This window comes from Butyrivibrio sp. (genome assembly GCF_017433805.1).
In the GTDB taxonomy this organism is placed as follows: Bacteria; Bacillota; Clostridia; order Lachnospirales; family Lachnospiraceae; genus Butyrivibrio.
In genome coordinates, this window is the sequence record NZ_JAFRGN010000040.1 from 115,343 (window position 1) to 160,038 (window position 44,696).

Below are 44,696 nucleotides of genomic sequence, written 5' to 3' on the forward strand. Positions count from 1 at the left end.
GTTAGTATTGGCATTCGCAAGATTGTTGGTCAGCACATCCATTCTGCGCTGTTCATTGATCATTCCTGTGTAAGCAGTGTAAAGACCTTTTACCATCCAATTTTCCTCATACCATCCTGGTCTTATCTACTATTCAATCCGTGAATAGGGTATTAATCCTCATGGTAACCAACGATAAATTCAACGTAACGACCTGTTCCAATAGCAACTGCTGTCATAGGGTCCTCTGCTGTCATAGTGTTGATGCCTGTCTTGGAATAGATAAGATCCTCAAGTCCACGAAGAAGTGCGCCACCGCCTGTAAGAACGATTCCTCTGTCGGCGATATCAGCTGCAAGCTCAGGTGGAGTGTTCTCAAGAACACTGTGGATAGCTTCGATAATCTGTGATGTAGGTTCTCTGAGCGCTTCCTCTGTCTCCTCAGATGATACTCTTACAGTCTTAGGAAGACCTGTTACAAGGTTTCTACCTCTGACATCCATGTAATCATCCTCAGCACGTGGGTAAGCTGATCCAATCTTGATCTTAATATCTTCTGCAGTACGATCACCGATGAGAAGATTGTGCTTCTTTCTCATGTAACGAACGATAGCTTCGTCGAAATCGTCTCCTGCAACCTTAACTGATGTACTAACAACTGTTCCACCAAGTGAGATAACTGCGATATCAGAAGTACCACCACCGATATCAACGATCATGTTACCACATGGCTTGGTGATGTCGATTCCAGCTCCGATAGCAGCTGCAATAGGCTCCTCGATAGTCTTAACGTCCCTTGCTCCGCAAAGTCTTGTAGCATCCTCAACGGCCTTCTTCTCAACTTCTGTAGCACCACTTGGTACACATACAGCGATGAATGGCTTACGATGGATTCTGCGGCCGATAGCCTTCTTGATGAAGTATCTCATCATCTGCTCTGTAATCTTGTAGTTGGAAATAACTCCCTGTCTAAGAGGTCTTACAGCAACGATGTTACCAGGTGTACGGCCAAGCATAAGTCTTGCATCCTCACCTATTGCCTTGATCTCTTCTGTATCTCTGTCATAAGCCACAACTGATGGCTCTTTAAGTACTACGCCCTTACCTCTGATATAAACAAGTACAGAGGCTGTACCTAAATCAATTCCAATATCTGCGTACTGCATATTTCCTAAGTACCCCTTTCAAATGTAAAGCAAAACTTCTAGTTCTGCTAATTAGCTCATAATATCATTTCGATTATAAACCAAAATATGCACTTTTTAAAGAGGCAAATATTTCTATTCACATCAGAATCACGCACTTGCTGCGTGATTCGTAAGAATATGATGCAAGAGTGAGGGGCGATCTTTTGCGAAGCAAAACTCTAATATCGCCCTGAATTCTACTATGAGCAGTCGTATGACTGTGAATAGTAGAATGCAAATATCTCCGCTTAGTATATCGGCGGGTTTGCGCAGTTACTTTAGCATTTTTTTGATATATGCACCGGTGTATGACTTCTTGCACTTGGCAACTTCCTCAGGAGTTCCGGACACAACTACTGTTCCGCCGCCAGAACCACCCTCAGGTCCCATATCGATGATATAATCGCCAGTCTTGATAACATCAAGATTGTGCTCAATGACAACTACCGTGTTGCCCTGCTCTACAAGCTTGTGCATGATCTTGACCAGTTTCTGAACATCCGCAAAGTGAAGACCAGTAGTAGGCTCATCCAAAATGTAAACCGTCTTACCAGTTCCAACCTTACTGAGCTCTGTAGCCAGCTTGATACGCTGAGCTTCACCACCTGACAGCTCAGTACTTGGCTGTCCAAGCTTGATATAACCAAGTCCTACATCATACAGAGTCTGAATCTTGCGCTTGATAGTCTTAACATTCTCAAAGAAGCCCAGTGCCTCTTCAACAGTCATATCAAGAACATCATAAATGCTCTTGCCCTTATACTTAACTTCCAGAGTCTCGTGATTATATCTCATTCCCTTACATACTTCGCAAGGAACGTATACGTCCGGAAGGAAATGCATCTCGATCTTGATGATTCCGTCACCGCCGCAGGCTTCACATCTACCGCCCTTGACGTTAAAAGAAAATCTGCCCTTCTTGTAGCCTCTTGCCTTAGCATCAGGAGTTCCGGCAAAGAGATCCCTTATCATGTCAAAAACACCTGTGTATGTGGCAGGGTTAGATCTTGGTGTTCTACCAATAGGTGACTGGTCAATAGCAATAACCTTATCCACCTGATCAAGCCCCTCTATATCCTTGTGCTTGCCAGGGATGCATCTTGCCCTATTGAGGTCTCTTGCAAGACGCTTATACAATATCTCATTGACCAGTGAACTCTTACCTGAGCCTGAAACACCAGTTACTATAGTCATGACTCCAAGTGGAATCTGAACATCAATATTCTTGAGGTTATTTTCCTGCGCTCCAATAACCTTGATAAAGCCTGTAGGTTTTCTCCTGTCTGCTGGCACCTCAATCTTGAGCTTGCCTGACAGATACTGGCCGGTAATAGACTCTTTTACCTGCATGATCTCTTCTGCAGTACCAGTAGCTACGATCTTACCACCGTGTGAGCCTGCTCCAGGGCCAACATCCACGATATAATCTGCTGCCCTCATGGTATCCTCATCATGCTCTACAACAATAAGGGTATTGCCTAAATCTCTCAGATTCTTGAGGGTATTAAGGAGCTTGTCATTATCCCTCTGATGAAGACCGATACTAGGCTCATCCAGGATGTAGCATACTCCACAAAGTCCTGAACCAATCTGTGTTGCAAGCCTGATTCTCTGCGCTTCACCACCAGAAAGAGTACCTGTAGCTCTTGAAAGAGACAGATAATCAAGACCTACATCGATGAGGAATCCAACTCTTGCCCTTATCTCCTTGAGTACCTGGGCACCGATGACCATCTGCTGCTCAGACAGATTAAGGTTCTCAAGATAATCATGAAGCTCACCGATGGACATGGATGTGATCTCATAGATATTCTTGTCGTCTACTGTTACAGCCAGTGATTCCTTCTTAAGTCTCTGACCACCGCAGAGCTGACAAGGAGTGATTCTCATATACTCCTCATACTCAGCCTTCATGTTCTCAGAGAAGGTCTCTTTATATCTCTGCTCAACATTCTTGATAAGTCCATCAAAAAGAACTGGATAATCGCCAACACCCCTGCTGCCCTCATAGTGTACATTAACCATCTTGTCAGCACCGTGGATCAGCATGTGACGTACATTCTCAGGAAGATCCTGATATGGAGTATCAAGGCTAAACTTATAAGCCTTGGCAAGAGCCTTGAGCGTAGCGTTAGTGAAGCTTCCCTCTTTGTTGGAGGACTGCCAGCCCATAACTACGATACATCCATCATTAAGAGAAAGACTCTTATCAGGGATCATCAGATCCTCATCAAACTCCATCTTGTAACCAAGTCCGAAACAGTCCGGGCATGCACCAAATGGGTTGTTAAAAGAAAAGCTTCTTGGTTCAATCTCTGGAATACTGACACCACAATCCGGGCATGCAAAATTTTGGCTAAAGCTAAGCTCCTCGCCATCTATAACATCCACAAGAAGAAGCCCATCTGCCAGTGCAAGAGCACTCTCAACAGAGTCTGTAAGTCTCCTTCTGAGGTTCTCATTATCCTTGTGAACTACAATTCTATCTACAATGATCTCAATAGAGTGCTTGATGTTCTTATCAAGCTTGATCTCTTCCTCTGAGATCTCATACTGGCTTCCGTCAATTCTGGCTCTCACATAGCCTGCTCTTCTGGCTCTGTCCAGAGTCTTGGCATGCTCACCCTTTTTACCTCTTACTACAGGTGCCATGATCTGAAGCTTAGTATCCTCACCAAGAGACATGATCTGATCGCACATTTCATCAACAGTCTGGCGTCTTATTTCTCTTCCGCAGTTAGGGCAGTGTGGAATACCAATTCTGGCATACAAAAGTCTGAAATGGTCATAAATCTCAGTAACTGTACCAACTGTTGATCTAGGGTTCTTGTTGGTAGACTTCTGATCAATAGAGATAGTAGGTGAAAGTCCCTCTATTCTCTCAACATTCGGCTTGTCCATCTGTCCCAGGAACATTCTGGCATAGGAAGACAATGACTCCATATAGCGTCTCTGTCCTTCTGCAAAAATTGTATCGAAGGCAAGAGAAGACTTGCCAGAGCCGGAAAGACCTGTAAATACAGTGAGTGTCTCCCTTGGAATCTTGACACTTACATTCTTGAGATTATGTTCATTGGCACCACGAACCCTGATATAGTCATGAATATCAGAGGGCAAAATCCTCTTGGTCGTGGTATTCTTCTTGGTCATCTTACTATTTTCAACTGTCATAATATGCTCCGATTAATACTAATTCACACAGTGATATTTATTACTTACCTTCAGTCAGGTCATTAAGAATCTTCTTAAGCTCTATCATCTGATCACGCAGCGTAGCAGCAGTCTCGAAATCCAGCTCCGTAGCAGCTTTCTTCATCTTCTTTTGAACCTGTCCGATGAGTTTCTCAAGCTCTGCCTGATCCATAGACTCAGGATCCTTCTCAAACTTAACCTCTTCCTTGGCAACGGCCTTGGTCACAGCGATAAGATCACGAACTGCCTTCTTGATAGTCTGTGGCGTGATGCCATGCTCCTCATTGTACTTCTCCTGAATCGCACGACGCCTCTTGGTCTCATCAATGGCCTTCTGCATAGATTCTGTCATGTTATCAGCATACATGATAACCCGGCCTTCAGAGTTTCTGGCTGCTCGTCCAATAGTCTGAATAAGCGATGTCTCAGATCGTAGGAACCCCTCTTTATCCGCATCAATAATAGCAACCAGCGAAATCTCAGGAATATCAAGACCTTCTCTTAGAAGGTTAATGCCGACGAGAACATCAAATACATCAAGTCGCATATCTCTGATGATTTCTGATCTCTCAAGAGTATCGATATCTGAATGCAGGTACTTAACCCTGATTCCTGACTCTGCAAGATATTCTGTCAAGTCCTCAGCCATTCTCTTAGTAAGGGTTGTTACAAGAACCTTGTTCTTCTTATCAACTTCTGTCCTGATCTCACCAATGAGATCGTCAATCTGTCCCTCAACCGGCCTTACGGAGATTTCTGGATCCAAAAGACCTGTAGGCCTGATTACCTGCTCTGTCCTAAGGAGTTCATGTTCCTCCTCATACTTACCAGGAGTAGCAGAACAAAACAACATCTGATCTATATGAGACTCAAACTCTTCAAAGTTAAGAGGTCTGTTGTCAAGCGCAGATGGAAGTCTGAAGCCATAGTCAACCAGAGTAAGCTTCCTACTCCTGTCGCCGTGATACATGGCTCCAACCTGAGGAATAGTCATATGTGACTCATCCACAATTATCAAAAAGTCCCTGTCAAAGAAGTCCAAAAGCGTAAGAGGTGGTTCACCAGGCTTCATAAAATTAAGGTGTCTTGAGTAGTTCTCAATACCCGAGCAAAAGCCAGTCTCCCTCATCATCTCAACATCAAAATTAGTACGCTCAGATATTCTCTGAGCCTCAATAAGCCTGTCTTCCCCCTTAAAGAACTTGATCTGCTCCTCAAGCTCCTTCTCAATATTGTCGCAGGCCATATTGATCTTCTCCTGTGGAACAACATAGTGAGAAGCAGGATAAATCATAACGTGAGACAGCTCACTTCTGACCTTGGCTGTAACAGGCTCAACCTCACAGATTCTATCTATCTCATCTCCAAAGAACTCAACACGGATCAGATAATCATCAGCATTAGCTGGGAAAATCTCGATTGTATCTCCGCGCACCCTGAAGTTACATCTGCTAAGCTCCAGATCATTACGATTATACTGAATAGCCACCAGCTCTTTGATCGTCTCATCTCTATCCTTGCGCATCCCAGGACGCAGAGAAATAGACATCCCCTTAAATTCCTCAGGGCTACCAAGACCATAGATACATGACACACTGGCAACAACAATTACATCCTTGCGCTCTGCAAGAGATGCTGTTGCCGAGAGTCTGAGCTTATCTATCTCGTCATTGATAGATGAATCCTTGGCAATATACGTATCTGTCTGGGGAACATAAGCCTCTGGCTGATAATAGTCATAGTAAGATACAAAGTACTCAACAGCATTCTCCGGGAAGAATTCCTTCATCTCGCCGTAGAGCTGTCCTGCCAGAGTTTTATTATGAGAAATGATCAGCGTAGGCTTCTGCAGAGCCTGTATAACATTGGCCATGGTAAAAGTCTTACCAGATCCTGTTACTCCCAGAAGAGTCTCAAACTGATTGCCAGCCTTGAACCCCTCAACCAGCTCCTTAATAGCCTGTGGCTGATCACCTGTAGGTTTAAAATCACTATGTAACTTGAACTCCATCTTGCCCGCTTTCTCGTGAAATCGTTCAACGTCCAATTCAATAAATCACAATTAATTCGTCATGGAGCAAGTATAACATCATTAAAAATATATGTCTATAATTTTAGGAACATATGTTCAGTGCAGATCATTAAATCACTATAAATTCAGCGAATCATAGGTATAAACCAGATCCTGCTCAATTACAAAATCATCCTCTGAAAACTCCTCACTGTAATCTATCGCTTCCAGAAGCCTTGTGGTACACATAGCTGCTGTTGCCTTGCCTTCAACCGCTTTGACAGGCTCTTCACCTTCATTTCCCAGAAGGCTTCCAATTCCAAGTATCACCACCAGCGCAATCATCACGATTGCGAAAGTATAAACAAAAATCATCATTCTATATCTATAACCTCGTCATTCTCGTTAAACAAATAATTCTCAATCCACAACCTGGCGTAGCCAAGCCTTATTCTCACAGCAGGGAGTCTTGCAGACATATCCGCAGTAGCATAATCTGTCAGTTCCTCACCCTTTATGATTCCCGCAGATATGATCAGTGATAAGCATGAAGCCAGCGCCATTACCTTTAAAGCACCCTTAATCTTTCTAAGCTTCTTTCTCTTTGGCAGCGCCCCCAGTTCCTCCTGAATCTCTTTAAAAGACCTGAATCTATCCTCTCTGTCTGCTCTTGTGCACTTCTCAACTATCCCCAAAAGGTCCTGTGAAATTCCTTTGACTCCATTTTTCTTGTAATTAACCACAGCGTCCATGTCCCTTGTATCAACTCCTGATACCAGCTGCAAAAGAGTCATTCCAAAGCAGAAAATATCCGTTCTGGGATCAGTCTGTCCCAGATATCCAAACTGCTCTGGCGCCGCAAACCCAAGCGTTCCCAGGTTCAGTGTATCTGCCCTCTCACCTCTTTCATAGAACCTGGCTGCGCCATAATCAATAAGACTAACATGACCATCTGGCTTCATAACGATATTGGCAGGCTTAAGGTCCCTGTATATTATTGGAGAACGTCTCCCATGAAGATATCTCATAATCCCAGCAAGCTCATATGCTATTCGTAGAGCATCCTTCTCAGCAAATGTTCCCTTTGTCAAAAGAACTTTCTCAAGACTGTTACCCGGCACATACTCCAGTACTATTTCTTCAGGGCTTCTCTTATAAAGCTTTGGAATTGCCTCATGATCAAGCCCCTCCAGAACTCTACTCTCATTAAAAAGGTTCTTTTTCTCTATTTCATCCAGCTCGCCTTCAGCGGATTTGCACCTCTTTATGGTCACAAGCTGCCCTGACTCTATCTCTTTTCCCAGAAAAGCATTGCAATTTCCGTCACTGCCAAGAGGCTTAATAATCTCATATCCTTCCATATCAGCCTCACATTTCCAGGCACATGGCAGCCACAGTAATATTATCGTCCTCGGATTTATCCTTTGCCTTGTCCGCAAGCTTCCTGCACTGTTCCAGCATTTCTTCATCCGTAATGCACATCTGAGGGCAGAGCTTTGTCCTTAGATCCTCAGCTTCAAGAGTTCTCCAAAAGCCATCACTGCAGGCAACTATCGTAGTATTTCCTTTTAAGACGCCCTTTTTGATCTCGGGCACAGGCGCATGTGCTGTTCCTAGACACTGAAGTAAAACAGACTTCTCCTCATCACTTGCCGCTTCACTTTCAGAAACAAGTCCCTTATCCAGCTTATCCTGAACCACGCTCTGATCCTTGGTAAGTCGGTCCACTTCCTTGGCACTTACTGCATATAGCCTGGAATCTCCCACATTTACAGACAGGTACTTATTTCCGATCTGCAAAAGAGCTGTCAGCGTAGTTCCAAGCTGAACATTCCTGTGCTTACCATATCTTTTCAAGTCGCCATTTATTCTTCTGATCATTCTGTCAAAAGAGCCTTCTACAGCTTCCCATAGGTCTTTTTCCGACAGATTCTGCAAAAGACTGAGCTCCTCATGAAACCAGGATTCCAAAGTCCTGATAGCTTTACAGCTTGCCACTTCGCCTTTGGACAGGCCTCCCATACCATCACACACAGCAACAAGAGATATTCTTCCATGATTCTTTGTATTGGCCACTTTGATAAGTGCCGCGTCCTGGTTAACATCTCTGGTTGTTCCCACATCAGTATAAATACATGCTTTTACTTTCATAACTTCCTTTCCTTACCAAATATTGCCTAAACAAAAATGGAAAAAACGCTCGAATCGAGCTGCTCGAATGGGAGAATCCCCAATCTTCTGATAATAAAAAATGACTGTGCCAAAAAGCACAGTCATGAATAATACTATTTATGTTTTTATTTGTCAAGCAGGTCCTTCATAACCTCTTTAGCCTTGTTAAGCTGAGTATCTGTCTTGTCCTCAGCATAGGCCTCGGCATCATATTCAACCTCTACATCAGGCTCAATACCAACACCGTGGATATTGATTCCATTAGGAGTAAAGTAGTTGCTAACTGTAAGCTTAACAGCTGTACCATCTCTCAGATCAAAGATTCTCTGAACAATTCCCTTACCATAAGTTGTCTTACCAACAAGCTTACCAAGGTTATAATCCTTGATAGCTCCAGCAAGGATCTCACTGGCACTTGCTGAATACTGGTTAACCAGAACAACTACAGGTATATCGATCTTGTTCTGTCCATCGCAGGTATAGTCTTCTCTGTTGCCGTCTCTATCCTCTGTGTAAACGATAACACCTTCAGGAAGGAGCTGTCTTGCTATATCACATACAGTAGAAAGATTGCCACCTGGGTTAGACCTAAGGTCAATGATAAGTCCCTCTATGTTCTGAGCTCTGAGATCAGCCATTCCTTCTACAAACTGTGAATATGTAACCTCATCAAACTCTGTGATCTTAAGATATCCGATATTATCATCAAACACTTCTGTGCTAACAGTAGGAACCTCAATCTGAGCACGCTCTACATCTACCTCTACATCGTTAGCAACGCCGGTTCTGATAAGTGTCAGATGAACTGTAGTGCCTGCCTCGCCCTTAATAAGGCTTACAACTTCCTCAAGGGAAAGTCCCTGAGTTGACTCTTTGTTAATCTCATAAATAATATCGTCAACACACAGTTCTGCAGCTTCCGCAGGGCTTCCAGGCATAACACCTGATATTCTTGCCATATTTATGCTGTTATCAAAGCTGACATACGCGCCAATACCGTAGTAAATACCCTTGGTACTGTTCATCATCTCGTCCAGTTCTTCTTCTGTGTAATAAACAGAATATGGATCTCCAAGGGAATCCATAAGCCCCTTGTACATTCCATCTGCTTCATCCTGGACATCAATGTCTGTCTTGTAGTAATAAGTATCAATTACATCCTCAAGAGCCTGAATCTTACCAAGTGTTTCCTCATTCAGGATCTTGCTCTGAGCACTTATTCCAAGAATCGAAGCCATTCCAGTCTTAAATACATACAACAGAGAAAAAACAGCTATTGCCACAACCAGAACTGACGCCAGAAAACCTATAAGAATTCCGGCAATAAATCTTCTGGTAAGCCTGTCATCTTTTTTCTCTGCTTCCACTACTACAGTAGTAGCTTCCGGCATATTATTACTATCCAAATTAATCCACCTCTAATAAGTTATTTGAGATAATTCCATGGGCTTACATAAGCTCCATTTAATCTTACACCAAAATGGAGATGATTTCCTGTTGATCTTCCAGTTGAACCTACGGCTGCAATCTTGGTTCCAGCTGAGACATCCTGTCCCTTTGAAACATAAAGCGCTGAACAGTGCATATAAACAGTATATAGTCCGCCGCCATGATTGATCATTACGTAGTTACCCATTGATCCCTCATAAGCCGCTGCAACAACTGTTCCAGCATACGCTGCCAGGATTGGCGAACCACCAGGAGCTGCCAGGTCTATACCATTATGCATCTTCTCGATTCCAAGAGTAGGATGCACTCGCATTCCGTAGTTATCTGAAATCCTTGTATATTTAGGACAAGGCCATGTAAACATGCCTCCGTCATAGGTATATCTGCTGTAAAGTGCCTCTTTGTCAGCCGCAACTTCTCTTTCAAGAGCTGCAATCGCTGCATTCTCAGCCTTGATCTCAGCTTCATATTCCTTAATAGCAGCTTCTTTATCTGTAATGCTGGCCTGAACGCTATTAAGCTCGGCACTCTTCTGATTCAAAAGACTCTCAAGATTAGCCTGTTCGGCCTCTTTAGCTTCCTTGGCTTCATCAAGAGTTGCCTTCTCCTCTTCCAAAGCCTCCTTGGTAAGAGTTATAAGCCTTGTTGTCGCCTTATACTCCTCAAGCTTGGCCCTGTCATAAGCTGATAAGCTCTCAATATAATCAGCCTTATTGAGCATTTCAGCAAAAGAACCAGATTCCATCACCAGTTCCAGATATATAGTATTGCCACGCTCATACATGAACTTGATACGCTTTTTCATAGCCTCGTACTGGTTCTTTTGTACTTCCTCGGCCTCAGCAAGCTCCTGAGTTGTGGTCTCTATCTGTCCCTCTTTTACGGTGATCTGCTCATCGAGGGAATCTATATTCTGCTGTACATCAGTAAGTGAAGCATCAATCTTGGTAATATAACTATTAAGGTTGGATTTACTAGTCTCCAGATCCTTCTTAACTTTTTCAAGGTCCGTCTTGGTCTTCTTTAGGGAATCACGTTCTTTTTTGGCGTTAGATATCTGTTCTTCCTTGGCCTTAATACTCTCCTCCGTTACATCTGCATGAGAGATAACAGTGTTATTGCCCCAAAGAGAAACCACCATTACTATACTCAATAATGCGTATAGCATTCTCTTTTTCTTAACTGATAACAATCTGCTCAAAACGAATAAACTTCCTTTTCTGAATCACACATGCAAATGCTTTCTGACTGTTGTAAAACTTCCGAAGAAACCAATACCAATACCAAGAGCCAGAGAAATTGGTATCAATTTGTTATAAACAACTTCAACAGGCAAAAAGTTCAGCAGGGAGCTGAGCATAGTAAACTTGGAAGCAACATATTCAATAGCCTTGGTATAAACGAAGTATACGATAACAAGTGGTATGATTGATCCGAAGATTCCGATCAGAATACCTTCAACCACGAATGGTGCTCTTACAAAAAAGTCTGTTGCACCAATATATTTCATGATATTGATCTCGTCTTTACGCACAGAAATACCCATAGTAACAGTGTTGCTGATAAGGAATATAGATACCAGCAAAAGAATTACTATAATACCTCCGGAAACATAAGCAATAAGCTTATTAACTCCGCTAAGAGTTGTTGCTGTAACCTCTGACCTGTTGACTGATCTTACAACGCTAATAGATTCTGCATAGGTAACAAGTGCAGGCTGAAGGGATACATCACTTAAATAAATCTGAAGATTGGCAGAATCTGCAAGAGGATTCTCTGTAAATCCATCTGAATAATCGCCAAGATACTGCTCTTTGAAGCCTTCCCATGCCTCCTCAGCAGATACATAAACTATCTCTCTGACCTCTGCTCTGTTCTCAAGGTCACTCTTAACTGCAAGAATCTGATCCTCTGTAGTGCCCTCATTAAAGAACACAGTTACAGATACTCCCTCCTCTGCAGTCTTAACTACATGCTGAAAGTTAGTGATGATAGCATAAAACAATCCAAACAGGAACAAACACGCACTTATAGTTGCGATAGATGCCAGTGTGTACCATTTATTTCTGCCAAGGTTCTTAAAACCTTGTCCAATCGTGTAAAAGAAACTATTAATCCTCATCGATGTACATACCTTCTTCCTCGTCTTCTATAATGACGCCCTTTTTCATGGTAATAACTCGCTTCTTCATGGCATTAACGATCTCTCTGTTATGTGTTACCACAATAACAGTTGTACCGTTCTCATTAATCTGCTCCATGAGCTTCATAATCTCCCATGAATTGTTAGGATCAAGGTTTCCTGTTGGCTCGTCAGCAAGCAAAATAGCAGGTCTGTTGACCAGCGCTCTTGCAAGTGCAACTCTCTGCTGCTCACCACCTGATAACTGATTGATCTTACTCTTATACTTACCTGCCAGGTTAACTGTAGCAAGTATTGATGGTACATTTCTCTTGATCTCTCTGGAAGGAGTCTGTACGATTCTCTGCGCGAAAGCAACATTCTCGTATACGTTCCTGTCCTTGAGAAGTCTGAAATCCTGGAAAACAATTCCAAGGTTTCTTCTAAACTTAGGAATCTTGCTGTGCTTGATTCTCCTGAGGTTGTATCCCAGAACAGTTATCTCACCATCTGTAGGTACAAGCTCACGCAAAAGAAGCTTGATCAGTGTAGACTTACCTGATCCACTGTCTCCCACAATAAAAACAAATTCACCCCTCTTGATATGAAGGGTGACTCCGTTTAATGCAGGCGCACCCGTAGAATAAGATTTAGTCACATTTTCGAGTGTGATAACCTCATCCTCAGGAATCTGCCTGTTTATTCTCTTTCTTCTATATCCTCTTTCCATAATAACTCTCCCCCGGAAAAGTTTATTTCAATTTATCAAGTAAACCTCTCCATGTACTTCATGTATCTTACAACCATAAGCGCGATCTTGAAGGTGATCGCATCATCGAACACTCTAAGGTCCAGTCCTGTACTCTTCTGTAACTTATCAAGTCTGTATACCAGTGTATTTCTGTGTATAAAGAGCTGTCTTGAAGTCTCAGAAACATTAAGGCTGTTCTCAAAGAACTTGTCTATAGTGGTAAGTGTCTCCTGATCGAAGTCGTCTGGATTTCTTCCCCCGAATATTTCCTTGATAAACATCTTGCAAAGAGGTATTGGCAACTGGTAGATCAAACGACCAATTCCTAGCTCGCTGTAGCAGATTACTTTTCTCTCATCAAAGAAGATCTTGCCTACATCAAGAGCCATCTTGGCCTCTTTGTAAGAACGTGATACTTCCTTGATCTCGCCTACTACAGTTCCGTAAGCTACTCTTACGCCACTAAGTCCCTCTTTTTCCAATGTCTGAAGCATTTCCTCTGCAACCTTGGAAATCTCGGAAGGTTTGAGCATGTCTGTGACATCCTTTACCACAATGACATTATCCTCATCAACCTCTGTTACAAAATCATTGCCATTTCCAAAATGAGTTCTGGTGATTTCCAGCGCGTTGTTGTCACGGCCATTAACAGACTCGATGATCATTGCCACTCTCTTGGCATCAGTCTGTATATGAAGTTTCTTGGCTCTACTGTAAATATCAACCAAAAGAAGGTTATCAAGAAGGAGATTCTTGATGAAGTTATCCTTGTCGAATCTCTCCTTGTAAGCCACCAAAAGACTCTGTATCTGGTATGCAATCATCTTGCCCAGCATATAAGTGTTCTCTCCACTACCAGTACAGATGAGAATGTACTCAAGTTGCTGTTCATCATAAATTTTGAAATATTGATGTCCCTGGATCTCCTGGGAATCAGCTGGAGAATCCACGAAATTCCTTGCAGCCACTGAAACATTGCCTATATCAGTAGATGTAGAAGCAACCTCCTTGCCATCAATATCAAGCACACATAAATCTACGTGTGCGATAGTCTTTAATCCATCAATTGTGTTCTGGAGAATTTGATTAGAAATCATTTATCACTCTTTCTGCAACCAGATAATACGCTGCGATAATAAAAACTAAAGATATTTTAATATAAATGTACAAAAAAATCTACAACTTTATAGGCGTTTTTTGTTCATTTTTTCAATTTCATCGTCAAAACTAACAAAAACAGACCATGTTTTTTGTGGGGAAGAATGCTGATGCTCACTTAAGCTTTCAGATATATGACCGATATAAAAGATAGGATAAAGTGTATATGTGCACAGGTCCCATCGGGATCTGGAGATACATTGCAACTGCACAGGAGGTGCTTATGGATATACCCGCTTTATCAATGGCATTATCTCAGAACAAAGTTCTGAACGATTTCGGCGTAGCGATGTTGTCTAAGAGTCTTGATACTATGGAGAGCGCTGGAGAAGCGCTAGTATCAACAATAGACTCCGCAGCTGAATTGTCTGTGAACCCCAATGTCGGCGCAAACTTCGATATCAGAATCTGAGAAGCAAAAGATCCCCATAGCCATCGTGGTTATGGGGATCTCCATTTTTATTTAGATAATTCCTGCAGAAAAAAACATGAACGCCACAGCTATGACCATAGCAATGATCAACGGAATAGTAACGAGCTTGTATCCCTGCTTCCTGGTATGCGGAATATTAACAAGAAATTCTTTTCTTCCTTCCAGATCAGAAATCTTCCTGACTATCAGAACCGCAAGCGTTGTAAACATGACGGCTGCTAGGAAAAGATATGCGTGATAGATAATCGCAGTGGCCGTCCCCCCAAGTTCTCCGATGTAATCATTAGCAAGCTCTGTAGCCTCATCAATCGCATCACTATTAGCAAACATCATTATAACTTCTATGGTATTGAACACAGCGTGAGCTATGAAGGATGCAAGCACTGTTCCTGTGGCCTCATACAAAAGAGCCAGCATAACGCCCATAACTGCTCCATACGCAAACTGGTTGAAGTTCATATGCATCATGCCGAAAAGAATAGAGGACAATACTATGGATCCCACGATTCTTCCTGTTCTCTGGTAGCTCTGAAGGATAACTCCCCTGAACACCACCTCTTCTACCAGCGGTCCAAGAATACCGATTGAAAGCAGCATAACCCACATTGGCATAGCCAGTACATCATCACTTATAGCCGTTACAGTATTCTCCACGAACAGCATCGAAACCGAATTCACAAAGGCCACAAGTGGGAAAAGAGTGATCACATAAATCACTATAAAAAACACCGACTTGGCTTGCAATTTGCGAAATGGGATCAGCACAGAAAGCTTTTCTCCGCTGTACAAAACCGCCGCAAGTGCCGGTATCAACACAACAGCCTCACTCAGAACATTATTCATCAGAATAGATATTTCTGCACCGCCGTTGAGATACCACAAAGAAAGAACAATAACGAGACCAATCGTCGCAAGAATCATATACAAATATGCTCTGTTTGCTCTTCTGTAATCCATCCAGCCTTACCTCGAATATTATCTGTATTAAATCTTATCTATACTGTCTTTGCCTATCGTAATGCGGCCCTCCTTGAGAAGACGTCCAACCGCACGCTTGAACTCATTTTTACTCATCTGAGTCTTCTCTCTGATAAGCTCTGGTGAAGCCTTGTCAGTAAATGGAAGTTTTCCACCACCAGCTTCGATCATTCCCATGAGCTTCTCTGCATCAGCATCCATCTGAAGGTAAGCCTTCTCACGAATACTGAGGTTAAGCCTTCCATCCTCTTTAACAGAAGTGATTCTGGCATTAACGCTGTCACCAATCTTGACATTGCCAAAGAGCTCCTTTTTAGGAATAAGTCCTGAATAAATATCATCTACAGCCACAAAAGCTCCAAAATTATCACTGAGCTCATATACAGTTCCAATAACCTTGTCGTCCTTGGAATATGGGCTGTTACACTTCAAATATGGATATACATTCATAGTTACAGCAAGACGGCTGCTCTTATCCACATACAGCGCGCACAGAACTTCCTCTCCAGCTCTGACCTTTCTGGTCTGCTCTCTAAATGGGAGAAGGACATCCTTCTCAAGACCCCAATCCATGAATGCTCCGATCTTACTGGTCTCCTTGACCTTGAGCACTCTCACATCGCCCAGCATAATCTTGGGCTCTTTGGTTGTGGCAATAAGTCTGTCATCTGAGTCCTTGTAGATAAATACTTCAATCTCTGATCCAATCTCAGTATTCTGTGGACCCTGTTTGATCGGTAAAAGAACTTTCTCTTCTGAGCCTTCTTCTGCAAGGTAAACACCGAAGTCTACCTTCTTAACTACTGATAATTTCTGTTTCTCTCCAAGCTTAATCATAATGTCTTCCGTCCTTTCTTTGGGCATGTATTACACATGCATAAAACATACTACAGATTATTACTATATATAACTCAGTCCACCTTGATCTGAACCACACATACCGGTTCCTTGTCCTTATCGTTAAGGCTGACTGTATATACCTTATTATCCCCCATATTACTCTTAATCACAACCGGATAAAGAACATCCCCTAAAAGAGCCTGTTTCTTGTATTCTGCCCTAAGTGACACCACATTTCTATTCTTGTCACTAAGGCTCTCAAGGGCCATTCTGATATACTGGCCATTGTTAACGTGATTATTGGTATCGAGGTGATGCTTTCTTACAACAATTTCCTCGCTGCTATAGCTCTCACCTTCAGGAATTGCAATCTTTCTATCCTGATAGTCCATTTCAATCTTATTTTCAACAGGATATGCGGCTATTATCTCAGGCGTAACCCTTGTAGGAACACCCTTTTCAAAGTCAAACAATGTCCAAACCGAATTCGCCACAGCAAGCATTTCACCCTCTTTGGTCTTCATAAAGAAATTACGAAGTCCCATAGGGCCTTTTAGTGTATAAGGGATGGTTCCGATAGTCACTTCCTCGCAGAGCTTTGGAAGTCTCTTTATCTCTATCTGCCAGGAATTAAGCACCCAGGCAATTCCTCTTTCCTTAAGATACTCCATTGTGGCTGGACCATCCTGAGTCTGGAAGGTTGAGCAGTCCTGAAAGTAATCAATCAGAGATTCTATTGTTAAAACAGCGCTACTATCTACTTCGCTATATCTGATCCTGGAATCAAAAGAATACATAGTCCCCTCCACGCTAATTTAGGTATAAAAAAAACGAGATTGTTTGGAATCAATCTCGTTTCAAAGCTGGGCTAGTAGGATTCGAACCTACGTAATGACGGAGTCAGAGTCCGTTGCCTTACCGCTTGGCGATAGCCCATCGACAAGAAATGATTATACGGAAGTTTATTTAAAAATGCAAGTATTTTTTTAAAAAATTTTTAAATTAATTTTTTTATTTATAATTTATATAGCGAAACACGCTCCCAGAGCGCATTTCGCCATTTTTAACATTTTCAAAAAAGTATGATCAACCCTCAAATAAAAGATCAGCATAAGTTGGGAATGGCCAATCTTTTTTATCTACAAGCATCTCAAGAGCATCAGCAGGCTCTCTGAGTGCTGCCATTACAGGTCTAACCTTATCCTTATAGAAGAAAGCAAGTTCTCTCTGATCTGAAATCTTAGCAGCCTTAGCCTCAAGCTTCTTGAGATCATCAAGAGCCTTCTTCATCTTGCTAAGGTTACTCTGAATTTCCTTAAGCTCATCAGTCTGAACTGAAGCATCAACTCCAGCAGCCTTGATAGCATTAACATCGCCAGCAAGTCTTCCAGCATACTTCATAACAGCTGGAATGATCTGCTTGGATGCCATATCGATCATAGTAAGAGCTTCAATATTGATAGTCTTGGCATATGACTCGAAAATAATCTCTTTTCTGGACTCAAGCTCTGTCTTGGTATATACACCAAAGCTCTCAAAGAGCTCAATAGCCTTCTTGGTAGTAAGTGTATCAGCAGCTTCAATAGTAGATGCGATGTTAGGAAGTCCACGTCTCTTAGCCTCTTCTACCCATGCATCTGAATATCCATCGCCGTTGAAAATAATTCTCTGATGATCTGTAAGGTATTCCTTGATCAGATCATGTACTGCCTCATCAAAATTCTTGGCCTTTTCAAGCTTATCAGCTGCCTCACAGAAAGCCTCAGCAACAATAGTGTTGAGAGTTGTGTTGGAGCTGGCCATAGAATCAGATGAGCCAACCATTCTGAACTCGAACTTATTACCTGTGAAAGCAAATGGTGATGTTCTGTTTCTGTCAGTAGCGTCTTTTTCAAACTCAGGAAGTGTAGAAACACCTGTCTTGAGCTTGCCACCTCTCTTACTGGACTTGGCAACACCTGTCTCAATAAGCTGTCTTACTACATCCTCAAGCTGCTCTCCAAGGAATACAGAAATAATAGCTGGAGGAGCCTCGTTAGCACCAAGTCTGTGGTCATTACCAACATCTGATGCACTCTGTCTGAGAAGATCTGCGTGAGTATCAACTGCCTTGAGGATACAAGCCAGTACAAAAAGGAACTGAATATTCTTATTAGGAGTATCACCTGGATCAAGAAGGTTAACTCCGTCATCTGTGCAAAGAGACCAGTTATCATGCTTACCAGAACCATTTACACCTGCAAATGGCTTCTCGTGAAGAAGACATCTCATGTGGTGATGCTCAGCTACACGCTTCATAGTCTCCATGATGATCTGGTTGTGATCTACTGCAATATTGGCTGTCTCATAAACTGGAGCAAGCTCATGTTGTCCAGGAGCAACCTCATTGTGCTGTGTCTTGTCAGGAACGCCGAGCTTCCAGAGTTCAACATTGAGATCCTTCATGAACTCTCCAACTCTCTCACGGATTACACCAAAGTAGTGATCCTCCATCTCCTGACCCTTAGGTGGCTGAGCACCAAAAAGTGTTCTGCCAGTGAAGATAAGGTCTTCACGCTTCATGGACTTATCCCAGTCCACAAGGAAATACTCCTGCTCAGGACCAACAGATACGTTGACCCTTGTAGCTGTAGTATTGCCAAAAAGTCTTACGATTCTAAGAGCCTCTCTGTTAATAGCCTCCATGGAACGAAGAAGCGGAGTCTTCTTATCAAGAGCCTCTACTGTATATGAACAGAAAGCTGTAGGAATGCAAAGTGTCACACCTGCGCCAGATTCCTTGAGGAAAGCTGGTGAAGTAATATCCCAGGTTGTATAACCTCTTGCCTCGAATGTGGCACGAAGTCCTCCTGAAGGGAACGAAGAAGCATCAGGCTCACCCTTAATGAGCTCCTTGCCCGAAAATGATGTGATCATTCGTCCGTCCTTGTCAGCGCTGCCAACAAATGAGTCATGCTTCTCAGCAGTAATACCTGTAAGTGGCTGGAACCAATGAGTATAGTGAGTAGCACCGTGTTCTACAGCCCACTCCTTCATCGCATTAGCTACTACATCAGCTGATTCCTTGGACAACTCTCCGCCATGCTCTGTAACATTTACAACTTCCTTGTAAACATTCTTAGGCAGACGCTCTCTCATCTTGGCAAGTGTAAAGACATTCTGTCCGAATATCTCTTCAACATTTACATTGTTCCCCATGTAATTCCACATTCCTTTCGCACGATTTATTAGATTAAAAGCTAAAAAAACAATTTCATATTACAACAAGATAGAAAAAACTCAAATACTTTTTTATCGTAAAAATCACATGCAACAATCAGGAACGTCATCCTCTAAAGGAGCTTCCTTGGATTTTACGCGGAGAATATCATACTTTTCAGGTGTCTCTGACAACTTGACAAAAAGAGTCTGCTTGGAATGAGGACATGATTCTACAGGAGTTCCATCCTCTGCAAACATAGCCTCAACCTTAACATTAACGTCTGTTCCATCAGGCTTCATGATCTCTATATCATCACCCACAGAGAACTTGTTTCTCTGCTCAAACTTAGCATAGCCTCTGTCATCTATTTCGCTGACAATACCCAAATAAATGTACTCATTTACATATGTATTATTGTCATAGATCTGAGCCTCATCACTAGGCTTACCAAAGTAGAAGCCTGTAGTGAACTGTCTATAAGTACACTTTGAAATCTGATCAAGATACCAAGGCATATTCTCTCTGTATTTTTCCTCAGATTCAAAGAAGTCATCAATAGCTTTTCTATAGGTTCTTGCAACTGTAGCAACATAGAGCGCAGTCTTCATTCTGCCCTCGATCTTGCAGCTGTCAATCCTTGCATCTACCATCTCTGGAATATGCTCGATCATGCACAGATCCTTGGAGTTAAAGATATATGTTCCTCTCTCATTCTCATATACAGGAAGATATTCTCCAGGTCTTTTCTCTTCTACTACAGAGTACTTCCATCTGCATGGATGAGTACACGCTCCCTTATTGGCATCTCTGCCTGTAAAGTAATTGGAAAGAAGGCATCTTCCAGAATAAGAGATACACATAGCGCCATGAATAAAGCATTCCATTTCAAGGTCCTCAGGAATCCTTGAAGTAATCTCTTTAATCTCGCGAAGTGACAATTCTCTTGCAGCAACTACTCTCTTAGCTCCAAGATCATGCCAGAAATTATAAGTCTCGTAGTTAGTGTTATTAGCCTGTGTAGATACATGGATATCAATTTCAGGACAGATTTTTCTGGCCTTCATGAAAATACCCGGATCAGCAATGATAAGGGCATCAGGCTTGAGCTCTTTGAGTTCATGAAGGTATTTATCCACACCATCAAGGTCATAGTTGTGAGCCAGGATGTTAACTGTTACATGCACTTTAACTCCATGAGCATGCGCAAACTCGATACCTTCCTTCATTTCTTCGGGGCTAAAGTTCTTGGCCTTGGCACGAAGTCCAAAGGCGTCTCCACCGATATATACTGCGTCTGCGCCAAAAATAACAGCTGTTTTCAAAACTTCCAAACTGCTTGCTGGAATTAATAATTCTGGTTTTCTCATTGATTTCTCCATACTTCTAAAACAAATTAATACATCATTTAACTATATATCAAAGCCTTACTGAGAGCGTCATTCCATCTCCGACAGTCAGAATAACTGTATTCAAAGCATCATTGTGCTTAAGCTCATATAGATATTCTCTCATTCTTGCGTGAATAGTCCTATCTCTTCTGGTAACAGCAAATCTAGACTCTATTACATCTCCATCCTGAAGAACATTATCCGAGACTAATAATCCACCTTTATTAAGAATCCTAAGACAATCAGGCAGGAAATTTATGTACTGCCCTTTTGCTGCATCCATAAAAATAAAATCATACCCTGGGGATAGCGTTTTGAGAATTTCTGTCGCATCACCTTCCAAGAGTGTGATTTTATGATTAGTGTCGTACTGTATAAAGTTCTGTTTTGCTACAGGAATACGCTTTTCAAATTTCTCTATGGTCGTAATCTTTGTATCATCGCTACTATATTCTGCCATCAGAAGTGCAGAAAAACCAACAGCACAGCCAACCTCAAGAATGTTCTTGGGATTAGACTGAGCCATAAGAAACTTCAAAAGTGCCTGTGTATCCTTACGAATAATGGGAACGTCTCCGTCCTTGGCTTTCTTTTCCAATTCATCAAGATAAGGCGCATTGCCCGGATCCAGTGAATTAATAAAAGCCGTCATTCTGTCCTGTTCAACCACCGTTTGTTTCCTCTTGAGCCTCAGTTTCGGCGCCCTCTGTCTCTTCAGAAGACTCCTCACTTGCCTGGCTACTTACTTCTGTTGTTCCGATAGAGCCTGCAGCCATTATCTGGAGCATCTCCTCCGGAGTCATGGCAGTGCTCAGTTCATATGTGCCAGGAGTTTCAAGTCCATGATAATCTGAAAACTTCTCCTGGAGCTTAAATAAGTTTTTGTCTGTAATAAGTCCTACGCTTGCAAGCTTATCTGCTATTGTACTTGCAGAGTCGCCTTCTGAAATAGTCACAGTCACAGCTCTGCCTGTTCCGGAAGAAACAGGAACCTGATTAAAAATGTGATATCCATACTCGTAGGCCATCTTGGAATATCTGCTGATCAGCATAACAACAATAATAACAAATGCAATTTTAACCGCTGCGTCAAGCAGACCAAGAACGAATTTTCTAACACTCATTGGTCTCTCCCAGACCTAGCCAGTCTATCAATAGTTAGTATCCATAATGATAGGCATGATCATAGGTCTTCTCTTTGTCTTTTTCCAAATATAATCACTAAGGGCATCCTTAACAATGCTCTTGAGCTTACCCCAATCTGTAATACCCTTATCCAGTGCCTCTGTAACATCATCAAGAACAAGGTCAGTAGCATCATCAATCAGCTTGTCTGACTCTCTTACATATACAAAGCCTCTGGAAACTATACTTGGTCCGGATACGAGCTGTCCGCTCTCCTTATCGATTCCAAATACAACTATTACAATACCATCTTCAGCCAAATGTTGTCTATCTCTCAGTACAACATTACCAACGTCGCCAACGCCAAGTCCGTCTACAAGAATCGCTCCTACAGGAACCTTACCCTTAACCTTGGCACTCTCTTCATCCATCTCGAGAACCTCTCCGGAATGAAGAATAAAGATATTCTCCTTGGGTATTCCGAGGTCTCTTGCAATATTAGCCTGAGCAATGAGATGTCTGTACTCACCATGGACAGGAATAGAATACTTAGGCTTAACAAGAGTATAAATAAGCTTGATATCCTCCTGGCATGCATGTCCTGATACATGTACATCCTGGAAAATAACATCAGCGCCCTTCATCTGAAGCTCGTTGATGATGTTAGTAACAGCCTTCTCATTACCTGGAATAGGATGAGACGAGAAAATAACAGTGTCTCCAGCACCAATAGAAAGCTTTCTGTGCTGTCCGTTAGCCATTCTGCTAAGAGCAGCCATACTCTCTCCCTGGCTTCCTGTTGTAATGATAACCGTCTTGTTCTCAGGATAATCCTTGAGATGTTCAATATCTATAAGCGTATTATCAGGAATCTGAATACACTCAAGTTTCTGAGCAATATCAATAATGCTGACCATGCTACGGCCTTCTACCACAACCTTACGGCCACATTTATGAGCAGTATTGATGATCTGCTGAACTCTGTCAACATTGGACGCAAAGGTAGCTACTATGATTCGATTGTTCTCGTGCTCATCAAAAAGAGATGCAAGAGCTCTTCCTACAGTCTTCTCAGAAGCTGTAAATCCTGGTCTCTCTGCATTTGTTGAATCACACATAAGTGCCAGAACACCTTTTTTACCAATCTCAGCAAATCTCTGAAGATCGATCGGATCTCCATAAACAGGAGTGTAGTCAACCTTGAAGTCTCCAGTGTGTACAACGATACCAGCAGGTGAATAGATTGCCAGCGCTGCAGCATCAACAATAGAGTGGTTTGTTCTGATAAACTCAACTCTGAACTGTCCAAGATTGATGGACTGCCCAAATTTAACCACTTTTCTTCTGGTTGTCTTAAGAAGATTATGTTCCTCAAGCTTGTGCTCGATGATACCCATAGTCAGTCTTGTGGCGTAAATAGGAATGTTCAGCTCATGAAGGACATAGGGAAGCGCACCGATGTGATCCTCGTGTCCATGAGTGATAACAAAACCCTTAACCTTATCAATATTCTCCTGTAAGTAGGTGATATCAGGGATTACAAGGTCAATTCCCAACATGTCGTCGTCAGGAAAAGACAAACCGCAGTCCACCACAATAATACTGTCCTCATATCTGAAGGCAGTGATGTTCATTCCAATCTGCTCAAGGCCACCTAAAGGGATGACCTGCAGCTTGGACTCATTTTCAATTTTCTTTTTACTCAAATTTATTCCTCCATAAATAATAGGCGGAGATGTAGAACAGGATATTAACCAAAGTCCCCGTTAAATATCCAGATCTATATCATCCTCAGCAAGGAGCTTGCGAAATACACCTGCAACTGCCTCAAGTTCCAGGTCATCGTCTACGATCGCATAAAGCGCCTGCTCATCTTTAATATCGGAGTCGTCGCGCAGAATAAGCGCTTCTCCGTCACCATCTTCCTCATCTGTGACAAGAAGGTAAGTCTTGGCACCAATAACAGTCTGTTCCAAACAATAAAATTCTACTGGCTCTTCGCCATCTGGACTAAAAATAATCTTTTCCAAAATATTCTCCGTTCATATAAATCTGTCAGCAATCACAGATTATTTACCCTTGTCCTCAGCATTATCCAGATAATCCTGAAGTATGATCTGCGCTGCTATCATATCTACGTATTCTTTTCTGTCTCGTCCCTTAATACCGGCCTCATCCATAATCTCGTCAGCTTCTACCGTTGTGAGACGTTCATCCCACATAATAACAGGTATACCTGTTCTTCTCTCGATCTTGTCCTTGAATTCCAGGCATAACTGTGAGCGCTCAGAGGGAGTCTGGTCCATATTGAGTGGAAGCCCCAGAACAATCTTGGTAACCCCATACTCAACAATAAGCTCCTCAATGCGCGCTAAAGTTCTTCGTAATTTATTTTCCTCTTTTCTACGGATAATCTCTCGCCCCTGAGCTGTCAATAAAAGCTCATCACTAATAGCGACTCCAACTGTCTTGGAACCGTAGTCAAGACCCATAATACGCATATTACTTCCTAGCCCAATCGTTGCTCTTGATGTACTCTGTGAGCATCTCCTCTACGAGCTCATCACGCTCAACCTTCATGATAAGGCTTCTTGCTCCCTGATGGCTTGTGATATATGTAGGATCTCCAGACATAATATATCCAACAATCTGGTTAACCGGATTATATCCCTTCTCTAAAAGAGCATCATAAACTACAGAGAGAACCTTCTTAACACCAGTTTCTGGTTCAACCTCAACCTTAAAATATTGGGTATTTCCTAAATCCTGATCTGCCATATCTATTCTCCATTCGTTATTTATTTTGAGAGAGTAAACTCATCTGCTCTCTTAACATCCAATTGCATATACACATTAATTCTACACTAACAAATTTAAATAAGCAACGTATCCGAATTGATGAAGCCGCGAATAGCCTCTGTTGTGAGGTTTCCGGAAACTGCACTCTCAAATCTCTCACTTCCTTCGAGAACAGCAACTCTGACATATCTGTCAGTATGTCCGATCATATATCGCTTTCCTTTTATTTCCTCGCAGTCTTCCCAGAGAACGCCTACTTTTTCTCCGATAAAAGAGTTTCTGTAGATCTCAGACTGTTCTTTGGTAAGCTTAAGAAGCACTTCACTTCTGGCAGTTTTCTCTCTGTCTGTAAGCTGCTCCTTCATGCCTGCTGCCACTGTTCCCTTTCTAGGGGAATATTTGAACACGTGCATCTCGTAGAAGTTGATCTTCTCTACAAAGGCTCTGCACTCCTCGAATTCTTCCTCTGTTTCTCCAGGGAATCCAACGATAACATCAGTTGTTATAGCCGGTCTGTCAAAGGCTTCTCTAAGAAGTCTTACACCCTCCTCAAACTCTGCAGCTGTATAATGTCTGTTCATTCTCTTGAGGACAGAATCACAGCCACTCTGAAGTGACAGATGGAAATGTGGACAAAGCTTATCTATTGCAGCAAGTCTCTTGGTATTCTCAGGTGTAACAAGCCTTGGTTCAATGGATCCAAGTCTTATTCTCTCAATTCCGGATATATCAGCAATCTTTTCAACAAGATCTACCAGCATTGGCTGTCCCTTATCAACTCCATAGGAGCCAATATGGATACCAGTCAGAACAACCTCTTTACACCCCTTCTGAACAAGTCCCTTGATCTCAGCAAGAACGTCCTCCATCTCTCTGCTGCGGACTCTTCCTCTAGCGTAAGGAATAACGCAGTAAGAGCAGAACTGATTACAGCCATCCTGAATCTTGATATATGCCCTTGTGTGTTCAGGCATCTCAGACAGCTGCATCTCCTCGTATTCATTGGTGTGGTTGATATCTATGATAGAAGTTCCGCCAATAGTCTTGTCATCATACTCTCCTCTGGCTTCCAGGAAAGTGTTCAATATTTCAACAATTTCCGCCTTCTTGTTATTACCTACAGCAAGGTCAACACATTCATCCTTCTTGACTCCGTCGATACCAGTCTCAACATAACATCCGACAGCTACTACGATAGAATCAGGATTCTCTTTCTTGGCTTTGTGAAGCATCTGGCGAGATTTCCTGTCCGCAATATTTGTTACAGTGCAAGTATTGATGATATAGATGTCTGCCTTATCGGTAAACTGAACAATCTCACAGCCAGCTTCCCTAAGTCTTATGGACATTACATCCATCTCATAGCTATTAACTTTGCAGCCAAGGTTGTGTAGTGCAACCCTCATTCCGTTAACGTTATTTGGTGTATTGTTTAACATTTTACCTAATCTCTCGTAATTTTATATAAAACTCATTTTCTTTTGGGTCTTAAGTCATTGACTTTTATCTTTTCTACGTATACTATAAATGTAAAAGAAGGAGGTATTTGCTCAATGAAGACCGTTAAAATTTCTTTAAATTCTATCGATAAGGTTAAATCTTTTGTAAACGATATTACGAAGTTCGATTACGATTTCGATCTCGTTTCAGGAAGATACGTTATCGACGCTAAGTCTATTATGGGTATTTTCTCATTGGATCTTTCTAAGCCAATCGATCTCAATATCCATGCAGAAGACGGAGCAGATGAGGTTCTTGAGATTCTCAAGCCTTATATGATCTAATTCTTAATGGATTAGATCCATTTCAAAAAGATATTACAGACCATCCTAAACTTCGGTTTAAGATGGTCTTTTCGTTTCCTTATTTCTCGATTGTGATAATCTCATCAGTCTCAAGAGCCACTTTCATAAGCTCATCAATCTTCTCTGCGAGGTTCTCCTCGTGTTTCTTGATAATATCAAGTCTTGGCTTGGTTACAGGATGCTTGGCAACGAATATTGTGCAACAGTCCTCATATGGAAGGATAGATGTCTCGTAAGCATCGATCTTAACAGAGATATCAACAATGTCCTGCTTGTCAAAAGCGATAAGTGGTCTATAAACAGGCATATCAGTTACAACCTCGCCTGTGCACATAATGCTCTGCATTGTCTGAGATGCAACCTGTCCAATACTCTCACCTGTGATAAGTCCCATACAGCCAGTCTGGCCTGCGATGATATCAGCGATCTTCATCATATATCTTCTCATGATGATAGTAAGCTCATCATGTGGACACTTCTCATAAATGTACATCTGAATGTCAGTAAAGTTGATAACATGAAGTCTTACCTTACCTGTGTATTTAGCTACAACTCCGGCAAGATCAACAACCTTCTGCTTAGCCTGCTCACTAGTATATGGTGGTGCATTGAAATAGATCGCCTCTATATCAACACCTCTTTTTGCAACCATGTATCCGGCAACAGGAGAATCGATTCCACCTGACAAAAGAAGCATTGCCTTACCAGCTGTTCCAATTGGCATTCCACCTGGTCCAGGAATGATCTCAGAGAAAATATTAAGTTTCTCTCTAAGCTCTACATTTAAAAGGATCTCAGGATTATGCACATCAACCTTCATATCCTCATATGCATCAAGGATCCTTGCGCCAAGCTCAGCGCCCATCTCCATTGAATCCATAGGATAGCTCTTATCTACTCTGCGGACCTTAACTTTAAAGGTCTTGTGCTTGTCTGGGTAAACTCCATCGATGAAATCAAGAACTGCCTTAGTAACACCGTCGATATCAGGAAGGTGGTTCTCTCCATCTCTGTTGATAGTAACAGCTGGGCAGATTCCAGTAACGCCAAATACTGTTCCAAGCTGATCTACAACCTCATTGAAATCAAAGCCTTCAGCCTCGATGTAGATTCTTCCTGCAACTCTAGATACGCTAAAAGAGCCATCGCACTTAGCAAGGACTCTCTCTATCTGCTTAACAAGGGCTTCTTCAAAAATGTATCTGTTCTTACCCTTAACTCCGATCTCTGCATACTTGATTATAAAAGCATGGTACTGCATAAAACTTTCCTTCCTAATGGTTAGTGGCGGTAGAATTTCCTCATAGTGTCTACCTGTGAACAAAGTGTATCCAATAAATAATCTATCTCTTCTCTGGTTGTCATAACCGACATACTGATACGGATCGTTGACTCCAGGAGATTCTTATCAAGTCCAATAGCCTTGAGCGTATCAGAAATGTGTGGGTTATTAGAAGTGCAGGCGCTTCCCGCAGAAACATAAATTCCTTTGCTGCTGAGCATGTTAAGGACAGTCTCTGCCGCCAGACCTCTGATAGATACGCTCACAATGTGTGGCGCACCCTTGGAAACCTCAGGTCCATTTATCTGAATATCAGTCAATCTCTCATTTAAAGAGTCAACAAGATATTTCTTGAGTTCATATAACTGCGCAATATGCTGGTCAAAGTCTGTGTAGCACATCTTGGCAGCGAGCGCTAAGCCCACGATACCAGGCACATTCTCGGTTCCAGATCTCATTCCCTTCTGCTGACCACCGCCATAGCATATAGGCACGATCTTAGTTCCCTTTTTGATATATAAAAATCCGATTCCCTTAGGTCCATGAATCTTGTGTCCAGACACAGATAAAAGATCTATGTTCATGCTCCTGGGTCTGATAAGCACTTTACCATAAGCCTGAACCGCATCTACATGGAATACAATGTTAGGATTGATAGACTTGATAATGCGTCCAGCTTCCTCAATAGGTTCTATGGCACCGATCTCGTTATTAACAAACATCATTGATACAAGAATAGTATCTGGTCTGATGGCAGCCTTGAGGTCTTCAATATCTACTACTCCGTCTGGTCCAACAGGAAGGTAGGTTGTCTCAAATCCTTCTTTTTCCAAAAAGGTTGTTGTCTCCTGAATAGCAGGATGCTCGATTGAAGTTGTGATGATATGCTGTCCGCGCCACTTGTTGGCTCTTGCAGCGCCTATGATAGCCAGGTTATCTGATTCTGTTCCACCTGAAGTAAAGATTATCTCCTGTGGATCAACCTTAAGTGTAGTAGCTATCGTCTCTCTTGCCTTTGCTACTCTGTCAGTGGAAACTGCTCCCATGTGATGAACACTTGAGGCATTTCCGTATTCTTCTGTCATTGTCTTAACTACAGCAGCTGCCACTTCATCAAAGGCTCTGGTTGTAGCTGAATTGTCTAAATATGCTTCCATTTCTCTGATTACCTTAAATTACATAATTACTAGCTGATATGGCATTGTATCACTTCTCAAGATGATACATAAGCCATGAAATAATCGTAAATCCCGCTGTCTCTGTACGCAAAATTCTCTTTCCAAGCGTAATTGGCATTATACCATTTTCCATGCAAAGGTCAATCTCCTGCTCAGAAAAGCCACCTTCCGGTCCGATAAATATAGCAATGCTCTGTCCAGGCTCAATAGCCTCAATAAGTCGCTTAGTCTCTTCTATTCCCTTGGCATTCTCGTACGGAATGAGCTTAACATCCATACTCTTTGCCATCTCTACTGCCTGCTTCATAGTCATAGGCATAGTAACTTCCGGAATAATAGCCCTCTTGCTCTGCTTGGCTGCAGCCTCGGAAATAGCCTGCCATCTCTTTATCTTGTTCTCTGCCTTCTTTTCATCAAGCTTAACAACGCATCTCTTGGTAGACATTGGAATAACCTGAAATGCACCGAGTTCAACCGCCTTCTGAATGATAAGCTCCATCTTATCCACCTTGGGAAGCCCCTGGAAAAGATATATCTTGGAAGGAAGCTCGTTACCAACCTTCTCGATGAAGCATAGCTTACCTATAACGCTGGAATCAGTAATCTCTTCGATCTCGTAAAAGATCTCCTTACCCTCGTCATCGTCTCTTATGCTGACAGAAAACTGTTCTCCCTTCTGCATTCGAAGAACATTAGCTATATGATTGTAATCATTTCCTGTAATCTCAACATTTTTAAAGTCAGGTGTGAGCTGACTGTTCTCAACAAAAAAGTGATACATCAGTTTTTCCTCGAAGTGATTGAAACCCAGTCTCCCTGATGATGGATCTCAAGAATCTCAAGTCCAGCATCAAGATGCGCTTTTTTAACCTCTTCCTCTTTGGTGTTAATAATACCAGATGTTATGTAAATACCACCCTGTTTGAGCTGATTCAAAATAACTGGAGTAAGAGGAACAAGGACATTGGCAAGAATATTGGCAACTACAATATCATACTTGTCATAGCCAACTGTATCCTGAACCTTCTTGTCATCGATGATATTACCGATCATCATGTCAAACTTATCAGCTGGAATTCCGTTGTTCTCCATGTTCTCTTTAACTGCAGGAACTGCGCACTTATCAAGGTCAGTACCCACAGCGTGCTTGGCACCAAACATAAGAGCAAGGATTGATAAAACACCGCTTCCTGTTCCTACATCGAGAAGCTCTGTCTCAGGAGTTACATACTTCTTGAGCATTCTGATGCAGAGCTGTGTTGTCTCATGCATACCTGTTCCAAAAGCTGTTCCTGGATCAATATGCAGAACCATTTCAGCCTTATCCTTGTCGTCCTGTGTTTCCTTCTCCCAGGAAGGAATAACAAGAATGTCGTCTATATAGAACTTGTGGAAATACTGCTTCCAGTTGTTGATCCAATCTATATCCTCTGTAACATCTACAGAAATAGTGCCATCTCCGATATCCGAGAAGCTCTTAAGTTCATCAAGCTTCTCTCTGATAGCAGCCTGCATCTGCTCTGGGGTTCTCTTTTCCTTGACGTATTCACCGTCTTCATTTGGAACTTCAACAGTAAGGTTGTTCTCATCATCAATCTCAACAAAGAAATTAAGATAAGCCACACCACTCTCTATTCCGCTATCTTTTTCATCTGGCTCAAGCTCTGGAGCATCAATGAACATCTGCTCCTTGTCAGCAGCTGAAAGAGGAGCATTATCCTCAATCTGTGCTCCCTCTAAGCCTATATCCTCTAAATAACTTATGATGATATCTTCAGATTCCTCATTAGTACGTACTCTAAATCTCATCCATTTCATATAATCAGCCCTCTATACTATAAACGCACAAATACTTCCGTAGTTAAATATACACTACTTTAACTACGGAAGTATAACATATCTGTCAATTAATTATGAATTTTACTTGAAGAATCCCTTCTTCTTTTTGCCGCCGTTGTCTGGGCCCTTATCATCACTGCTACCCATAACTCTGTCAGCTGCGCCAAGGGAATCTCCTGTCTTCTCATCAAACTGCTTGAGAAGGTCTTTGGCTTCCTTGGAAATCTTCTCAGGAATCTGAACTACAAGAGTTACATAGTGATCTCCTCTTGTATCCTTGTCTCTGAGTGAAGGAACACCCTTACCACGAAGTCTTACTCTTGTATCAGTCTGAGTTCCAGGCTTAACGTCATAAGCAACCTTACCATCTACTGTATCAATGATAACTGTGCCACCAAGTGTAGCAATAGCAAATGACATAGGAACTACAGAATAGATATCGTAGCCTTCTCTTTGGAAGATAGGATGATCTGATACAACAACCTCAACCAGGAGGTCTCCTCTAGGTCCGCCATTGATTCCTGGCTCACCCTTTTCTCTGATTCTGACACTCTGGCCATTATCTATACCTGCTGGAATAGTAACCTTGATCTTCTTCCTGCTGGCAATATATCCTGTTCCGTGGCAATCTACGCACTTCTCCTTGATAACCTTACCAGTACCACCACACTCTGGACATGTTTGAACATTTCTGACTGTTCCAAAGAATGACTGCTGTGTATATACAATCTGTCCCTTACCACCGCACTTAGAACATGTCTGAGCAGTAGTTCCTGGCTTAGCACCTGTACCATGACATGTAGGGCATGGATCCTTGATAGTAAGCTCAAGCTCTTTCTCACATCCAAATACAGCCTCGAGGAATGTAATTCTCACGCTGGCACGCAAATTAGCTCCCTTGGAAGGGCCTGTTCTTGCTCCGCCTCTGGATCTGCCACCGCCAAAGAAATCCCCAAAGATATCACCAAAAATATCTCCGAAATCAGCTCCATTGAAATCAAAGCCGCCAAAGCCGCCCTGACCACCATCGAAGGCAGCATGACCAAACTGATCATACTGACGTCTCTTCTCTGGATCACTCAGTACAGCGTATGCCTCTGATGCTTCCTTGAATTTCTCGGCCGCTTCCGCATCTCCAGGATTCATATCTGGATGATACTTCTTGGCAAGCACTCTGTATGCCTTTTTAATTTCGTCCTCACTGGCACCCTTGCTGACGCCAAGGACTTCATAATAATCACGCTTCTGTTCTGCCATATTACTCCTGAATATATCTAAATAATAAGCATACTGCTACTACCCACCACACCTTCGCAGTGGATAGTAACAGTATAATACCATCATCAGTAAAATGAAATGTGAAAAGAGTTATACCTCTCTGTAATCTCCATCAACAACGTTGTCATCTGATGAAGTGTTCTGTGAAGCACCACCCATATCAGGACCTGCGCCTGCACCCATATCTGGGCCTGCACCAGCTGCACCCTGAACGTTCTCATACATCTTAGCGAACAGTGCCTGAGCATCGTTCATGAGCTTCTCTTTCTGGCTCTTGAGTGAATCAATCTCTGAGTCTGAAAGCTCCTTATCCTTAGTTTGCTCAAGGAGATCCTTGAGAGCCTTGATATCATCTTCTACAGTCTGCTTCTGAGAAGCGTCGATTTTGTCGCCAACTTCCTGAATAGCCTTCTCTGTCTGGAATACGAATGCATCTGCATCGTTACGAGCATCGATTCCTTCCTTACGCTTCTTATCCTGAGCCTCATACTCCTGAGCCTCTTTAACAGCCTTATCGATATCCTCGTCAGACATGTTAGAACCAGCTGTGATTGTGATGTGCTGCTCCTTGCCTGTTCCGAGATCCTTAGCTGATACGTTAACGATACCGTTTGCATCGATATCGAATGTAACCTCGATCTGAGGTACTCCTCTCATTGCTGGAGGAATTCCATCAAGTCTGAACTGTCCAAGTGACTTGTTGTCCTTAGCGAACTGTCTCTCACCCTGAAGTACGTTGATATCTACGGCTGTCTGGTTATCAGCAGCTGTTGAGAATACCTGGCTCTTCTTGGTAGGAATTGTTGTGTTACGCTCGATAAGTCTTGTAGCAACACCACCCATTGTCTCGATAGAAAGTGAAAGAGGTGTTACATCAAGAAGAAGGATATCACCTGCGCCTGCATCTCCTGCGAGCTTACCACCCTGGATAGAAGCACCGATAGCTACGCACTCATCAGGGTTAAGGTTCTTGGAAGGCTCCTGGCCTGTAAGCTGTCTAACCTTCTCAACTACGCAAGGAACACGTGTTGAACCACCAACAAGGAGAACCTTGCCGATATCTGAGTTTGTAAGACCTGCATCCTTCATAGCGTTCTGAACAGGAATAGCTGTTCTCTCAACAAGATCATGGATAAGCTCTTCGAACTTAGCTCTTGTAAGGTCTACATCGAAGTGCTTAGGGCCATCAGCGCCTGCTGAAATGAAAGGAAGGTTGATGTTTGTTGTTGTAGAAGAAGAAAGTTCCTTCTTAGCCTTCTCTGCAGCTTCCTTAAGTCTCTGCATAGCCATCTTATCGCCTGAAAGATCTACGCCCTCTTTATTCTTGAAATCCTGAACCATCCAGTTGATGATTGCCTGGTCAAAGTCATCACCACCAATGAGTGTATCACCGTTTGTTGAAAGAACTTCGATAACGCCATCGCCGATATCAATGATAGATACGTCGAATGTACCACCACCAAGGTCATAAACCATGATCTTCTGCTCTTTCTCGTTATCAAGACCATAAGCAAGAGCTGCTGCTGTAGGCTCGTTGATAATTCTCTTTACCTCAAGACCTGCGATCTTACCAGCATCCTTAGTAGCCTGACGCTGTGCGTCGTTGAAGTAAGCAGGAACTGTGATAACTGCCTCTGTAACTTTTTCGCCGAGATACTGTTCTGCATCAGCCTTAAGCTTCTGAAGAATCATAGCTGAAATCTGCTGAGGAGAATATTTCTTGCCATCAATTGTACGACCGTTGTCTGTACCCATGTCTCTCTTAATTGATGCGATTGTGTTGTCAGCATTTGTAACTGCCTGACGCTTAGCTGGCTCACCAACAATTCTCTCACCATTCTTTGTGAAAGCTACGATAGAAGGTGTTGTTCTAGCGCCTTCTGCGTTAGCGATAACTGTTGGCTGTCCGCCTTCCATAACTGCTACACAGCTATTTGTTGTACCAAGATCGATACCGATAATCTTACTCATATTATTTTTCCTCCGTTTAACTTATCAATTATTCATGTCGCTGGATCTCTCCAGTATTATTTATGCGGTAACACCTACCATGCTATGTCTGAGCACGGTGTCGTGGAACATATATCCCTTTTGAAGTTCCTGTGCAACTACTCCTGATTCATACTCCTGACTCTCAACCTGCATTACTGCATTGTGAAGATTAGGATCGAATTCCTTACCCACAGCTTCAATAGGGGTTACTCCAAGATCCTCAAGCTGTTTAACAAGCTGCTTGTATATCTTGTTCATACCATCTGCAAAAGCTCCATCTTTTTCTTCTTCTGGAACTGCTGCGAGACCTCTCTCAAAATTATCTATTACAGGAAGGAGCTTCTCAAGGACATTACTCTGGCCCTGCTCAAACATCTGAGCCTTCTCTTTTTCCGTTCTCTTCCTGAAGTTATCGAACTCAGCCATCTGACGAAGAACTTTGTCATTGAGTTCGTCAACTTTTTCCTTAAGTGGATCTTTCTTATCCTTCTTGGCAAAAGGATTCTTTTTCTTGTGTTCCTTATCTTCCTTGCCTTCAGCGCTTTCATCAGAAGCTTTTTCTGTATTTTCCTCTGTATCAGCTTCCTCAGCCCTAGACTCTTCTGCTTCGGCCTTCTCAGCCTCTGCAGCCTCGTTCTCAGCTTTCTCTTTGGCTTCTTCCTCAAGTTCTTCCATGATATTCTCAAGGACCTCTTTGTCCTGCTCGCTGACTGGCTTCTTGTTCTCTGTGTTACTCAAATCAACTGCCTCCTAAAAAACTTTCTATATCAATTTGCGCTCCATAAGCTAGTTCTTCTTGTACAAGTCATCAAGCGCATGTCTCATATTCTTAAGTGTCGAGATTACCTTGTCGTAATCCATTCTCTTAGGACCGATGATACCAACGGTTCCCTTCATACCATCTCCAAGCTCGTAGGTAGCTGTTACCACGCTACAATCCTTCATAGCCTGAACTGGAGTCTCATTACCGATATAAACCTGGATGCCTGTCTCCTCTGTCTCAGCTGAAAGAGTTCCCTCTACAATACTGGACAGATCCTTGGTATCCTCAAAGGTACTGATCAGTTCGCTTGCCTTGGTAGAATCTGTAAGCTCAGGATACTTGAAGATATTCATCGTGCCACTTGTGTAGATCTGAAGATCTTCATCAGCTGTTATGGACTCAGCAGCTGCATCAATGACATTACCAATGATCTCACTGTGTATTCCCGCTTCCTGCTTGACTGCAGCAATCAGTCCCAGGTTAATATCCTCAACTGCAAGACCATCAAGCCTTGTATTCATGAGAATGTTGAGCTTGAGCATTGTGGCATCATCCAGAACTTCCTCAACTGGAATGATCTTGTTCTTGATTACGTTGCCTTCTATTACGATAGTAGCAAGAAGGTGCTCATCATCAACCTTGGATATCTGTATGAATTTAAGTTTGTTCTTCCTGATCTGAGGCGCTGAGATCATTGTGGCGTAATTAGTATCAATCGCCAGTGTCTTGGCTACCTGTTTGAGAAGATTCTCAAGCTTCGCTTCCTTATCAAGAAGCATCTCCTTCATGTTCTCAACTTCCTGTTCCTTATCCCTGAGCATCTCGTCTACATATACTCTGTAGCCCTGATCTGAAGGGATACGACCAGCTGATGTATGAGGCTGAAGAATAAGCCCCATTTCCTCAAGGTCTGCCATCTCATTTCTGATAGTAGCTGAGCTAAGATTAAGATCTGTATACTTGGAAATTGTGCGGCTGCCTACTGGCTCGCCTGTCTCCAAATAGTTCTTAACTATAGCATGAAGAATTTTTCTTTTTCTCTCGTCTAATTCCATAAGCCCTTCCTCTGCATTCACCGGTAAATTCATTGGAATGGTATATTTTTTGGAGTGTTAGCACTCACTTCATTTGAGTGCTAACATCTTCTGTATCATAAATTATCACTATGAAGCTCTCATGTCAACATTACATTTGTAAAATAACTGTTAATTTCTTTTCCTTATATATAAAAAAGAAATAGGAGCCTGCTCAAAATGAACAGACTCCCATCTTTTTCTGAATATTAGTTACCAATTACAGCTGCAAGTAAGCTCTGAACTTTGATAGATACAGGCTCAGATGCTTCTGAGTATACCTTCTCGTTCTTTTCATACTGCTGGTAAGCAACAACTTTGTAGTAATAAGTTCTATTCTTATTTACCCAAACGTTTGTATAGCTGTTACCCTTAGTTGAACCAACTACTCCGTATTCTCCATCCTTGGATGCTGAACGATAAACTGTGTAACCGTCAGCAGCTGGATCCTCATCCCATTCTATTTCTACGCCAAGAACAGACTGTGAAAGTGTTACATTCTGAGGAGCCTTAAGCTCAGGTCTTCCAACTTCAACAACATCCTCAAGGAAAAGATCAGAAACAACATCCTTCTCGCCATCGCTAAGCTGGAATATTTCTGCTCTGAGAGCTGTCTCCTGCTTCTCAACACCTACATTAACCTTGAATGTAATAGTGATAAGATCGCCCTTTACGTATTTGCCCATATCGTGTACGAATGCGTAAGAAGCACCTGCACGCTCGCCTTCCTTGTAATCCTTATTGAAATCCTTTTCTTCGAAATTGACATTTCCCTTAGCCTTAACAAGTGTAAGTACTGCTGGATCATATGTAACTGCCAATCTTCCATCAGTTACTCTTGTCTTATCAAGCTTAACTTCATATGTAACAACAGGATCACTTTCCTTACCTGAAACAGTTGCTACTGTATGAACTGGTGCACTGTCAGCCGCATGTACAGCTGTTGCAGGCAGTCCAGTAAAAAGAATAAGTGAAGTCATTCCGAGAACGAATGCTCTTTTAATAGTCTTAATCATCATTCTCTCCTCCTTCTGTAGCCTCTTCTGAAGCTGCCTCTGCAGATGCCTCTGAATCCTCTACATTAGTTTCTGAAGAAGCCTCTACAGCTTCTTCTTTCTCTTCTTCATTTGTGATATCAAACAGTACTTCCTCTGTTGAATCCTCAACAGCCTCATCTACTGTCTCATCTGTGCTAGCCTCAACTGTTGAAGCATCCTCTGAACTCTCAACTGTTGCAGAATCCTCTGGATCCTCTTCATCATTTCTGCCACCACGCTTTGTAACTGTTACCTTTACTTCTGCTGTAAGGTGGTTGCCTTCTTCATCAGTATAAACTGTTGTAACCTTAACAACAGTCTCGCCTTCCTTAACACCAGTGATGACACCGCTCTGGTTTACTGTAGCAATCTTTGTATCCTCAGATGACCACTCAACTTCATCATAGCCTTCTTCAAGCCATCTAGGACCAACTGTCGCATTTACCTGAACTCTGCTACGCTCTCTTACAGTAACTTCTGACTGGTCAACAGAGATCTCTGATACATACTTGGTATCAGCATGTCCTGTGTTGTTGAAGCGGTATACTGAACCGTTAAGAGCATAGTCGAATACTTCTACATAGAATACATCTGCTGGGGCTTCGATAGCTACAGGTACCTCAGCACCCTTTTCTGTCTGATTTACAGAATATTTGCCAAGGATATTTCCATCCTTATCAAGTACAAGTACAGCAGCAGTATATCTGTTATCCTGAAGAACAATCTCAAACTTACCATCTTCTAACATGTAAGCGTCTGTAATTTCTGGATCAGTGTTATCGATAGTAAGAGGTGTTGTAATGTAAAGTCCCTTACCTGTAAGTGTAGAAGCATCTTCTACATCATCATAGTAACTAGGAACTGCTTCGATAGTAACGTCAACTTCTACATCGTCTGCAAGAGGGTTACCCTCCGCATCAGTACCTGCCCAGTGAAGATCCTGCCACTGAATGTAGTTCTCCCACTGACCCTGGTAAATGAATGCTGCATAGTTCTCATATTCTGTATGATCGAAATACTTCTCTCCAGTATTTCTATCAGTAATAGTCATGATTACTCTGCTAGCATTTCTGATAAGTGAGTAGTACATGCTACCAAGTGCTGTTCCGTTAACTGAACTAATTGCATTTCTGTCTGGAATATACTGGTCATCATCTGTGAAGAGGTTAGGGATGTAGTACATCTCGTTATCATCAGAGAAATCACCATATGGGTATATTGACAGGAAGTTAGTCTTAGCCATTCCTACGTAAGACTGTCCGCCGTAATTATCATTGTGCATTGCTTCCATGAAGTCGAAGTTATCATACATTGATGAATCCATCCAGCTTCCATAGAAAGCAAGGAAAGGAACTGAAAGGTCAACATTACCATTTACATAAACGAAACCGTCTACATAAATACCATTTTCAAATCCTGCAAGATATGCTCTGTCAGAATCTGAAAGTGTGATCTGAACATCGATCTTTGTGCTGTCAGTAACCTTAACAAGCTTAAGATCAAGGTTTGCTACATTAGCCTTACCATGAAGCTGTCTTCCAAGGAGATATACGTCCTTAGTATTAAGAACACCATCCTTATTAAGGTCGAAGTATTCCTGGTTCTGCTCAATTACAGGAACATCAACTGAACCATTGATTGCCTGAAGGAAGATCTTTCTATCTGCTCCATCTACGGCACCATCCTCATTAACATCGTATACAAGACCTGCATCGCTTGATGTAAATGATACTGATGGCTTAAGTTCATGTGATCTACCCATGAAGAATGTTACGCCTGATGAATTATAGAGTTCCTCTGTCAATACAGAAGAGTCAAGTACATAGTACTGAGGAACATCTGTCAGGTTATAAACATCAAATGAGAAGCTATAGTTACCAGTCTTCTCAGGATCATCTCCAAGAACAGCCTTAACCTTACCGTCGTTGCCAGCCTTGTCGCCAACAAGAATATATGAAGGAGAAGTTACTGCATTGTAAACATTTGCAAGACCTGCACCCTGCGATCTAGGTGAGAACTCAGGAGCGCTTGCATCGTTACCCTCGTGAAGAGGAATAGCTGTTGCCATTAAGAGAGACTGAGCAAGTGTACGAACTGAAAGACCAGTCTTGTCAGCAAGACCATTCTCACGGATATACTGCTCTACAAGTGCACTCTGACCTGAAATAGAAGGAGCAGCCATAGATGTTCCACTCATAAGGCCATATGTACCATTGTCTCTTGTTGAATAGATGTTTCCACCTGGTGCTGTGATTTCTGGCTTAAGATCAAGAGTTCCTGGTACACCATATGATGAGAAGTCACTCATTGTATAGCCATCAGCTGTATCAACCTTAACACCGATCTGAGATGTTACTGTAAGTGTTCCAGCAAAGGCTTTCTCAGCAATCTGCTCAGAAGAAGCTGCAACGCTCTCAGCATCTGCAAGTGTGATGGACACGCATGGGATAACAGCTGTGCTTCCCTGAAGTGTCATGCTGATTGTACCTGGCTGATTGTTGTAGATTACGCAAGCCTTAGCGCCAGCTGCTTCAGCGTTCATCTGCTTGTTACCAAATGTGATCTCACCACGCTGAACAAATACGATCTTATCTGTAACATCGATACCCTCGTAGTCCTCAGGAAGACCCTTACCTGAAATAAGAACGAATGGATACTCAGTTCCATTGCCGTTTACATCAAGTGTCTCGAACTTAGGAGCGTATGTATCGCTACCATCTGAATAGAAGATCTTCTTGCCATCAGCTGTTGCAAAGTAGTTACCAACCATTCCGTTATTAACAGCACTAGCAACTGTAAGAGCATTTGTGTAAGATCCAGGTGATCCTACTGTATCCATGTTAACATCCTTGCTAAGGTTAACTCCAAATGATGAGTCATCAGCCCAACGTCCTGAGTTACCAGCTGAGATGGATACTACTGTGCTTGTTCCCTCGAGCTTCTTGAAGATATCATTGATATAATCCTCAGAATCTGAAGAATAACCAGCAGCACTTGAACCAAGTGAAAGGTTAACTACATCAGCCTTAAGAAGGAGAGCATCCTCGATAGCTGCCATGTAGTCATCACTGTATGCGCCACCATTTGAGCCAAATACCTTCATGGTAATAAGCTGTGCATCAGGAGCAATACCTACAACGCCAACCTGCTGTCTTCCGTAGCCACCTTCGTCGCTTCCGTCAGGAACATAGTAGTTAGCTGTTGAGATACCAGATACGTGTGTACCATGGTCACCCTGGTCATCGTTATCATGTGTTACATCAAGGTTCTTATCTACATAGTTAAATGCAAATGGAATCTTTTCATTAAGATAAAGATCTTCAGCAGAAACGCCTGCGCTTCTCTGTGAAACGTTAAGATTAGGAAGAACATTTGCGATCTCTTCAGCTGTAAGAAGTGAATAATCAGCAACTGTCTTACCTGCAGCTTCTGCTGTCTCACTTAAGTGAGCATCAAAAGCACCAGCATCGAAAGATGGATGATCTGCATCAATACCTGTATCGATGATAGCAATTCTTGTGCCTGCTCCTGTATAACCAGTAGCCCAAGCAGAGTAGCTTCCTACCATATCACCAGAAGTGATAGTCATAGGCTCTACTGTCTCCTGTGGGTCATACTTCTGAGCAACGTAAACAGCTGCTACACCGTCAACATTTACGATATTTTCAATATCCTTGTAAGCAACATCTGCTGATACAGCGTTTGTAATGATAGACAGGTTGTAGTTGACATCAAGCTCTTCTCCATCAAGAGCTTCCTCTGAAATCTTCTCAATTGTCTCTTCCTGCTCAGCAATGATACTCTCAGAAAGATTCATAGCCTCACTGTTATCAGCAAGGTTCTCTGTGTCATATCCCTTATCAAGGACAGCATCGCCTTCCATAACGATGATGACACGAGTCTGTTCCTCTGGATCCTTCTCCTCTACAGGCAGCTCTGTTACTTCCCCATCAAGAGCTGTTGAAAGATCTTCAAGTCCTTCTTCCTTAGGATCAACCTTCTCAAATAAAGGCGCATCCTTTGACTCAGCTTCTTCTACAGACGCATCTTCTGTAGCTTCATCTGTAGCGGCTTCTGCTTCTTCAGAAGCTTCCTGCTCGTCTACTTCGAAAACCACCTCTTCTTCGCTAGAAGAAAGAGAAGCTGCATCGTCCCCAGAAGTAGCTGCAGCAGTGATAACATTAGTAAATGCAAAAGATGCACTTAAGATCACTGCGAGCACCCTAGCGGGTCCAACTTTTCTTTTCATACACGTTTCCTCCACTCATTATTTATAAAAAGCACTTATAAAAAAGTACGTTTTTATCAGCTTTCCGTAAATGTCTGACAAAACTAATCTGGTTTAAAGCGCCGCCCCATTATCGCTTTTAAGTGGTAAAGCATTTTGACTAAAAAAAGTAGACATATATTAATATGTCTAGCGTATCTATAGTTTAAAAGCCATATTAATTTAAGTCAAGAAAATATTAACAGATTCTAAAGAAATTCTAAATTTAAAATATTATAGCTGTCTATAACAAATAATTAAGCCCCAGATAGTTGCTGTGCAACCACCCAGGGCTTATCATCTAAATATTTTTCAGAAATTATAAACCGTAGTTACCAAGTTCCTTGTCGTTAACTACAAAGTAAACTGTGTTCTCTTCAGGCTTAACATAAAGGTCAAGCTTCTTGATGTCTGCAATGTTCTTGCCCATATCGAACTGATATACATTCTCAGCATTCTCTCTAAGAGTATCGAATGTAACATTCTTGTCAGCATACTGAAGTACGATGTTAGTCTTAACAGCTGCTGTTGCTGCCTTAGCAGGTGCCTTCTTAGCTGCAGGCTTCTTAGCTGCTGTAGCTGTCTTCTTGGCAGGTGCCTTCTTAGCTGGTGCTGCTGTCTTCTTATCTTCAGCCTTCTTAACTGCAGGTTTCTTAGCAGTCTTAGCTGGTGCCTTTTTAACTGCAGGCTTCTTAGCTGGTGCTACTGCCTTCTTAACCTCAGCCTTAGCTTCTGTCTTAACTTCAGCCTTAACCTCAGCCTTCTTAGCCTCTGTAACTACTGGTGTCTTAATTGCTGCAACAGGTTTAACCGCTGCTACTGCTTTCTTGATCTCAGCCATTTTCTCTTCTCCTCCTCGTCAGAAAAAAATCACTAAAAAGTAATGTGACTCGCTAAAACAATAAAGTGGTTTACGAAATAGAGTTTACACCCCTTAATCCGCATTGTCAACGCATTCTCGTCCAAAAGTAGAAGATTCATTCAGCAATATTGCGGTTTATCTATACACCTCATTCACAAACTGCCTAAGTCTCACCATTGCACGCTCTACTTTCTCTGTATCGATGCAATAAGCCATTCTAAAGAAGCCTGGTGCTCCAAAACCGTCTGTGGGCACGAAGATCAGATCATAGTCCTTAGCTTTTTTACAGAATTCAATCGAACTCTCCTCAAGTGACTTAGGCATGATATAGAAAGTTCCACCTGGCTTAACAACAGTAAATCCAAGATCAACAAGAGTATCATAGATAATGTTCATGTTGGTCTCATATACAGAAAGATCTGCAGTCATGCCACATACCTTGGCTACAGCCTGCTGTATGATTGAAGGTGGGCAGTTATGTCCTGTACCTCTGGAAATCTGTCCGCACATAGGAACGATGAATTCAGCACCGTCACAAGCAGGATTAACAGCTACATAGCCAATTCTTTCTCCAGGAAGAGATAATGACTTGGAAAAAGAGTAGCAGCTGAGTGTATTGTCATAGAACTTGGAAACATAAGGAGCATCTGCGCCCTTAAATACGATTTCCCTATATGGTTCATCAGACAAAAGATAAATTGTATGGCCATACTCCTTGGATTTATCTGTAAGTATCTGAGAAAGTCTTGTGAGTGTCTCAGTAGAATAAGCAACTCCAGATGGGTTGTTAGGTGTGTTGACCAGAACAGCCATAACCTTCTCATTCATCATCTCAAGGAATTTATCAAAATTGATCTGGAAAGTTTCTGTATCAGCTGGAACCACACTAAGCTTCAGACCAGCACCTGTGATATATGGGCCATATTCAGGGAAGAAAGGTGCAAAAGCAAGTACCTCATCTCCTGGCTCTGTAACCGCTCTGACAGCATGAGCTATTGCACCTGCAGCTCCTGTAGTAGGAAAGATATGCTCTGGACCATAATTCATTCCAAAGCGCTCATTTAAAGACTCTGCTATCCTCTCTTTATAAAGAGGATTACCAAGACTAGGTGTATATCCGTGAAGTGTCATTGTATCCTCGTTCTCAAGGAGTCTTATCATCTCATCAGTAAACTCCTGTGGAACAGCAACACTTGGATTACCTAAACTAAAATCAAAAACATTTTCATAGCCGATTTCCTTGCCCCTTGCTGTAGCATACTCTGACAGTTCTCGGATAACCGACTTAGCTCCCAACATCTTTTTGTAGCTCTCGTTGATCATACCCTTCCTCCATTACCTTTTTATTTGCGGTCTATTATAACACGAAAGGACCTCTTTAAAAGAGGTCCTTTTTTATCATCATGTCGTTATTATAATTTGATCAGTCTCTATCTGTGAACTTCTTGGTCTCACTAGTGAAGGTTCCCGCAGCTGCAACATCCATCAGATCATCATCTGACAAGACCTGTGCCTTGGGATATCTCGAGTCAACGTCTGCAATAATATCTGCAAGTTCACTGTTTCCAGCAAATTTTTGAAAATCAAAGAGTCTTGATAATTTCTTCTCCATTATATGCCTCCTGTTGATATAATTCAGATGCACTTGTTTTCTTTTTCAACTATTTATACGAATGCAAAAGAATTATGGCAAATCTTTTTTATAGTATAACTCACTCTTCGAAATCATCAAACTCTTTCTTTTTATTAAGATGATCTTTGTACATCTTTTCGCCAGTTGCTCCAAGGACAGCTATGATAAGAAGCCACCACCAGCTCTTCTTCTGTGGAATAGTATCAGACTCTGCTGACACAGCAAGTGCTGTATTTTCATCTTCTATAGTAACAAGCTGTTCTTCATCTGATACAACCTGCGTTGTTTCTTTTACAGAAACATCTTGTGCCTCAGATGCAAGTGGAGCGCCCTCTTCTTCGATAAATACAGCTTCCTCAGTATTTCCTGCAACTCCTGCACCATCGGATGTATATCCTGTCTGTTCCACTGTATAAGAAGCGCCGGTATCTCCAGCATCTGCCAGGGTCATATTCTCAATAGCCACAGCGTCTGCTGCATTTGTTCCGCGAGCATTCTGTATAGCGGTAGCTGCTGTTACTGCGCCCGTTGCTGCGCTAGCTATCTCACTTGCTGCTGTTGTTCCACCGCCTTGAGCATCCCTCTGGCCTCCACCAGTTTCACCCTGCTCTATAGCATCTTCTATGATACTCATCGCTACCGGCGTAAGTCTTCCTATTGTATTCTTAAGGTCATTAGCAGCCGCTGTCAGTTTACCTTCAAGTTCATCAGCCTTGGTCTGGGCTTCTTTTACCTTACCATCAGCATCCTTCTTGAGGTCATTCAGCTCTTTTAACAGATTAGAAACAGTAAGGCCATTTAATCTCACAGCCTCAGCTTCATCCACCTTAAGTCCCAGATAGCCTGCGATATCTGTAACTCCAAGTACATCTACGGCCTTGAGCGACTTTCTGGTATTCTG

The 44,696-nt window shown here is 42.2% G+C and carries 40 protein-coding genes and 1 tRNA gene (1 of these 41 cut by a window edge); 2 read left to right on the forward strand and 39 right to left on the reverse strand.

Annotated elements, in window-relative coordinates:
* The 12 genes from IJI01_RS10710 to IJI01_RS10765 form a co-directional block, all read right to left on the reverse strand.
* A protein-coding gene (locus IJI01_RS10710) for a flagellar hook-basal body protein (RefSeq protein ID WP_292189943.1) crosses the window boundary here: on the reverse strand, positions 1-96 show its 5' end (the start). It extends 738 nt beyond the left edge of the window; 96 of the gene's 834 nt are visible here — the first part of the coding sequence; the start codon lies at positions 94-96; its stop codon lies beyond the left edge, outside the window.
* 56 nt (positions 97-152) lie between these two features.
* Positions 153-1,145, reverse strand: coding sequence for a rod shape-determining protein (locus IJI01_RS10715; protein ID WP_013281982.1), 993 nt, complete (start codon positions 1,143-1,145; stop codon positions 153-155).
* Between the two features lie 294 nt (positions 1,146-1,439).
* Positions 1,440-4,316, reverse strand: a complete 2,877-nt coding sequence (gene uvrA, locus IJI01_RS10720; protein WP_292190059.1) for an excinuclease ABC subunit UvrA — start codon at positions 4,314-4,316, stop codon at positions 1,440-1,442.
* A 61-nt stretch (positions 4,317-4,377) separates the two neighbouring features.
* Positions 4,378-6,369, reverse strand: coding sequence for an excinuclease ABC subunit UvrB (gene uvrB, locus IJI01_RS10725; protein ID WP_292189948.1), 1,992 nt, complete (start codon positions 6,367-6,369; stop codon positions 4,378-4,380).
* Positions 6,370-6,507: 138 nt separating this feature from the next.
* Complete coding sequence (locus tag IJI01_RS10730) at positions 6,508-6,747, reverse strand: hypothetical protein (RefSeq protein WP_292189950.1); 240 nt, start codon at positions 6,745-6,747, stop codon at positions 6,508-6,510.
* Entirely contained in the window at positions 6,744-7,730 is a 987-nt protein-coding gene (locus tag IJI01_RS10735; RefSeq protein ID WP_292189953.1) for a serine/threonine protein kinase, read from the reverse strand. The genes IJI01_RS10730 and IJI01_RS10735 overlap by 4 nt, the downstream gene beginning before the upstream one ends.
* 7 nt (positions 7,731-7,737) lie before the next feature.
* Positions 7,738-8,520 carry a PP2C family protein-serine/threonine phosphatase gene (locus IJI01_RS10740; RefSeq protein ID WP_292189955.1) on the reverse strand — a complete coding sequence of 261 codons (783 nt, stop codon included), beginning with the start codon at positions 8,518-8,520 and terminating at the stop codon, positions 7,738-7,740.
* Positions 8,521-8,666: 146 nt separating this feature from the next.
* The gene (locus IJI01_RS10745) at positions 8,667-9,947 is read right to left on the reverse strand and encodes a S41 family peptidase (RefSeq protein ID WP_292189958.1); all 1,281 of its coding nucleotides are present in this window, start codon (positions 9,945-9,947) and stop codon (positions 8,667-8,669) included.
* Positions 9,948-9,967: 20 nt separating this feature from the next.
* Entirely contained in the window at positions 9,968-11,191 is a 1,224-nt protein-coding gene (locus IJI01_RS10750; protein ID WP_292189961.1) for a murein hydrolase activator EnvC family protein, read from the reverse strand.
* Positions 11,192-11,215: 24 nt separating this feature from the next.
* Complete coding sequence (ftsX, locus tag IJI01_RS10755) at positions 11,216-12,112, reverse strand: permease-like cell division protein FtsX (protein WP_292189964.1); 897 nt, start codon at positions 12,110-12,112, stop codon at positions 11,216-11,218.
* Entirely contained in the window at positions 12,102-12,842 is a 741-nt protein-coding gene (ftsE, locus tag IJI01_RS10760) for a cell division ATP-binding protein FtsE (protein WP_292189967.1), read from the reverse strand. The genes ftsX and ftsE overlap by 11 nt, the downstream gene beginning before the upstream one ends.
* A 35-nt stretch (positions 12,843-12,877) precedes the next feature.
* Positions 12,878-13,960 carry a PucR family transcriptional regulator gene (locus IJI01_RS10765; RefSeq protein ID WP_292189969.1) on the reverse strand — a complete coding sequence of 361 codons (1,083 nt, stop codon included), beginning with the start codon at positions 13,958-13,960 and terminating at the stop codon, positions 12,878-12,880.
* Between the two features lie 284 nt (positions 13,961-14,244).
* Between IJI01_RS10765 and IJI01_RS10770 the strand changes: the two genes are divergently transcribed.
* Positions 14,245-14,433 (forward strand): YjfB family protein, encoded by a 189-nt coding sequence (locus tag IJI01_RS10770; RefSeq protein ID WP_292189971.1) that lies wholly within the window; start codon positions 14,245-14,247, stop codon positions 14,431-14,433.
* A gap of 51 nt (positions 14,434-14,484) precedes the next feature.
* On the opposite strand, the gene IJI01_RS10775 is transcribed toward IJI01_RS10770, so the two are convergent.
* From IJI01_RS10775 to mtaB, 13 genes are all read right to left on the reverse strand, one after another.
* Positions 14,485-15,411, reverse strand: a complete 927-nt coding sequence (locus tag IJI01_RS10775) for a CPBP family intramembrane glutamic endopeptidase (RefSeq protein ID WP_292189974.1) — start codon at positions 15,409-15,411, stop codon at positions 14,485-14,487.
* A 27-nt stretch (positions 15,412-15,438) separates the two neighbouring features.
* Positions 15,439-16,269 (reverse strand): CvfB family protein, encoded by an 831-nt coding sequence (locus IJI01_RS10780; protein ID WP_292189976.1) that lies wholly within the window; start codon positions 16,267-16,269, stop codon positions 15,439-15,441.
* A gap of 74 nt (positions 16,270-16,343) precedes the next feature.
* Positions 16,344-17,069: an acyl-[acyl-carrier-protein] thioesterase gene (locus IJI01_RS10785; RefSeq protein ID WP_292189979.1), complete on the reverse strand. Its 726-nt coding sequence runs from the start codon at positions 17,067-17,069 to the stop codon at positions 16,344-16,346.
* 66 nt (positions 17,070-17,135) lie between these two features.
* Positions 17,136-17,208, reverse strand: a tRNA-Gln gene (locus IJI01_RS10790).
* 150 nt (positions 17,209-17,358) lie between these two features.
* On the reverse strand, positions 17,359-19,470 hold the full coding sequence (locus IJI01_RS10795) for a glutamine synthetase III family protein (RefSeq protein ID WP_292189983.1): 2,112 nt from the start codon (positions 19,468-19,470) through the stop codon (positions 17,359-17,361).
* Positions 19,471-19,575: 105 nt separating this feature from the next.
* A complete protein-coding gene (locus IJI01_RS10800) occupies positions 19,576-20,841 on the reverse strand; it encodes a peptidase U32 family protein (RefSeq protein ID WP_292189986.1) in 1,266 nt (421 codons plus the stop codon).
* 49 nt (positions 20,842-20,890) lie between these two features.
* Positions 20,891-21,532: an O-methyltransferase gene (locus IJI01_RS10805; RefSeq protein WP_292189989.1), complete on the reverse strand. Its 642-nt coding sequence runs from the start codon at positions 21,530-21,532 to the stop codon at positions 20,891-20,893.
* On the reverse strand, positions 21,525-21,986 hold the full coding sequence (locus tag IJI01_RS10810) for an endolytic transglycosylase MltG (RefSeq protein WP_292189992.1): 462 nt from the start codon (positions 21,984-21,986) through the stop codon (positions 21,525-21,527). The genes IJI01_RS10805 and IJI01_RS10810 overlap by 8 nt, the downstream gene beginning before the upstream one ends.
* A 27-nt stretch (positions 21,987-22,013) precedes the next feature.
* Positions 22,014-23,693 carry a ribonuclease J gene (locus tag IJI01_RS10815; protein ID WP_292189995.1) on the reverse strand — a complete coding sequence of 560 codons (1,680 nt, stop codon included), beginning with the start codon at positions 23,691-23,693 and terminating at the stop codon, positions 22,014-22,016.
* A gap of 60 nt (positions 23,694-23,753) precedes the next feature.
* Positions 23,754-24,017, reverse strand: coding sequence for a DUF1292 domain-containing protein (locus tag IJI01_RS10820; RefSeq protein WP_029231832.1), 264 nt, complete (start codon positions 24,015-24,017; stop codon positions 23,754-23,756).
* Between the two features lie 39 nt (positions 24,018-24,056).
* Positions 24,057-24,488, reverse strand: a complete 432-nt coding sequence (ruvX, locus tag IJI01_RS10825) for a Holliday junction resolvase RuvX (protein ID WP_292190000.1) — start codon at positions 24,486-24,488, stop codon at positions 24,057-24,059.
* 1 nt (position 24,489) lies between these two features.
* Positions 24,490-24,765, reverse strand: coding sequence for an IreB family regulatory phosphoprotein (locus IJI01_RS10830; RefSeq protein ID WP_013282003.1), 276 nt, complete (start codon positions 24,763-24,765; stop codon positions 24,490-24,492).
* 95 nt (positions 24,766-24,860) lie between these two features.
* Positions 24,861-26,225: a tRNA (N(6)-L-threonylcarbamoyladenosine(37)-C(2))-methylthiotransferase MtaB gene (gene mtaB, locus IJI01_RS10835; RefSeq protein WP_292190007.1), complete on the reverse strand. Its 1,365-nt coding sequence runs from the start codon at positions 26,223-26,225 to the stop codon at positions 24,861-24,863.
* Between the two features lie 114 nt (positions 26,226-26,339).
* Between mtaB and IJI01_RS10840 the strand changes: the two genes are divergently transcribed.
* Positions 26,340-26,570, forward strand: a complete 231-nt coding sequence (locus IJI01_RS10840) for an HPr family phosphocarrier protein (protein WP_013282005.1) — start codon at positions 26,340-26,342, stop codon at positions 26,568-26,570.
* 79 nt (positions 26,571-26,649) lie between these two features.
* Here the strand turns inward: IJI01_RS10840 and thiI are convergent, their stop codons facing one another.
* The 14 genes from thiI to IJI01_RS10910 all read right to left on the reverse strand — a co-directional run.
* Positions 26,650-27,852 (reverse strand): tRNA uracil 4-sulfurtransferase ThiI, encoded by a 1,203-nt coding sequence (gene thiI / locus IJI01_RS10845; RefSeq protein WP_292190011.1) that lies wholly within the window; start codon positions 27,850-27,852, stop codon positions 26,650-26,652.
* 20 nt (positions 27,853-27,872) lie between these two features.
* Positions 27,873-29,030 carry a cysteine desulfurase family protein gene (locus IJI01_RS10850; protein ID WP_292190014.1) on the reverse strand — a complete coding sequence of 386 codons (1,158 nt, stop codon included), beginning with the start codon at positions 29,028-29,030 and terminating at the stop codon, positions 27,873-27,875.
* Positions 29,031-29,079: 49 nt separating this feature from the next.
* Positions 29,080-29,832 carry an RsmE family RNA methyltransferase gene (locus IJI01_RS10855; protein ID WP_292190017.1) on the reverse strand — a complete coding sequence of 251 codons (753 nt, stop codon included), beginning with the start codon at positions 29,830-29,832 and terminating at the stop codon, positions 29,080-29,082.
* Positions 29,832-30,869 (reverse strand): 50S ribosomal protein L11 methyltransferase, encoded by a 1,038-nt coding sequence (gene prmA, locus IJI01_RS10860; protein ID WP_292190020.1) that lies wholly within the window; start codon positions 30,867-30,869, stop codon positions 29,832-29,834. The genes IJI01_RS10855 and prmA overlap by 1 nt, the downstream gene beginning before the upstream one ends.
* Before the next feature lie 102 nt (positions 30,870-30,971).
* Positions 30,972-32,147: a molecular chaperone DnaJ gene (gene dnaJ / locus IJI01_RS10865; RefSeq protein WP_292190022.1), complete on the reverse strand. Its 1,176-nt coding sequence runs from the start codon at positions 32,145-32,147 to the stop codon at positions 30,972-30,974.
* A gap of 111 nt (positions 32,148-32,258) precedes the next feature.
* Positions 32,259-34,139, reverse strand: coding sequence for a molecular chaperone DnaK (dnaK, locus tag IJI01_RS10870; RefSeq protein ID WP_292190024.1), 1,881 nt, complete (start codon positions 34,137-34,139; stop codon positions 32,259-32,261).
* Between the two features lie 60 nt (positions 34,140-34,199).
* Positions 34,200-34,898: a nucleotide exchange factor GrpE gene (grpE, locus tag IJI01_RS10875; protein ID WP_292190027.1), complete on the reverse strand. Its 699-nt coding sequence runs from the start codon at positions 34,896-34,898 to the stop codon at positions 34,200-34,202.
* 48 nt (positions 34,899-34,946) lie between these two features.
* A complete protein-coding gene (gene hrcA, locus IJI01_RS10880; protein ID WP_292190030.1) occupies positions 34,947-35,978 on the reverse strand; it encodes a heat-inducible transcriptional repressor HrcA in 1,032 nt (343 codons plus the stop codon).
* Positions 35,979-36,205: 227 nt separating this feature from the next.
* Entirely contained in the window at positions 36,206-37,015 is an 810-nt protein-coding gene (locus IJI01_RS10885) for a hypothetical protein (protein WP_292190033.1), read from the reverse strand.
* Complete coding sequence (locus IJI01_RS10890) at positions 37,005-41,282, reverse strand: S8 family serine peptidase (protein WP_292190036.1); 4,278 nt, start codon at positions 41,280-41,282, stop codon at positions 37,005-37,007. The genes IJI01_RS10885 and IJI01_RS10890 overlap by 11 nt, the downstream gene beginning before the upstream one ends.
* A 337-nt stretch (positions 41,283-41,619) precedes the next feature.
* Positions 41,620-42,141 carry a DUF6465 family protein gene (locus tag IJI01_RS10895; protein WP_292190039.1) on the reverse strand — a complete coding sequence of 174 codons (522 nt, stop codon included), beginning with the start codon at positions 42,139-42,141 and terminating at the stop codon, positions 41,620-41,622.
* 156 nt (positions 42,142-42,297) lie between these two features.
* Positions 42,298-43,485, reverse strand: a complete 1,188-nt coding sequence (locus IJI01_RS10900; RefSeq protein WP_292190042.1) for a pyridoxal phosphate-dependent aminotransferase — start codon at positions 43,483-43,485, stop codon at positions 42,298-42,300.
* A 100-nt stretch (positions 43,486-43,585) separates the two neighbouring features.
* Positions 43,586-43,774 carry a hypothetical protein gene (locus IJI01_RS10905; protein ID WP_292190045.1) on the reverse strand — a complete coding sequence of 63 codons (189 nt, stop codon included), beginning with the start codon at positions 43,772-43,774 and terminating at the stop codon, positions 43,586-43,588.
* A 100-nt stretch (positions 43,775-43,874) separates the two neighbouring features.
* A partial coding sequence (locus IJI01_RS10910) for a hypothetical protein (RefSeq protein WP_292190047.1) occupies positions 43,875-44,696 on the reverse strand: 822 nt, incomplete at its 5' end.

Bases quoted from the DNA above. Each gene is read 5' to 3' on its own strand.
- ruvX (WP_292190000.1), bottom strand. From the start codon at position 24,488: ATGCGTATTATGGGTCTTGACTACGGTTCCAAGACAGTTGGAGTCGCT.
- IJI01_RS10765 (WP_292189969.1), bottom strand. From the start codon at position 13,960: ATGATTTCTAATCAAATTCTCCAGAACACAATTGATGGATTAAAGACT.
- IJI01_RS10885 (WP_292190033.1), bottom strand. From the start codon at position 37,015: ATGATGATTAAGACTATTAAAAGAGCATTCGTTCTCGGAATGACTTCA.
- IJI01_RS10795 (WP_292189983.1), bottom strand. From the start codon at position 19,470: ATGGGGAACAATGTAAATGTTGAAGAGATATTCGGACAGAATGTCTTT.
- IJI01_RS10730 (WP_292189950.1), bottom strand. From the start codon at position 6,747: ATGATGATTTTTGTTTATACTTTCGCAATCGTGATGATTGCGCTGGTG.
- uvrB (WP_292189948.1), bottom strand. From the start codon at position 6,369: ATGGAGTTCAAGTTACATAGTGATTTTAAACCTACAGGTGATCAGCCA.
- IJI01_RS10775 (WP_292189974.1), bottom strand. From the start codon at position 15,411: ATGGATTACAGAAGAGCAAACAGAGCATATTTGTATATGATTCTTGCG.
- ftsE (WP_292189967.1), bottom strand. From the start codon at position 12,842: ATGGAAAGAGGATATAGAAGAAAGAGAATAAACAGGCAGATTCCTGAG.
- dnaK (WP_292190024.1), bottom strand. From the start codon at position 34,139: ATGAGTAAGATTATCGGTATCGATCTTGGTACAACAAATAGCTGTGTA.
- IJI01_RS10810 (WP_292189992.1), bottom strand. From the start codon at position 21,986: ATGAGTGTTAGAAAATTCGTTCTTGGTCTGCTTGACGCAGCGGTTAAA.
- mtaB (WP_292190007.1), bottom strand. From the start codon at position 26,225: ATGTTAAACAATACACCAAATAACGTTAACGGAATGAGGGTTGCACTA.
- IJI01_RS10800 (WP_292189986.1), bottom strand. From the start codon at position 20,841: ATGAGAAAACCAGAATTATTAATTCCAGCAAGCAGTTTGGAAGTTTTG.
- IJI01_RS10855 (WP_292190017.1), bottom strand. From the start codon at position 29,832: ATGTATCACTTTTTTGTTGAGAACAGTCAGCTCACACCTGACTTTAAA.
- ftsX (WP_292189964.1), bottom strand. From the start codon at position 12,112: ATGAGGATTAATAGTTTCTTTTACACGATTGGACAAGGTTTTAAGAAC.
- IJI01_RS10850 (WP_292190014.1), bottom strand. From the start codon at position 29,030: ATGGAAGCATATTTAGACAATTCAGCTACAACCAGAGCCTTTGATGAA.
- hrcA (WP_292190030.1), bottom strand. From the start codon at position 35,978: ATGGAATTAGACGAGAGAAAAAGAAAAATTCTTCATGCTATAGTTAAG.
- dnaJ (WP_292190022.1), bottom strand. From the start codon at position 32,147: ATGGCAGAACAGAAGCGTGATTATTATGAAGTCCTTGGCGTCAGCAAG.
- IJI01_RS10715 (WP_013281982.1), bottom strand. From the start codon at position 1,145: ATGCAGTACGCAGATATTGGAATTGATTTAGGTACAGCCTCTGTACTT.
- IJI01_RS10780 (WP_292189976.1), bottom strand. From the start codon at position 16,269: ATGATTAAGCTTGGAGAGAAACAGAAATTATCAGTAGTTAAGAAGGTA.
- IJI01_RS10895 (WP_292190039.1), bottom strand. From the start codon at position 42,141: ATGGCTGAGATCAAGAAAGCAGTAGCAGCGGTTAAACCTGTTGCAGCA.
- IJI01_RS10840 (WP_013282005.1), top strand. From the start codon at position 26,340: ATGAAGACCGTTAAAATTTCTTTAAATTCTATCGATAAGGTTAAATCT.
- IJI01_RS10785 (WP_292189979.1), bottom strand. From the start codon at position 17,069: ATGTATTCTTTTGATTCCAGGATCAGATATAGCGAAGTAGATAGTAGC.
- IJI01_RS10740 (WP_292189955.1), bottom strand. From the start codon at position 8,520: ATGAAAGTAAAAGCATGTATTTATACTGATGTGGGAACAACCAGAGAT.
- prmA (WP_292190020.1), bottom strand. From the start codon at position 30,869: ATGAAATGGATGAGATTTAGAGTACGTACTAATGAGGAATCTGAAGAT.
- thiI (WP_292190011.1), bottom strand. From the start codon at position 27,852: ATGCAGTACCATGCTTTTATAATCAAGTATGCAGAGATCGGAGTTAAG.
- IJI01_RS10900 (WP_292190042.1), bottom strand. From the start codon at position 43,485: ATGATCAACGAGAGCTACAAAAAGATGTTGGGAGCTAAGTCGGTTATC.
- IJI01_RS10770 (WP_292189971.1), top strand. From the start codon at position 14,245: ATGGATATACCCGCTTTATCAATGGCATTATCTCAGAACAAAGTTCTG.
- IJI01_RS10735 (WP_292189953.1), bottom strand. From the start codon at position 7,730: ATGGAAGGATATGAGATTATTAAGCCTCTTGGCAGTGACGGAAATTGC.
- IJI01_RS10890 (WP_292190036.1), bottom strand. From the start codon at position 41,282: ATGAAAAGAAAAGTTGGACCCGCTAGGGTGCTCGCAGTGATCTTAAGT.
- IJI01_RS10830 (WP_013282003.1), bottom strand. From the start codon at position 24,765: ATGGCAGATCAGGATTTAGGAAATACCCAATATTTTAAGGTTGAGGTT.
- IJI01_RS10905 (WP_292190045.1), bottom strand. From the start codon at position 43,774: ATGGAGAAGAAATTATCAAGACTCTTTGATTTTCAAAAATTTGCTGGA.
- uvrA (WP_292190059.1), bottom strand. From the start codon at position 4,316: ATGACCAAGAAGAATACCACGACCAAGAGGATTTTGCCCTCTGATATT.